Here is a 57,671-nt window from a genome sequence, read left to right on the forward strand (position 1 = left end):
AATGGGTACCGACCGTTGGCTACATGAGCGCTTCGCTGGCACAGCAAGATATAGGACGCTTTTTGATGCAGCGCTATAACTGGCAAAGGCCACATCAATTCAACAGCGGGCTGGCGCCCGCTGTTGCTGAAGAAAAACTTAAAACCGTGTCCGGGATTAGTTGACCACTACACCAGGATCTTGCTCACGATCAAGGATGCTGACGTAAGCGTGCTGGGATCCCTGATTGATATCAGTGGTGTAAAGCTTCAAAAGCTCCCCTCGGCGCATGCCTGTTTCCAGTAGCAACTCAATCATCAGCCAGTTGCGCAACTGCAGGCGTTTAGGGAATGGATTGTCCGAGGAACCCGGCTGTATCAGCTCCCGGATAATTTGGAGCTGTGTATCCGTCAGACTGCGGTACCGAGCCTGGTTGGGACGAAGATCAACAGTATGGCTCTCGAAGCGCCGTTCGATGGCGTCGGCAACATCGACAAACACAGCGTTGATATCGACGAGTGCGCTGGCACTTTGGCGGATGCGCGGGATGTAGCGGGTGGCACACCAGGATAGGTAGTGCTTCAGCTTATGCAGGTACTGGTCACGTGTGCGTAAATCAATTTGGAGATGTGACGAGTCAATTGAGCCGATTCGACCTGCCAGATTGTCGGCTTGGCGGCTGCTCATGAGCCAAACGGAATAGCCGTCCAACAACGCCAGAATGGCTTCGAAGCGACAGGCCAATATTGCCTCATCAGCATCTAGGCCACGACTTTTGGCGTAGACGTAGAAAGTTTGGATCGCTCGTACATGGGCAGCCACAGTGTTGTAGGCACTGTACCTGTGCTTGAGCTGAACATAGAGGAATGGGACGAGCACAGGTAGTGGTGCGCCGGTCCCATCCAGCACAAGCAATGGCACTCGCTGCCCTGAAGAGAAACGACACTGGATTAGCTTCATAGGGAAGCGCCTACGCATGTCTACCATGAACATGCGAAAGCATAGCCCGTTTACAAGAAGGGAAGCTCGGTGGGTATCAATCGAATCAGAGTCTTACGAAGCTCATGAACATTTATGACATGGCATCTGGTTTAACATAATATACATTATGCGAACTATGTGCATTGTCCTTGCAAGAATTTCCCAATGGTCTTGGTAGCTCAAACCGTTAATCAGTACTAAAGTTTTTTAAAGGCTACAAACAGCACTTCATTAGCGGGAGAAAAGTATGTTCAAACCGCACAGTCATGCACTGGCACTTGAACCAAGGATTCTTTTTGATGGCGCAGCTGCGACAGCTGTTGATCACCAACAGGACTCGCAAGACGCGACGGACTCAAGCTCAGATACTACGCCTATGCCCACCACTCCTGTGGATACATGGCCAACAGCGAACCCGCAAGCTGCTTCACGACATTTGTTGGTAATCGACAGCCGCGTTGAGAATCGTGAGCAGTTAGTCAAACAGTTACCGAGCGACGTACATGCGCTAGTGGTCAATACCAATGAGAACGGCATTGACGCAATCGAAAAAGCTCTAGAAACCCTGGGCCAGGTCGACTCTATCCAGATTCTGTCGCACGGCAGTCCCGGCCAGTTCACCCTTGGTAACAAAACAATTTCAAGCGACAACATGAGTCAGCTCGGCGAGCAACTGGCCCAGTGGAAAGATAATCTCAGTGAAGACGCTGACATTCAGTTATATGGCTGCAAAGTGGGTGCAGGCAACGCTGGACAGACGCTTGTAGCCGAACTGGCACGCTGGACCGGCGCCGATGTAGCGGCTTCGTCAGATGATACCGGCAGCCTGGCTGCAGGTGGCGACTGGCAGCTGGAGGTTCAGGTTGGCGATATTGATCAGGCCATTGCCCTGAGCGATACAGCGCTGGCGGGCTTTAGCGGCTTGCTAGCCGATGCCGCCCCTACCCTGGCGATCGACGCACCGGGCAAAGATGTGCAACTGGGCACGGATTTCACCTTCAACCTGAGCTTTACCAATAATTCGACCCAAACCGGATATGCGCCGTTTATTGACCTGTTCATGCCCGTTACCGGCAGTGATGGTGATGACGGCGTGAGCTTTGTCTCAGCCAGCTATCTCGGCCAGAACCTGACCACCCATGTGCTGACCTTTGATGCCAATGGCCAGGCCGTGCACCCGTTGGCCGTTGGTCCCGATGGCCAACCACTGATAATCAATGCCGCAGACTATGGCATGGTTGCCGGTGACCAGATGGTGGTGATCGAGCTGCCATTTGCCAGCGTCAACCAGGGCCAGCCGCCAATCGACGTGCAGATTACCGCGCACCTGAGCGACCTGGCCGACACCGATTTCTCATTCTCCCAGGCCACCCCGAATTTGGTGATCAATGCCCGTGCCGGTTTCCAGTACGGCAACGATGCCCTGAACAACCCAACGACTGATCCCAGCTTGGTTGAATCGGGGGGTGTCGACTTTGTCGTGCATCCAACAGTCATCACCTTCGACCAGACCATCACCGCTCCCGAAGGTGAAACCGCCACCGGCCCCAATTATGGCCGGCAGTTGGATCTCACCGTCAGCCCGGCTACCGCCCAGCCGATAACCAACCTGGTGATCACTCAGCCGGTACCGGACAATGTCATTATCACCGCCATCGATCCGGGACCTGGCGGCACCATAACCACCGTCACCCTGTATGACGGCCGTACCAGCAGCGACCCGGCGGTGATCCAGGCGGCGCTGGCGCTGAATAATGATGCCGACCTGAGCAACGATCTGTATATCCAGTCGTTCACTGTCACCTATGCCAACCTCAACGCTCCGGTGACCACCACGGTGGACTTCTTCGTTCCCGATGCCGATGTTGATGGCAACCCGGTGCTTGACCCCATCACCGGGGACCCGGTCACCATTACCTTCGGCGCACCCAGCGCATCCGGCGAATGGGTGCCGCTAGACCCGCGCGACGTCGAAAACGTTGGCGACAGCATTGCCTTCTCCGGCGACGGCAATACGGTCAGTGTTGTGGCCAAGTCCATCACCCTGCTCAAACAGGTGAGTATTCAAACCGATGTAGGCACCAACGGCTTGAGCCCGGGTGACACGCTGGAGTACGACCTGCACATCGACCTCTCCGACTACTTTGCCTTCGGCGAGAATATCCTCGGCAATGGCAGTTTCATCATCGCCGACAGCCTTGGCGATGGGCAGACTCTGGTACCCGGAACACTGAGCCTGACCGTGACTTTTAACGGCACTACACAAATTATTCCGATCACTGTGACTTCGGTTGTCAATGCCGATGGCAGCACCTCGCTGGCGTTCGATGTTGGCGCGGCGATGAAAGATTTCTTCACCACCCGCGGCTGGCTCAATGGCGACCTGGCCTTCGATGACACGCTCGATGGTGCAACCACAGCGGTGCTCAGTTATCAGGCCACCATCAGCCAGAGCTACACCCCGCCAGCCGGTGATCCGCACAGTGAAATCAACGAGGGTGACTCGATAGGCAACAACGCCACGGTAACTGCCACCATCCTTGAGGACACCCTCAACCTGACTGGCAGCGACCAGGCAGATAACTCCAGCACTACCAGCACCATCCCCACCAGCAACGTCGATATCGAGCTGGCTAACCTCAATGGCGGTGGCGCCCCGGCCCCCGGAACCGAACTGCGACCTGGCGATGAAGTGACCTTCAGCGTCGGCTACGACCTGGTCACTGGCGACTACGAGAACTTCTCACTGACCGTTTACCTGCCACTGCCTCTGTTTGATCTGGGCCCCCTCAGCCAGGCTGAAATTGACTCTCTATGGAGCCTTGGTAGCGGCAATACCAACCCCAACAGCCCAGTTTCGGTCGTGGTCGGCCCCGGCAATTCGCTGGTGTTCACCTTCTCCGACTACGTCAATACAGGGGTGGAAGGCAGCCGCATCGAGATCGACTTCACCCTGACCGTCAGCGATCAGCCGTTTGCCGATAACCGCTCCTTCAACGTGCTGGCCGAGTCGAGCCAGACCACAACTCTGGATAAAAACGTCATCCTGTCTTCCGATGACGTAGCCCTGATTGCCTCGGTAGCCGAACCCTCTTTGAGCATCACTCACGGCGTGGTGTCATCCAGCAACGGGACTGTCAGCGGTGTCACTGGTGGCTGGAACCCTCCCGGCAGCGGCGGCGTGCCGTTTACCGGCGGTAGCTTGACCGAGATCGGTGATATCGACGGCTCAGTCAGCGATGTCGATGGCGGCGACCTGCTGCGCCTGGCCACCGCAATTGAAAACAGCGGCGGCGGTGGCGCCAATGACGTCAGCACCAGCATCACCCTGCCCGCCGGTCTGTCCTTTGTCGGCGGTAGCCTGTCCACGGCCAATCTGATGATCTACCGCGGCGACGGCACGCTAATGACCCTCGGCACCGATTACACGGTAGATAACGCAACCAAAACCATCACCTTTATCGATCTCCCTGGTGCTGGAGCCTTGCTTGCTGGCCGTCCCGGCACGGCTGCCGATCAGTCGGGCGAGAACCTGGTGCTGATTACGTATGACGTGGTGGTTGCCAGTAACATCGATGCCAGCGCCACCCTGCAAAGCAGCGGGGCGCTGCTCAGCTATGCCAGCGTCGAAGGTGGCGCCAACTTCCTCGCCAATGGCGTCGACAGCGATCTGGCCGACCAACAGGTCGCGGCTCCTGAGATCAGTAAAAACTTTGCTGGCGGTAGCCTCGACAACAGCGACTCAAGTGCCAGTCACACCACCGGCGCTGATCTGGTGGTCGGCGAGAGCATGCTTTACGACATCGTCGTGACCTTGCCTGAAGGCACTACCCAAACGCTGTCGATTGATGATCTTATCCCGCCAGGCATGCGCCTGGACACCAGTTTCAACGGTCTTGGTTATGAAATCATCACCACCGCTGGCGGTTCCCTCAGCGCCAACTTTGCCGGCACGGTCACCATCAGTGGGCTGAACGCACCATCTGGCACATTGGGCGATGATGGCGTCGATGCGCGCTTTACCTTTAGCGTCGCCAGCGCCAGTGCCGACAACGACACCGGTAATAACAGCTTCGTTATTCGAGTGCGCCTGGTGGCCAGCGACGTCATCAGTAACCAAGCCGGGACGGTACTGCAAAATAATGCCAGCCTCAGCTACAACGACACCGACGGCGATACTCCCAACGGCACCGCACCGACCGACAGTATCACTCGAGATGTCAGTCTCACGGGCGGCCAACCGGCAATCACCGTGCGCGAACCAACCCTGCAGATCAGCCAGCAACTTCAGGGCGATCCTGGCTTTGGCTACGATGAAGGCGATGCCGTCAACTTCACCATAACCGTGGCCAACGGCAATGCTGGCACCGACTTCGATGCTTTCGACATCAGTTTCAACAGCGCCCTGCCCAGCCAGCTCGATAACCTGCAACTGGTCAGTGTCATCTACACCGTGGGAGGCCAGGACTTCGATCTGACGAGCAGTTTCAGCCTTGACCCGACCGGACGAACACTGGTCAACACCGCCAATATTGATATCGCCAAAGGCGGCACTCTGGTAATCAGCGTTTCTGGCGTGGTCAACGCCAGCGGCGCCTCCGTGCCCGAATTCAATAGCCAGGCAGAAGTTCGCTGGAGCAGCCTCGATGGCAGCAATACTGACGGCAGCGCTGATCCCAGCGGCGAGCGCACCGGTGCCGATGGCCTGCTCAACAGCGGCGTAGTTGACGATTACCGCCTCGACAGCACATTGGTGATCCCAGTGGCGCAGGGAATCAGGATATCCCGGGTTGGCGGCCTGGATGACACCAGCGCCCCGGACCCAACCAATGCCACTGACGAGAATGTTGCCATTGGCGAGCTGATTCATTACCGTGCTACAGCCTTGCTCCCTCAGGGGGCTAATGATAACTACCAAATGATCATCACCTTGCCTCCAGGCCTGACGCTCGCCGACTTGAGTAGCATGCGCATTGGGTTTATCAGCAATGATGGCGGCTTGACCACTGACATGCTCAATTTGATCACCAGTGGACAACTGCAAATCAGCGGAAACGAGAACTCGCCAGAGGCAGGCCCCCTTAGCTCAGACCTGTCCGAGCCAGGCCCGACAGGTGTGCTTAACTCATCAAATAATCAAGTGGTGAGCGTTACTGTTGATGCCCAAGGCAATCAGGTGATAACCCTGAATTTGGGCAATATTACTAACAACGACCTTGATGACGATCTGGAAGGGATTGTCATCGAATTCAACGTCCGTGTGATGAACGCTCTCACCAACCAAGACGGTGCACGTCTCGGTGTGTTCGTCCAAGACAGTGTCAATGGTCAAGACCGAGCGACCAGCAACACCCTATACGAAAACATCGTTGAACCTAGCTTCACGCTAGACAAGCAAGTAGTCGACTTCGACCCTAATCCGGGTGGTACCACTGGCACGGCCACGGTCTCGACCACATTTACCGCTACGGGTGATGTACCGGCCTACAACGTCGTCTACACTGCCGGCTTCCAAGACGCAACCAGCATCACCTTGGTGTCAGTCACCATTAATGGCGTGGTCTATGACCAGAATAACCCGACACTCCCTCCAGGCGTGACTGCCAGCGGGGATAGCCTGCTGTTTGAGCAGATCGATCCGGGCACAACCGTCATCGCCATTTACGACGTGGTGGTGCCTAATGATGTAGCGCTTCAAGGGAGCGACGACAGCCTTACCTGGAGCAGTCTGCCCGATGACTTTACTAGTTGGGGAGAAAGTTCGGTCGGCAATGAAGGAGATGCGGACGGCGAGCGGACCGGTGACGACGGTGCTGGTCCGGATGCAACTGTTCTCAACAACTATCAACTGCTCGAAGGCGCGGGCCTGGGTATTATCACCGGCACCCTGTGGAACGATACGGAGACGGCAGATACCGACACCACGCCAGATGGCCCGGGCCTTGCCAATCAGCAGGTGGATCTGATCTGGGCCGGGCTCGACGGCATTTTTGATACGGGTGACGAAAAGACCTTCAGCACAACCACTGACCTCAATGGCCAGTTCATATTCGGTGTGCTGCCTGCCGGCCTGTACCGAATTGACTCGCCAGAAGACATCAACTCACCTGCCGCCTTCGGCGACTTGCACATTCGCATCGATACCGATGGCACCGACCTGGGCCAGATCAATATCACCCTTGGCGAGGCGGACAGTCAGCAAGCCAACTCAGGTTATGTCGAACTCAACGACGCACCCACCATTGCGGCACCAGACTCACAAACCGTCAACGAGGACCAGGCTGCGCTGATCACCGGCATCACCGTCGCCGATGTCGATGCCGAGCGTGATCCTGACACCGACAGCCGCGACATTCAGGTCACCCTGACTGTTAAGCATGGCACCCTGTTCTTGAGCGGTACGACTACCGGCGTGGTCGTCACTGGCGCCAATAGCAATACCTTGGTGCTGCAAGGGCGCATTGACGCGATCAATGCTGCCCTGACCAGCCTCAACTACCTGTCCGACCTTAACTACAACACGGCCGACCCGGCTTTGGATGGCGAGTTCCTAACCATCGACGTTAATGATCTGGGTAACTACGGCGACTTCAACGACAACGGCATACCCGGCGAGACCGACGATGAGCGGACAGCGACCGACCGCATTGACATAATCGTCAACGCGGTCAATGACGCCCCTACCGCCGTTGTTGACGAGGCCATAGCCGTGGAAGCAGGTGGAACCGACAACCGTTTGCCAGGCGTCAACCCCACGGGCAACCTCACCGATAACGACCTTGATCCGGACCTGATTACCAACCCCGACATTGAAGACCTGGATCTGGTCTCGGTGGCGTTTGACGGTGTCACCACAAACGTCCCCGCCAATGGCAATACCGTCGAGATTAAAGGCAAGTATGGCAGCCTGTTTGTCGACATCAGCGGTGCCTACCAGTACGTGGTGGACAACGACAATTTAGAAGTTCAGGCACTACGCATCAGTGGCCAGACGCTGACTGAGGTGTTCGACTACACCATTAGCGACCAGGGCAACCCGACCGCCACGGCCAACTCATCAAGCACTCTCACCGTCACCATCGAGGGCGCCAACGACACCCCGGTTGGCGTTGATGACACCTTTGAAGCGACCGAGCAAGGCGGCGTAAACAACAGCGACACTGGCAACCCCAATGACACTATCACCCCCGCCCCCGGGGAGAATGCTACCGGCAACGTACTGGCTAACGATACCGACGTAGACTCGGTTGCCAATGATGAAACCAAGCGAGTCAGCGGCATCCGCGCAACCCCGGAGGCCAGCCCTGACGCGTTGACTCTGGTGCCTGATGGCGGCTCCGTGGATATTGACGGTCTCTATGGCACCCTGACCATCTTCTCGGATGGCAGCTTCACCTATGTCATCGACAACAGCAATCCTGATGTGCAGCGACTCGACCCCAGCCAGACCCTGACAGATGTCTTCAGCTATCAGGTAACCGATGCCGGTGGGCTCAACGACCTAGCCCAGCTCAACATCACGGTTAAAGGCAACTATGACAATCCGGTGGCTAGCGATGATCTGGCCACTGCTCAGGCGGGTGAATCTGACGATGACGGCAATGAGAGTAACCCTTCTGGCAACGTCATTCTCAACCCAAGTCGTCCCGGTGATCCCACAGACAACGGCATTGATCAGGATGTAGATGGCATCGACAGGCCGAACACCCTCTTGACGGTCAACGGTATCCGCAATGGTCCTGAAGCTGCTGGCGGTACTTTCACTGCAGTCACCGCGACGACAGTCCTGGACACCTTATATGCCGAAGACATCAACGGCGTGCCTTTGGCTAACAGCACGGGCGCGGCCTATGGCCAATTGACCATCAACCCGGACGGTACAGCTTCCTTCGACGTCAACAGCGATCACCCAGATATTGTTGCTTTGCCGCTGGGTACGACCCTCAACGTGATTGTCACCTATCAAATCACCGACTCCGAAGGCCTGACCGATACCGCGCAAATCGTCATCACCGTGCGTGGAGCCAACAACGTGCCCATCGCTCAGGATGAGGTTGCGTTTGCCACCGAGGCAGGTGGCGTACTTAATGCCACACCGGGAGTGAACCCGACAGGCACACTCGACACTGCAGACCCGGATGGCGATCCGATTACTGTAACCGCTGTACGCACCGGTCCCGAAGGTGGTGCTGGCACCGCCGGTACCATCGGCACTGCGTTACGCGGCACTTATGGGTCGCTGACACTCAATGCGGACGGCACTTATTCATATGTAGTCGACAACGACATGGCCGAGGTTCAGGCTCTGCGCCTGGTAAGCGACATACTGATCGAGCGCTTTACCTATACCATTGAAGATCTGGGCGGCTTATCTGATAGCGCCGAAATTGTTGTGGTGATTCGTGGCCAAAATGACAATCCAGTGGCCACAGATGACGGCAACACTGCGACTGAAGCCGGTGGCGTCAACAATGGCGCTGGGGGGGTTAATCCAACCGGCAATGTGCTGAGTAACGACACCGACGTCGACGGCGGCGAAATAGCCGCCGACCCGATTGGCTATGGTGAAAGTAAAGCCGTCAACAGCGTGCGTACTGGTGCAACAGAAGGTGCTGGCACCACTGGAACACTGGGCAGTGAACTGCGCGGTAACTATGGCTGGCTGACCCTGGGCGCAAACGGCCAATACACTTATCGGCTGGACAACAGCATGGCCGAGGTTCAGGCCCTGCGCGCTGGCAACCAACTGACTGACAGCTTCAACTACAGCGTCATCGATGCATCAGGAGCAACCGACATCGCGGTGTTGAACATCACCATTCAGGGCGCCAATGACGCCCCGGTTGCCAGCAATGATACGGCCTTCGCAGTCGAGGCTGGCGGTCTCAACAACACCACGCCGGGCACCAATCCAAGCGGAAACGTGCTGGCCAACGACAACGATGTCGACCTGAACGGCGAACAGCTCAGTGTGTCCGGAGTGCGGAATGCTGCCGGAACAGGCACTGTAGGCAGCCAGTTAGCGGGTACTTATGGCAGCCTGCTGCTGAACAGTGATGGCAGCTACACCTATACCGTAGACAACAACAATGCGCTGGTTCAAGCATTGCGAACATCAATCAATACCCTGAGCGAAAACTTCACCTACACCATCCGGGATCTGGCTGGAGCCACCAGTACGGCGACCTTGACGGTGCTCATTCGTGGTCAGAACGATAACCCTGTGGCGGTTAATGACAGCGCCACGGCAGTAGAAGCCGGCGGTACCAATAACGGCACGCCCGGCATCAATCCTAGTAGCCCTCCGCTGACTAATAACCTATTGACCAACGATACCGACGTTGACAGCGGCGACAGCAAAACCATCGACGGTATCCGTACCGGCACTGAAGCGGCTGGTGGCGCTTTCACCCTGGTTAACGGCAGCCAGTCGATTGTCGGCACCTACGGCATACTGACAGTGCAGCCCAACGGTGCATATAGCTACGTGGTCGACAACGACAAGGTAGAGTCACTTAAGCCCGGTGACAGTGTGCAGGAGGTATTCACCTACAGCATGCATGACACTGCCGGCGCTCAGGACACTGCCCAATTCGTTATCACCATCCAGGGCGCGTGGGATGCTCCGGTTGCAGATAACGACTCTGGAATTGCCGTGGCTGATAATGGCGATGGCCGATTCATCGACCCAATCGGCAATGTGCTGGACAATGACACCGACGTCGATCAAGGCGACAGCCTCACCGTGACAGCGATCCGCACTGGTGAAGAAACCGCCAGTGGCACGGCTGGAACCGTGGGCACCGCGCTGGTTGGCCAATATGGCACATTGACGATCAATGCTGATGGCACCTATCAGTACATTCTCGACTCGTCCAACCCAGCTGTTCAGGCACTCAATCTGCTCGAAAGATTGAATGACTACTTCACCTACACCACCACCGATCAGGGCGGCCTCAATGATCAGGCACAATTGACAATCCTGATCATTGGCCGCAACGACCCACCCGTGGCAAATGATGATGCGGCTACGGCAGTCGAGGCCGGCGGTTTGAACAATGCCACGCCCGGCGTAAACCCCAGCGGCAACGTGCTGGGCAACGATACCGACCTGGAAAGCGGCACGCTCACGGTCACGGCGGTGCGCACCGGCAGCGAGTCTGGCAGCGGTACCAGCGGGGCTGTTGGCACCAGCTTGCGCGGCCAGTATGGTGACCTGGTGCTCAATGCCGACGGCAGCTGGAACTATGTGCTCGACAACAGCCTGGCGGCGGTACAAGCCCTGCGGACCAGCGGCCAGACCCTGACCGACACCTTTACTTATACCATTCAGGACCCATTCCTGGCCGACGATCAGGCGCAACTGGTCATCACCATTGAAGGCCGTAACGACACGCCGATTGCCTTCGATGACAATGCCACTGCGGTAGAGGCTGGCGGTATTGCCAATGGCACTGCCGGGGTAGACCCGGTGGGTAACGTGCTGGACAACGACACCGACGTTGACAGCGTGGCTAACGGCGAAACCAAACAGGTACTCAGCTTCACCAGCGAACTCGGCCAGTCGGCCGCTGCAGGGCAAGTACTCAAGGGCCGCTACGGCAGCCTGACAATCAATGCCAATGGCAGTTACCAGTATGTGCTCGACAACGATAACCCAACGGTGCAAGCCATGCGCACGGCTGGCGAAACCCTGCGGGAAGTGTTTACCTACCGCATGCGTGACACTGCCGGAGCCGAATCCACGGCGCGTCTCAACCTGCTGATACAGGGCGCCAACGACAACCCAGTGGCGGTTAATGACAGCTCAGTCGCCAGCGACCAGTTCCTCGCACCGCAAACCAGTGGCAACGTACTGCTCAACGACAGCGATGTCGACGGCGGTGACAGCCTTCAGGTATCCGCCATTCGTACAGGAGCAGAAACCGCCAGCGGCACCAGCGGCAGCCTTGGGCAGCCCTTGAATGGTCGCTACGGCACGCTGGTGATCAACGCTGACGGCAGCTACACCTATAGCATCGACCTGACCAACAACGAAGTGCTCGCCGCTGCCGGCCTCGGCCAGGTTCTCCAGGACGTGTTCACCTACACCCTCGTGGACCTGGCCGGCGCCACCGACCTCGCCGAACTGGTGATCAACCTGGATATCTCGGCGCCTTTTATTCCGGCCCCGCAGGATGGTCCCTTCCACTACCAGCGCTACCCTGGCGACAATGACTTGAATTACACAGGGCTTAAGGATGTAGAACCGGCGGTATTTGTCGGTCCGGCGGTTAACATCAATAATTTCCTCAACACAATCAGCTCACGTATGACCGACGGAAGTCAGATTCGACTCGAGTCCCTGCCCGGCCTGCAAAACCAGATCGAACAAGAACGCCTTGAAGTCATTGGTCAGAGGGACGATCAGCAGGTACACCAGGCTGTACTCGACAGTCAATTCGACAGTGAGTTGGATCTAGCCTGGATACTGGGTCGTCAGGGACGTGTCGATTTGACTGCGGACGGATTGCTGAGCGATCCGTCGATTTTCGCCAGCTTGGCGGACGACCTATCTCACCATCATGCTTATCCAGAAAGCGCAGCTCAAACTGCACCTAGTTTCAAAAGCCAGCTTCAGGCAGCAAAACGCCATAACATGGTTTTGCCACTTGAGCAGCTCGGTGATGGCCAGAGTGAAAAGATACGCACGGAACTATCCAAGAGAGGTTAAACAACTACTACAAAATAGTAAAGTAAGCGTTTCCCTGCAAATTACAGAATCGATTTGGGTGGAGGCCAGGTATCTTCCTGTACGTTTTGACCTGGCCAAATCCCGCTCATAGGCATCTGACACTTGCAACGGGGAATTGTCTTTTTTCGCATGCGGCTGGGACTGTGAACGGATCAACATTGTCAGCGAATCAACAAAGCCTGAGCCTGCTCAGGTTAGAACATTGAACTCACTGACAATCCACCAGACTTCTGCTGCCAAGGCGATGATGACAAACGCCTGATGATAACGGTCATTGGCGACGCGGGTGCCGATAAGCGACATAGTAATCAAACACGCCTGACGTATTTGATACTCGATTCCCAACGCACGGAAATGCTCATCACCTTTGAGTGCACTGTCGATCATGTCGACTGCGAACAACGCTGCAAGCAGGCCATAAAACCAGGTTCGGCGTGAATGGAAATACGCTTTGAACCCGGAGTATTCATCGAGGTTGTCTGGAAACAGGATGGCGCAGATGAAGAAATACAGCGCTGCGTAACAGATGACAAAGAATTACAGCTCAAAGGTCCAGCGCGTTATTTTCACCAGCGCAAACTCGAACCACCAGAAATGCACGACAGCGAGCAGCAGAAAAAATGCCCAGCCCAAATGCACGCTATAGATGTATTCACGTTTAGGATGCTGCACAAAACGCGCAAGGCCATTGAGCAGCCTCGCCACACTGAGGCCTGTGACCATGCCGATGATCACTCGAACGTGGAAAAACGAGTCCGGGTTGAGTACCTCTGACTCCATACACGATCCTTAGAAGTGGAACCCATTGACCCATCTATGATGGCTACTTGCTGAGTAAATCATCTGTGAAACGCCACAAACGTTTGTGCACAGGCTTATGCGGTTGGACGTGCGCAAAGTTGTTTCGAGTGTAGAAGAAAACTGCGGTTTATCACTCCCCTGCCCTTGATCGCTTCGACTCCAGTGAACCCGACGCCGTTTACGCCGGGTTGTAGCAAATACAGCTAGTCGATAAAGAAATTTGCAGCCAGCGGTAGCAATACGGCAGTGAAAACGCCGAGCAAACTCATTGCAAGTGCTGCAAATGCGCCTGTTTCGCTGCTTTCTTCGAGGGCGCGGGCAGTGCCGATGGCGTGCGCATTCATGCCATAAGTCATGCCGCGTGCAGCTGGATGCACAACGCCAACTCGACGCAATAACATTGGCCCGAGCGCTGTGCCGATAACCCCGGTGAGCATGACGAACACTGCCGCCAACGATGCGATGCCGTGCAACTGATCCGTCACCAGCATGGCAATAGGCATGGTGACTGATTTAGATGAAAGTGTAATCAACACGGGCAGGCTGGCACCCAGCAAATAGGCAATCAGCACGGTGAGCACCACAATCAAAATTCCGCCGACCAATACAGTGATCAGAATTGGCCAGAGCAGCAGACGAATACGCTTCATATTGTTGTAAAGCGGTACGGCCAAGCCAACAGTTGCTGGCCCTAACAACATTGCAATCGGTTCTGCGCCTTGGCGATAGGTTGTGTAATCAAGGCCGGTAATCAGCAAGGTCGATACGATCAGAACCATTGCAACCATGACCGGCTGCAGCACCAACCAGCCACTGCGACGGTAAATCACGACTGCAATTTGAAACGCAACCAGCGTCACAACCAATGAGAATACCGGATTGAATATAAGGTTGTGCCAGGCGGCTGAAACATCACTCAGGCTCATTGGCGGCCTCGGCTTTGCGCTCAAGACGCACGGTGAGGTACTGCATCAGCAGGCCGCAAAGCGGTACGGTAATAATCACCGAAAGCACTAGTGCCGCTGCGATGGCCACTCCTTCGTCGAGTAAAGCGGTACCGGAAACCATGATTCCGGCAGCAGGCACGACCAGCAGCAAGGGTAGATAGCTCAATAGCCAGTTGGCCGCTTGTTGCAATGACTCATCAATCCCGCGTATGGCCAAAATAACCACCAGCAGCAACATTCCGATAATGGCGCCGGGCAGCATCGGTAGCCAGAGGGTACTGATCAGACTCCCCAGCAATTGCAGCGCTAACAGTAAGGTCAGTCCTTTGAGCATGATATATTCTCGACGGAAAAACCCTAACTATGCCTCGCTGTAGAGCGACTGCATAGCATCAGTCGAGAACACAAAAACCATATCAGTCACCTGAAAACCGCTGTATTCACTTATAAAAAGTTGTGTAGACCACATCAAAACCGAACTCACCGGCGTTAAGTCGCTCTAGCTGGGACAGTTCGGCGGTGAAAGTAATGTCGGTTCCGCCCGAAGGGATTTGCTTGGCCTGCTCGGTGCCGAAGGGAATGTAGGCGCCCGTCTCGGTGTTTTTCAGTTTGAGGATGACCCGTGTATTTTCATCCTGGATGCCAACGCCCCCACTCAGGGGCGCATAGCCAGGTGCAGAGAAGCTGGTTGTGGTGTTGGCGATGGAGCTGCAAGTCCATGAAAACTTGAAATCCTTGCTTGGCTTGGTATTTCCCAGCCGCGTAGGAATAGGTGGGAACACCACATTGGTTGGCGCACTCATTGTGCAGGTAGTCGCGGCAGCATCGATGGTGGCAACCGATGGCACCACGCGCAGGGTCTTGGTGTTCACTGCGGCGTTGGAATAGCGCGCCGTCATGAAATTCACGGTACGCGGAAAGTCCAGGGCAATGTGGGTTGAGTCGGTAATCTGGCCATCTTTGATTACATCGAAGACTTTGACGCTATTGCTGCCTTCGATACAGGTGTCAGCGTCGCCGCTAGCCGCTCTTATCGCGTCAATCTGTACCCGATTGTTGACCCCACCAACTGTGGTCAGGAAAGGATCGGAACCAATACTTACGCCCCCCGCGACCCGGTAGGTCAGGCCATCAACATTGGTCAGAAGATCGGCTCCGCTTCTTACATTGTTTTCGGTTGCCATTGCGAAGCGAATCGTGCGCTCGCCCGCGCTCATGGGTATGGAGCATGAGTACTGATAATTAACAGTCACATTGCCAATTACAGTACCTGCGACGATGTCGTTGTTTACCGCGGTTATGCCTGAATAGAGGGTGTTCAGTGCAGAGAAGCGACATTCCCAATTCTCGACGCCGGAACAGGCGGCAAGCGTCTCACCGCTAAATAACAATCCTGAGAGTGCCCCAAGGGTCGTGGGCATGATTAACGCTCGAACCTTTGCGGCTAACAATGAAGTCTTCATGAATATAAGATCCTTTTATCATCATGATCGGCAATTAACTGGCTTCAGAAATGCATTGCGCCTGTACCTGCACATAATTGCCATTTGGCGCGTCTTCGGGCTGCTCGTAAACCAGCGTACAAGACTCATCGACCCCTTGCCCCCAAACAACGCGCAGTTCCGGATATTCGCCACGAATAAAGATAAGCCCGCCCTGCCCCACAAGACTGACCTGCTCGCCTGCAGCATCAACAACCTGAGCGCCGAACGGAATCTTGGGTTCGCGCTTTACCCGCAATAGCAGCGGGCTGCCCGTAACAGTGGGGTACTCAAGCTTCACAATTGCACCGCGGCGCGGCACCGTTTCCTGGGAGGTCAGGGATAACTCAACATCCCGGGAAAGCCCTTTAGGATCGAGCGCCACGGTATTTTTCCGGTAAGGAGTCAAGTTAGTCACCGCCGCATAGCCGCCGGCGTTCACTTTAGTGCCTAAACCGCCTCGGATTGCTGCGCCCTCTGCGCTTTCGCCTCGACCAAAGCAATCGTATCCCCCTGCTCCGGTGACGCCACCAAACCACCACTGTGACCCAGCAAGGTTCCGGTGGCGGATACGGTGTATTGGCTGAAGTCCTGTCCAATACTGGTGCTCGCGCCTATCTGTGACAGGCTTGTACGGTACTGTAGGTCGCCACCGTAATTCTCGGTGCTTCCAGAACTGTCGATATCGGCAGCGCCGTACACGCCATAATTCAACTGATCATTGGCACCGCCCGAGCCATTTAAACTGGTTCGAAAGCCGTGTTTATCATCGCCGTCTGACGACACACTGGTATTCACATAAGCTCGGTTACTGCCCAGTTCAAAGGGCATGCTAAGGGTTAGCAGGAACGAGTCAGTGGACTCATCGCTGTCGTCTTCCAAGTCACGGCTGGCAGTGAAGTTTAAGCTCCCCCAGTTGAAGCTTTTGTTGAGTCCGATTTGAAACGTAGTGGTGTCTTGCTCGGAGTCCCAGTAATTCTGCACTACGCCGGAGACAAAAATACTGCCGTAGTCGCCAAACGGTTGATCAATGTTGAACTGGTAGCGGTTCTTCTCACGGTTGAATACATCAGACGGATTATCACGCACCTGCACGAAGTCGGAGAAATCCAAATATTCTTCATTGGAGAAACGTGAAGCCGTTATTGAAATATTGGTTTGGCTGTAATCAATCAACCGGTTGAAGTTCAGCCGGTAACTCTCACCTGAAAACTCATCTTGTGTTGGACGAGCTTCTACCGAGATATTACTGGCTTGGGTGTGGGTGACATCAAGCGAAATCGCGCCCACTGGCGTACCCACAGCAGCACCGGCGAGCACTGCATAATAATCCTCTGCGCCTGTTGCGCCGGTATACAGCGTTAAATCATTGGTGATACCGCGCCGGTATGTACCTTGAGCGAACTCTGGTTCATATGAAATGTTGTCGTCCCGGTAACGTCCCAGGGTCATGCTGAAACGTGAAGAGCCAGGACGAAGCATCTGGATTACCGCTGAAAACGGCACAGTGAAGCGTTTGACCCTGCCATCGGCCTCGGCTACTTCTACATCAAGATCACCCGAGTTGCTGTTGGGATAAAGGTCGCTGATTGCAAATGGACCGGGCGATACGGTGGACTCATAAATGACGTTATCACCCTGGGTAATCGTCACCTTCGCGTTAGTGTCTGCCGTGCCACGCACAATCGGAGCAAACCCTCGCTCAGTCTCGGGCAGCATCGACTCATCACTGGCGATCTGAATGCCAGTGAATGAGAGACTATCGAGGGTTTCGCCAGGCGTGAAGTACTCACCCACAGTAAACTGGGAACGAGCACCTGTTACGTCAGTCTGGACATAGGTTTTCTGAGCGTCATAGTTTGAGGGCTCATCATCCTTATTCTCATAACGTCCATCGTGGCGAAAACGCCAGCCCTCGAAATTGAGCCCGGTGCGCAGGTTGGCGCTGAATGATGAAGAATCATCCGCATCGCTTTGCTTGTTGAGGAAGGCGTTAGCTGAATAATTAACGAAACCTGCCGTGATACCAGCGTCCCAGTCTTTAGGGTCGATGTAATCCGGTCTGACCATGCCGATGTAGGCTTGTGGAATACTCAACTGGGCATTGAGTTTGGCCAGGTTCATGGAGAATGTGGCGTCAGGTATGAGCGTGGTTGCTTCGACACACGACTCCTGTAGTAACCGTTTGACCTTCTTTTGGTCTGGGAGGCTTGCAATATCAACACCCCATTGTGCGACGTCAGATGCCGTGAAACAGAAGCGCTTTTCTCCCTCCTCGGCCTCATCCTCGATTACGTTGACACTTTGGCGCAGGCTGGACCGGCCATTAATGATCACATCAATTCGATAAGTACCAGCATCGATTGCACCCGCTTTGGCGAAACGGGATAAATCAATGTTCTGCCCCATGCCTTTGAGCAGGCTGCTGTCAAACATCACATCATCGTCTACCGCGCCATCATCAACCTCTACTGTTGTTTCTACATCATCAGCAGGAGGCGCATCATGTTCTGCAGGGGCTAGATCTTCAGCGCACACAACATTTGGCAGTGCGGTAAACAAAAAGACAGCAAGAAGATTCGTTCTAATCAGAATGAATAACGTGCAATTTTTATTAGATTGCGAACACAAAATTACACCAATATCATGATGAGAAAGATAAAAATATCGATATGCTTATTGGAGTTTGCTGACTTGTGTTTGAGCGATACCAAAATCATTGAGCCAGCGGAATGTAACGGTGCCACTATTCAAAGGGCCAGGCGATTTTGAAAGCGCGTAATCCTTAGTTGCTAAAGGACTAATCATGCCGCCATCTTTATTGATGAATTCTTTTCCACTAGACTCTAACTTCAGCCCGCTGATACTTGTGTGATACTGACTCTTATTAGTCGCACGCAGTACATATTGATCAGCATCTTTCACAACAGCCCAAGTAATGGCTTTGGCTGCGTCATAGGTTGTGCCCTGCAAACCTTTTGGCCGATAGAATAATTTTATCCGCGACCGAAACGCCATGCGCATGACGTTTTTACCATCTGCATTTTTACTTCTTGCGGGTATTTCGAGCACATTCAACCAATAGACAGACTCACGATCTTTAGGTAATGGATCGCCCGTATAAGCGATACGGAGTGTCTGGCCTTGCTTAGGTTCAATGCGGGTCAAAGGAGGCGTAACAATAAACGGCAGCTCTTCAACGCCGGGAGTCACTGCTGGATCACCACTGTCAAGCCATGCTTGCATTAGCGCGGGAGACTCGTTTTGGTTCATCATGTCGACTGTAATTTCACGCGCATCTCCGGGATATACAGCTCGCGTGCCAGATAAAGTAACACTGGCGCTACAAGCTACAGAGACAAACATTAAAAACGCGATGAAACCAAATTGACGACCACGGGATTGCAATAACATACACTGTCCTTAGTGATGACCAGCAGTTGATTACTGCCTACTGCTTATTGGTATTCAAGCGTGTAAACAAGATTCGTATTTACAAGACCAGCGATTACTTGACCATTCGAGCTAACATACTGAGCCTTATAAGGCAGTGTTGCAGTGTCGTCCGCAATATCAATATATGGGTTATTGGTTTGCGTCGTGCTGGCCAGGTCGATTCGGGTGCCTTCACCGTCGGTGATTTGCACCTGAACATTAGTAGCGCCGCCTTCATTCGAGACGACTTCGTTTTCTAGGTTGCCTGTCGCTAAGTTTACGTTGTCATTTTCGAAGTAGGCGCGGACCTTGCCACCGGTGCTACAGCCAGTAAGGGCAAAAGAAAAATCCTTTGCGCCAGCTACGTCACCGGTTTCAGCCAGCTGAACCGAAGAAACGTCAGGCAGGGTCACGGTCGCATCACCAGTGCCACCATCGACTGATACGTCGCATGAGGTGGTGGTAACCAGGCCATTGATGGTGATGGTGCCGTCAGAAGCAACAGCCATACCAGACGAGAGGATACCCATGCCGATAACGGCGGTTGCGATAATCTTCTTCATAAATTCCTCGATGCAAATAGATTGGATTTCTTTGTTACTGACACGCAAGTTTTTGTGTGGAGCAACAATTTAATAATAACTAAAGCCCAAAAAGTAATATGTAGGAAAAATTTGACTTCAGTGCATCATCATAGGCTTTTTAGCGATTATGAAAGTTACTACAGCGCACAACAATCAGTATTTGTATACCGGAGTCGTGACAAAATGATGCGAAAAAAATAGCCATGAGCAAACTGCTAATGGCTATACAAGCTGAACCTTAGTAACCAATACCTAATACGGCACCAGGATCTTCAGGTTAGCGATAATCGATGGTGTAAACCGTAGCAGTGGATACTAACCCCGCAGTAACTTGCCCGTCATAGGCATAATACTGGGCGTTGTAAGTTACACTGGCTGAACCATTGACAATGGGCACGAACATGTTGGGCTCACCATTGACATTCAGGTCAATCGCATCACCCAACTCGTTAGTTATCTGCACTTGAACTTTGCCTGCCCCACCAAAATCAGTAGAGATTAAATTATTCAAATTTCCCTCGGTAGGATCGACATTATCGAGTTCAAAACGGGCGCGCACCCCTTCGAGTTGTGGGCAAGCAACCAATTCAAAAGTGAATGGGCGAGTTCCTGCTACGTCCCCCGTATTGATTAGCTTTGTTGAGCTTACTTCTTCAAGGGTGATATCGGCATTATTGCCCTGGCCGTCAACATTTACATTGCACGAGGCATTGTTTACGTTTCCATTGATGCTAATGGTTCCGTCGGAAGCGAGTACATACGCAGGCGAGATAGAACCCATGGCAATGAATGCAGATAAGATACTTTTATTCATATATTCCTCTAACGCTATCATTGAGACCGCAACAATTTGCGACTGTAACCGTGCTGGCACGATGCTACACAATACAGAAGTGGCATTTTGATGGCTGTAAGGAGTTTCTGATGCATCTAGAGATTATAATCTTGATGAAAGCACGTAGCATATGCTGAAGTGATAAGCTGTGTGTAACAACAGACAAGAATGACCAGGTCAAACAAACTAGTTGGCACTCAGCTTTGCTTCGGATGTTTTAATGCTGCCAAAATCATTAATCCACTGGTATGTGATCTTACCTGTTGTAACGGAACTGCTGAGCCCTTCGAGTTCATAATCAAAGGTGGATTTTGGTTTGATCATCCCACCGCTTCCATTTAGGTAAGTCTTACTGTTTGAACTCAGGCTGACATTCGGAATTGTAATATGAAACGGTGATTTATTAGTGCCGCGCAGTACATAGCCCTTATCTACCTGGACTACCGACCAGCTTATATTATCTCCCTCAGTTTTTGGATCGCCAGTTAAGCCTTCCGGACGAAAGAAGAATTTAAGTTGTGAGCGGTAGGCCAACTGAATGTAGTTTTGCCCTTTTGCGTCTTTGCCGGTGGGCGGCACCTCGAGCATGTTGAACCAGAAAACAGATTCAACATCATTCGGCAGTGGCTCGCCCGTATAGGCAATTCTGAGGGTTTGCCCCTGATTAGGCTCAATACGCGTAAGGGGCGGGGTCACAATGAAGGGTAATTTCTCTTCACCGGGTCCGATTTTAGTGTCACCGCTGCCTATCCAGGACTGTATTAATGCCGGTGTATCATTTCTATTCTTAAGATCTACGGTAACTTCGCGTTCCTGGCCAGGGTATATGATACGAGTACCGCTAATTGTTACACTTGCAATGCTGCTGCTAGACAACGCTAACAGCAGAATAAAGGTGAGTAATCTGTTGTGCTTAGTCATGATATCCGAATCATCCATTCAATATTCTTTGTTATCGGGTGAACTGACAACAACAAGGCTGTCCCTAGCTATGATTACTGATAAAGTATGTTGTAAACCAAAGCGCTAGTAACTTTACCTACGCTAACATTGCCCGCAGCTAAATAACTGGCTGCGTAGGTGAAGCCGACCTCACCCGCGTTGTCTATTTCTTGAAATGGATTGTCGGCGACAAGGTTGGTATTCAGATCTAACCGAGTGCCTTGATTATTAGTTATTGCAATATTCACATTTTGAGCGCCACCGTCAGACGGCAAGGTAGTGTTGCCCAAGGAGCCTGTAGGTGCATATACGTTGTTCGCTTCAAAGAATGGACGCACCATCAAGCCGGGCGTGCAGTCTTTCAACGCTATTGTGAATGGTGTGCTGCCTGCTTCAATTCCAGGTGTATTGAGCTCCGAGAGCAGTACACTTGGCAGGGTCACTGTTCCATCACCGCTGCTGCTCCCATTTACCGATAGATCGCAAGACTGGTCTTGTACCAAACCGGAAAAGTGAATCGTACCGTCTTCCGCGTTAGCCACCTGCGTTGAGAGCAGGCTCACCCCTAATGTAATCGCAGAGAGTGCGTATTTCATAGCCAGCAACATCCATGTTGAAGGTTCATCTTCCTATTGCGCTGCACAACTCATTGCTTCGCGTTGTGCAGTTTGCATTCAAAATGCACTTTCTAGGTTGTCACCACATTCATGATAACCATTTCGTTAGCGAAAATGATTACCGATGTGTAAAAGCACAATTTGTTTTACTGGTATTCTATACTGTAAACCAGTGAACTGGTGACCAGGCCAACAGTAGATCTTTCTACACCAGTGAGTGCAACATTGTAATTAAACACAGTTTCGCCATCTACTTCCAGCGGCTTGTAAGGGTTCTTACTATCAGGGTTATAACCTCCGGCATTCAGCGACACGCCATCTTCGTTGTAAAGTGCAATTTGAACGTGCTCTGCCCCGCCATTTTCAGGTGAGGTAGTGTTGATCAAGTACCCACCCTCGGCATTATCCGCTTCAAAACGCGGCCGTACAGTCATACTTGTATTGCAGTTTCGCAGTGCAATAGTGAATGCAGTCTGCTCAGCATTGTCAATATCCGTCAATTCACTCAGCTCAACAGGGGGTATAATTACTGTTCCCTCAGATGAGCCATTGCCATCTACTGACAAATCGCAAGATTCTTCTGTCAGCATGCCGTTGAATTGCACTATTCCATCTGCAGAATAAGCAACACTTGATCCAATGCAACCGAAACCCAACAGCGTATATGCTAAAAACTTTTTCATAGAAACCTCTGAATAATCAAATATAACCCAGCTAAATAACCACTTTCGTCAGTACGTGAACTCAGCGGTATTGCAGTGTGTAGGTCAATGCACTACTTACAGTGCCAGACGTTGGATTAACGCCTGCAGTATATTGGACGTTGTATTCCATAACTGCGTTGCCTGCGCTGGTTATATCCTGATAAGAGTTAGTGCTCTCAGGATTGGTTCTCAGGTCAATCGATTCATCATTAACGTTCAGAATTTCCAACTCAACATCACTTGAACCGCCGTTTGCGGTGGATACCGTGTTCAGCAGATAACCACTTGCGGGATTCACATTGGTCGACTCAAAAAATGGTCGGACCATCATTCCAGGGGTGCAATCAGACAGGAGAAATAAAAACGAGGTGCTGCCGGCTTTTGAGCCTTCATTTGGCAGCGCTGATATACCCAGTGTTGGCAACGTTACCAACGCGTTAGGGCCGACACCATTTTGGGCTTGGCCTTGTGAAATATCAATGTTGCAGCTTTGTCCAATCACGCTGCCTATAAAGTTCACGGTGCCATCCGAAGCCGTAGCAACTCCAGCGGTCATGACGCTTACGCTAAATAAAGCTGAACTCAAAATAGTTTTCATCGTTCCCTCGATGTTTGAATTTTCGATTACTTGTAGAAACCCTGACATTGCTTTCGCGTTTTGCGATGCAGCAAGCACTGTTGAGCAAATTCGATACTAGTTAATAATAGAGTGCTTACATGTAGGTATTTTCTGATTCATTGTATTGTAATTTAACCCCACACGGCCAACCTGAACAAGTCAGCGCTTGTATATAAACGCTCAGAATCATTGTGGCTTGACATTTACGCGCAAACCTAAAAACCAAAAACCTTCACGTGCCTCATCATTTTTCGCCTTGATTTAACCTACCCTAGATTGACAATCAATAAGTCGTATACTAGCGCAACTCGAACCATCAAAATATGCGAATTATAGTATTCAGATCTTCTTATTATACAATTAATACACCGCAACAAATCCAAGCTTAGCTAATCGACGACTAATCACTGATACTCTATACTGTATACCAATGAACTAGTTACCCTGCCGATTGTTGCAGAATTTGAATTACCTGTAACAGCAACTGCATACTTGAACATTACCTCTTCTGTTCCAGAAACAGGCTTGAATGGAACTAAACCATCCGAGTTAGCTCCCCCTATATCGAGAACCTCTCCGTCCTCGTTATATATAGCAAGGTTTATCAGTCTTGCACCACCGTCCTCTGATGAAGTTGTATTAGCCAGGTACCCATTGGGGCCTGCATTATTAGACTCGAAGTACGGTCGTATCTGATTATTCGTATTGCAGTTTCGCATTGCAATTGTGAACGAAGTCCGTTCAGCACCAGACGCATTGGTCAGGTCACTTAAGTTGACTGAGGGTATAACTACTGTACCACTAGAAGACCCATTACCATTGATAGATAGATCACATGACTCTTCTGTTGCGTGCCCTACAAATTGTACAATCCCATTAGAGGCAAAGCTGTAATTTGCAATCGCACAACTCACACTAAACAACGTACACGTCATAATATTTTTCATAACATCCTCTCGATAATTCGCACTACGTTATACCCAAGACCAAAATTCTGAATTGAAAATTCAACATCATTTATACTGTAAGGTATACGTCAGCGCGCTACTTATATCGCCAGACGTAGGATCAAGTCCGGCTGTATATTGGACGTTATAGTGCAGAATAATTATACCATTGCTCCCAACATTGACAAACTTGTTCGTTGCTTCTGGATTGCTACGCAAATCAATGTATTCGTTATCAATGTTCAATATTTCAAGATCAATTCCTGTCGCACCGCCATTTAGCTCTGAAACTGTATTAAGTAGGTAGCCTGTTGAGGTGCTAACATTATTCGATTCAAAATAAGGCCGCACTTCGATGTCTGGCGTGCAGTCAGTTAACGTAAAATTGAATGTAGTATTACCGGCTTTGGAACCTTCACTTGAAAAGGCAGACAACCCAATAGTTGGCAGAACTACTAATCCATTTGGGTTGCCGTTGTCAGTGACGAGACCTTGCGAGATATCTATATTACAGCTCTCACCATTTACGCTACCCTCAAAGTTAATGGTACCGTCTGATGCTAAAGCTGTTGCTGCTGTAAACATGCTCACACTGAACAGAGTTGAACTAACAATTGATTTCATCTTTCCCTCGTTTTTGCAATTGGTCGAGTGCTAGAACCTCCACTTCTATCAAATCAAGTGGCGCGCTAGGCTTTGCGGAGCAAATGAATACTAGCCAATGGCCAAAAGCAAATATGTAGGAGTTTTCTGATGAGCCGCAGTATAATTGAACTTTGAGTTTATGTACTTGAAGTAATAGCCACTTTCGCAATTTCCCTTCAGGACGCAGCAATATACTGCAGGTGCTTTCTGTTCAGCGCCTACTTACTATATATGTAACTCAACGTTTCATTTAAAACTGCGACGACAAATCTTGTCTATTTACTTCAGGTAAATTACAGCCAACTTATTGTTGGTTTTTTAATTAACAAATGATAAATATCACTTTTTTGAGTACCAGTACGCCCGACTTACCGCCCGAGTGATTGCGACATAGCCAAGGCGCTGCGCTTCATCCGCCATGGCCTGGTCGTAGCTGCTGCTAAAGAACCCGCAATATTGATACAGCGCGTTTCGCAACGGGTAGTGCATCGGCGTGGCGCCGTCGTCCAGGATAATCGCCACTTGCGCTTGCAGACCTTTGGCGCGGTGGATGGTCATGCACTTGACCGCCAACCTTTTATCCAGCTCGGCTTTTATGCGCTTTAGCGGTTCATTGCGCCGGCTGAGCAACAACACCGCTGTGGCCTCAGTGGAGTTACATTGCGCGGCATACTCGCACTGCTGGGTAATCTGCTTGATCAGTTGCGGCAGTTGCTGGCTAAGGTCGAAGCCGCGAATGTGCTTGAGTCCGTGATCGCCGGACTGGGCATTGCGCACGGCCGTTGCAGCCTTGTCTTGCTTGCAGGCCACTGCCTGCAGATAGTTCTGCGCATCCTCCACAATGGTGGCGATGGAACGGTAATTGGTTTCCAGCATCAGCACTTGGCTTTTGCGGGTTTTCGGTTTGCACGGGAAGTGCACGTCGAAGTTCATGAACAATTCTGGCGAGCTGCCGCGCCACGCGTAAATCGACTGCCAGTCATCACCAATAGCCATCAAGCTTACGGGCTGTTTATGAGTGCTTAAGTGCCGATGCAAGGCTTGGAGCCACTGAACGATTTGCGGCGAGATGTCCTGGAACTCATCGACCAACAAGTGGCTGTAAGCACTGGCAGCTGACTGCACAGTGCCCCCCTCCGGCGCCATAAGCATGGCACTGAGCTGAGCAAATGCGCAGTTGAAGGTCATGAGCCCCTGAGCCTGTAGAGTGGCCATGAAGTAGCCGTTGAACTGCTGCAAGGCTTTGATGAAGGTACGCTCGTGCTCAGCGCATTGCAGTTTTTGCGGCTGGATGTCGGCAATCGTGATGCCGATACTCTCAATAAACTGCGCCTGAGCATAAAAAGCCTCATGCAGCGGCACGGGCTTGAACTCGCCATTGAGCTTGAAGCCAGCCATGGGCGCTTTGCCTGGCGCGTCTGTTTGCTGGGGTGCTGGCAGTTGCAGCAGTGAATGAACCAACTCGCGGAATTCTGCAACCTCTGAATAGCACTGCTGATAGGCATCGTTGAGAAGATTTAACTGTGCTGATTGCAATCTTGCGCCCGTTAGCGGGTTATCCAGTTCACCAGCGCTGGCACCCCGCGCGCCCAACTGTTCAAACCATTGCGGATTACCCAGCGAGGCCTTGGCCATAACGCCCATGGCGGAATGGAAGGTACGTACGGTCGCGCGGGCTTGTGTTGCATCGAACGGGTATTGCCAGAACCGCAGTAGCTTAATCAGGCGCTCACGCAGCTCTGCGCACGAGGCGCTGGTAAATGAGATGACACAAAGCTTGTCGACCTCTATGCCCATATGACAAAGCATGAACACCACGCGCAAGACCAAGGTTGTCGACTTGCCTGAACCTGCGCCGGCAAAAATACGCGTGAGCGGGCTCTCACAGACAATCATCGCCCACTGCTCGTCTGAAGGTTGGCTGATCACGCCAGCTTGAACGGCGGCAGCTACCTTGTCGCGCATGGCTTGAACATGGGCCGGTGTAATGTCCATGGGCTTTGCGGAGTAAATGCCGGGTGTTGCGCGCTTTCGCCCGGCACTGGTTGGCTTAGTTTTATCCGTTACGGCTTTGCTTGCTGAAGTCTTGACAGATTTCTTGCCCGTGCGCGGTTTTGAAGTTGGCGCTAATGGACTGTGCAGGGAACCTTGCTCACGCAGGTATTCAGCCGTTCTTGGGAAGTAACGGGCTAATGCGCCGGATAAACGAAACCTGTAGCGCTTGACAGCAGAGAGCATTACCAACGTCCATCGGGTAGATGTATATCGTTGATATCATATGTTTTTTTAGGCTACTGCGGGAAATTTGCAGATACGCGAAAGTGTTTGTGGGGGCGCTGCGACTCAAAAACAAAAGCCCCTTATGCGTGGTAAGGGACTTTTGTACACGGGATAGGGATTACGCCCGCTCGATAGCCAGTGCTACGCCCTGCCCGCCGCCAATGCACAAGGTCGCAAGGCCTTTATGGGCGTCACGCTTGAGCATTTCATGGAGCAAAGTCACCAGCACCCGACAACCTGATGCGCCAATCGGATGGCCGATAGCAATAGCACCACCGTTGACGTTGACCTTCTCTGCGTCCCATTGCAGCTCTTTACCCACCGCCAGCGCTTGCGCGGCGAATGCTTCGTTCGCTTCGATCAAGTCGAGGTCAGCCAGGGACCAACCCGCTTTGGCCAGGCAACGCTGCGTGGCACTAACCGGGGCAATCCCCATGATTGCCGGGTCTACACCTGCGTTGGCATAGCTTGCGATGCGCGCGAGTACGGGCAAGCCCAATTTTTCGGCCTTTGCCGCGCTCATCAACATCACGGCAGCCGCGCCATCGTTGAGGCTGGAGGCATTACCGGCGGTTACGCTGCCGTCTTTCTTGAATGCAGGGCGTAATTTGCTCAGGCTTTCTGCGGTGGTTGCGCCTCGGGGTTGTTCGTCAGTCGCAAAAGCCACTGGCTCGCCTTTACGCTGCGGGATCATCACCGGGGTGATTTCTGCAGTGAAACGGCCCGCCTCGATCGCCGCGCTGGCTTTGGCCTGCGATTGAGCGGCAAATGCATCTTGCTCTTCACGGCTGATGGCGTACTTGTCGACCAGATTCTCGGCGGTGATGCCCATGTGGTAGTCATTGAATGCATCCCACAAGCCATCGACGATCATGCTGTCGAGCATTTGCGCGTGGCCCATACGCAAACCGGTGCGTGCGCCCGGCATTACATAGGGCGCCAGGCTCATGTTTTCCTGGCCGCCGGCAATAATCACCTCGGCATCGCCACAGCGGATGGCTTGCGCGCCCAGGTGCAGTGCTTTAAGGCCACTGCCGCAGACTTTATTGAGGGTTAGCGCCGGCACGGCGTTGGGCAGGCCCGCCTTGATTGCAGCCTGGCGCGCGGGATTTTGCCCTGCGCCTGCGGTCAACACCTGGCCCATGATGACTTCGTCTACTTCTGCGCCGTCGATACCGGTTTGTTCCAGCAGCGCGCGGATAACCACCGCGCCCAATTCAACCGCGGGTACTTGCGCCAACGCGCCCTGAAAACTGCCGACAGCTGTACGTGTGGCGGCGACGATGACGACATCCTGAATGGTTTGTTCGGTCACAAGTGTTTCTCCGTAGACTCAGGCGAACTGCATTTCTGGCACGTGATCCGGCACGATCAATTTGCCGGCTGTCTTTTCAATAATCTCCTCGACGCTCACGCCGGGTGCGCGTTCTTTGAGGATGAATGCGCCATCGCTGATTTCAAGGTAAGCCAGATCGGTGAGCACGCGTTTGATGCAGCCTGCGCCTGTGAGTGGCAAGGAGCAGCGCTCCAGCAGCTTGGATTCACCATTCTTTGAGGCGTGGGTCATGGTCACGATGATGTTCTCGGCCCCTGCGACCAGATCCATCGCGCCACCCATGCCTTTGACCAACTTGCCCGGCACCATCCAGGACGCGATATTGCCTGAGACGTCGACTTCGAATGCCCCGAGTACGGTGAGGTCAATGTGGCCGCCGCGAATCATCGCGAATGATTCTGCGGAGGAAAAAATTGAAGCACCGGTGCGCGCTGTAACCGTCTGCTTGCCGGCGTTGATCATGTCGGCATCGATTGTGTCTTCAGTCGGGAACGCGCCCATGCCAAGCAAGCCGTTCTCGGATTGCAGCATGACTTCCATGCCTTCCGGCACATAGTTGGCGACCAGCGTCGGGATGCCGATGCCAAGGTTGACGTAAAAACCATCTTGCAGCTCACGGGCAACGCGCTGCGCCATTTGTTCGCGGGAAAGGGCCATTACTTATCTCTCTCTTATCTGAAATATCGCGGTTTCGACGCGGGTGATTAGCAGCGCACGGTGCGTTGTTCGATGCGTTTCTCGAACTGGCCAAGTATCACTCGGTCGACATAAATGCCGGGGGTGTGAATCTGGGTAGGCTCCAGCTCTCCCGGTGCGACGATTTCTTCAACTTCAACCACGGTGATCTTGCCCGCAGCGGCCGCGAGCGGGTTGAAATTCTGTGCCGTGTGGCGGTAGATCACGTTGCCGTACCAGTCGGCCTTCCAGCCTTTGACGATGGCGAAGTCGCCAACGATAGAGGTTTCCATCAGGTAATCGCGGCCATTGAACTGACGGGTTTCTTTGCCCTCGGCTACCGGCGTACCGACACCCGTTGCGGTAAAGAACGCAGGAATGCCTGCGCCGCCGGCGCGCATTTTTTCAGCCAGGGTGCCTTGCGGCGTGAGTTCGACTTCTAGTTCGCCGCTGAGCAGTTGCTTTTCAAACAGCGCGTTTTCGCCGACGTATGAGGCAATCATCTTACGGATCTGGCGGTCTTCGAGCAGTACGCCGAGGCCAAAGCCATCGACGCCGCAGTTATTCGAAACAACTGTCAGGTCGCGTGCGCCCATGCGCTTGATTTCGGCGATGAGATTTTCAGGGATGCCGCACAGGCCAAAACCACCGGCGATGACGGTCATACCATCACTCAATCCAGCCATTGCCTCTGCGTAGGAGTTAACGCGCTTATCAAAACCTGCCATGTGCACTGTCCTCTTTATTATTGGGCCGCAAGCGGCTGTATGGTTTGAGTCTCGACGCAATAGCGTATTTTGTTAAGTTGATTTTTAAGCATGATTAATTAGAAAATCGAAACAATACACGCTCAGGAAAACTCAACAGATGACCATCAAACAGCTGCGGGCCTTTTTAGCAGTGGCGCAAAGCCTGAGTTTTGCTCAGGCCTGCGAACGGCTGCATCTGTCGCAGTCAGCACTGAGCCTGACGATCAAGGCGCTGGAAGACGGCCTCGGTGGGCGCCTGTTCAGCCGTACCACCCGCAACGTCAACCTGACGCCCGAGGGCGAAGCGCTGCTGCCAATGGCACGCCGGCTGCTGGCAGACTGGGAGAATGCCGAGGAACAACTTCGCCAGCGTTTCACCTTGCAACAAGGGCGCGTAACTCTTGCGGCCATGCCCTCCTTCGCCTGCAACCTGCTGCCCGATGTATTGATGAATTTCCGGGCGCGCTACCCCAACGTCAACGTGACCGTTAACGATGTCATCAACGAGCAGGTGATTGCGATGGTGCGCGACCGCGAAGTGGAGTTGGGCATTGCCTTCGAACCGGATGGCGATACATCGTTGCAGTTCACCGCGCTCTACCGTGACCGTTTTATCGCCGTGGTGGACGCAGATTCACCCTTGGCAGCGCAGCACACCGTCAGTTGGCCAACCCTTTTGCAACAGCCGTTTATTACATTGCAACGGCCCTCTGCCGTGCGGGTAATGCTTGAGCAGCATCTGGCGCGCCACGCAATGCAATTGCCGGTGGTGTTCGAGAGCCATCAGTTGGCGACAGTGGGCCGGATGGTTGCCAGCGGCCTTGGCGTGAGCGCGGTGCCGGCGTTGTGCAGGCAGCAGATGCGCGAGTTGGGCGCGCATTGCCTTGAGCTGGAAGCGCCGATTGTCGAGCGAAATATCGGCATTCTTACCAAGCCGGATAATCAGCTTTCGGTATCAGCGCAGGCCTTGTTCGACTCTTTACGGGCAATGCATGTGGCCTGAGTTGCATCACCAGACTGCAGCAAGACGGCTGGCGAGTTCACCTGCGCCAGCCGATTTAACGCGTATTTACCAGGTATAACCAGCGCCTATCAGGAAGGTGGTTTCGCCTTTGGTATCGATCAGCGGGCTGTCGGCAATATCGCTGTCGTAATGCTCGTAAGCCAACGAGGCGGTGCCGATCCAGTTCTTGCTGATGCGGTACATGGTAATCAGCGAGACCATCGGCGAAACCGTTGCGCCGGTTGAGTAGCTGGGGCGCTCGAAAGTGGCTTCATCGTCCGACACGCCACCAAAATAATAATTGGCCATTTTGCTCGAGCGCCAGACAACGCCCATTCCCGGCATCACCAGCCAGCGATCATGCAGCCAGGGGAAGTCAGCCCAGAGCAGCATTTCCTGACCGTTACTGGTACCAGTTATATCCGTCGATGCCCGGGCGGTAAGCAAGGCATACGGGGTAATAATGTTGGCACCTAAGCCTGCTTCAAGCTGCGAGTGGCGTTTATCCATGCCTTCAAACTCGTGTTCATCGTCCGGGTCTAGATTACCGAAGCGAACACGGCCATAGGCGAATGCGGCGAAGTTTTCATTTCGGTGAAAGTAATAGCGTCCCCGGTCGCCGACATACAGTAAATCGTCGCCGAAGTAGACAAAGCCCGGAATCACATAGCCCTGGCTGCCTGATGCTTCGTAGCGGGTACTTGTACCGAGTGCGACGCCGCCGACAGCAAAGCCACGCGGAATCGGCGATGTGTCGTTATCTTCGGATAACAATTGCAGCGAACCGAGCTCAACGTCGGCAAGTGCAGATTGTGTGGTCAATAGCGCGCCCATACTGGCAGCAAATGACCACATTGCGATTTTGCGAAATGCACTTACCATCAAGAATCCCCATGATGTATTCGAAGAGTCGAATCTTTTGTATTTGGCTACTGTCTTAAGGTTGGTTATAGCTGCTAGCCAAGTTATTGCTTCATTCCTTTCGCTGGCTCACAACGGGTAAGTCGATTTCCTCAACAAAAATAGCATTAATTAGCTGTTTGTATGGCTTAGGTGAACGCTATTTACCATTGCTGAAACGCTTATTGTTGGCAGTCGTTCGGTTCGCGTTGCAGCGACTATGTTTAAAAACTCACGGCCAGCCCCAGCGATAAGCCTGAGAGGTTATCGCCCAGTACGTGACGCACGACCAGGCGTGTGCGCGTAATAAACAGGTCATACGCACTTGAGTCGAATTCAAGGCCTACACCCGCTGTGGCCAGACGGTCAAAACCCAGCACTCCTCGTTGGTCGCCAAGGTATTCCGAGTAGGAAAACTCAAGCACATAGCGCAGCGGCCGGTGCATGACGTTGAACGGGGTTGGCGCGCGCCAGCGTGACCATAGATTGGCAGTTTCGGCGTTGGCGCTGCCCTGCACCACATCCGAGCCGCCGATGCTTTTGAGATGTATGTAGCTGTAGCGCAATTCGAGATCGACTTCATACTCAGGGCGCACGCGCTCCCAGTCGATCATCATTGAACCGCCCAAGCCGGCTGCACTCATGTGGCCGTCATCGAGAAAGTCGATTTCCTTGTCGAACTGACTGTTGACGAATATCCGCGCGGTGTTCAGGTCGCTGGTGACATAGCCGAGTGATACGTTGCCGATCGGCCGCAACACCACCTCATCAGACAACGGGAAGTCCCAGCCGATACCACCTGTGGCCGAAACCGAGGTCCACTTAGCGGGGACCCTGCGCGATTCGTTACCGGCAGAGGCGACGAATCTTGGGTCGTAACGGCTGTAAGCGGCTGCACCTTCGAGGTACAGCGGCAGTTCTTTGCTGATGGTGGCGCCGCCACCGAACTGGGTCATGTTGATCTCGGGATTGCCGGCGCTGTTGTCATCCACGCTGATTGAGCTGGAGGCCAGGTCGGGCACGACTGAGTAGGCCATGAGCGCCAGAATGCCGTTGGCGCGATCCTGAATATTGCCCTCTGGGAGTATAAAGCCTTCTGCAGCTGCATCTGCTGCCAAAAACATACCGATCAACGGAGCGGCATAGCGAGCATGTGGCATGAAACGACTTCCCTGTTAGAAATTAAGCATCATTCTAGACGCTGATCAGCCAAGGGTAGTGAATCTCATGTACTTTTGTTGCCCGCCTCTCATCGCGCGTGATGGCTCGCGAAAGTTCCGGCTGTAGCGAGCAGATTACCGGACTAGCGATAGCCCTCCTCGGTCAACGCGCCATCGGTAACCTTGATGGTCTGAATGTCTTCTTCAGTGATGCGGGTCTTTTTCCAACTGCCGCGGGCAAACCAGCACAGCGCAATTATCGCCACGAGAATGTTGGTGACCGGAAACGACCACCAGATGCCGGCCGAGCCAAGGGTGGTGTGCTTAGCCAGCACGTAGGCCAACGGGAACTGGATCATCCATTGCGAGACCATGGCAATAATCATCGCGCTGAGCATGTTGCCTGACGCCCGAAACGCCGACACCACGCACAGCTGAACGCCGATTCCTCCCCAAGCCAGACACATAATGCGAATGAACTGTGAGCCTTCACGAATCACCGCCTGGTCGGTAGGAGCAAATACCGCAACAATCAGCGGCGCCAGCCAGTATGCAATGCAGCCCACCAGCGTAAGGGCGGTAAAACCGTAGGCCGTGCCGAGCAGAGTGATGGTTGAAGCGCGCTGGATATTTCCGGCGCCGATGTTCTGCCCGACCAGTGTCGAGACGGCCATCGACAAGCCCATGGCCGGGATCATCACCACCTGCAGCACATTCGAGCCGATGCCGTAAGAGGCAATGGTTGTGGTGTTGAAACTGGCCACCAAGAACGACATCACGATCAGCCCGAGGCCGCGTGTCGACAGTTCAACTGAACCCGGAAAACCGAGAAAAAACGCTTTCTTGATGTAATTGAAGTCAGGCTTGAAACCGTTCCATTTGAGCTTGATGCCATGCCTGCCGCGCAGAAAAATAATCATGCCGATGCACGCGGCAATGCCCTGCGTCACCAGCGTTGCCATTGCCGCGCCCATCACGCCGTGCCCTTCGAACGGGCCGTAGCCAAAGATGAACAGCGGATCGAGGCCAAAATTGAGGATTACCGTGGCCAATACGATAAACAGCGGCACGCGGGTTTGGCCGACACCGCGCATCAATGACTGGAACATCACATAAATGAAGACGAATATCACCCCGATAAACGAGACGCGCATGTAACCGAGTGCGCCCTCCTGTACCTCGGGCGTTACGCCAAGCAGGCCGAGCAAATGCGGTGACAGGAAATAGCCGAGCGCCCCCAGCATAACCGAGGTGATGGTCACCATTAACATCGACTGCGCGGCCACATGGTTGACCATGTCTTGCTTGCCGGCGCCCATGTATTGCGCGGTGAGTGTGGCGCCGGCCATCGCTAGCCCCGAACCCATGGCTATCACCAGGAATGTAACGGGCGCGCTGACGGCCACAGCCGCGATGGCATCGGCGCCGACACGGCCGACCCAATACGCATCGGTGAGTTGGTAACCTGCTTGAAGAATGTTGGCGAGAATTATTGGAAATGCCAGCGTTAACAATGCACGCGGAATCGAGCCATTAATGAAAAGATCTTGGCGAGATTTAGCCACATGGACTCCTGTCAGCACCGAAGGGATTAAGCGGTTTGGGTCAAAGTGTAGATGCTGTTGGCAGCCGCCAAACTGGAAAAAAACCGCAGCACATCAGCAACACAACGACAGGGGCGCGTTGTGATGGGAGAACCACCGCGATTTATTACCCGCGAGATCGAGGCAGACAGATGTTGAGCTGCCTCGCTGCGTTGATCAGTCCTGCATCTCGCTCAATTGCTTGAGCATCGAGGTGTAGTTAGCAACGCCCTGCGCACCCGTGACCAGATGCCGGCGATTGAAGACAACCGCAGGCACGCCGGTGATTTGTTGCTGAACCCAGAACTGCTCGTTCTCGCGCACCTCATCGGCGTAGCGCTGATCCTGCAAAACGGCCAGTGCCTGCGCCCGGTCCAGGCCAATTTCAGCGGCGATATCGGCCAGCACGTTGATATCGGACAGATTACGGCGATCGGTAAAATGAGCCGTGAACAGCGCCATTTTCAGGTCATGTTTGCGCCCGCCCTGCTCGGCCCAACGCAACAACTGATGGGCGTTGAAGGTGTTGTGCATGCGCATGTCTTCGCTGAAACGAAAATCGATTCCCAGCTCATTACCGATTTCGGTCATGCGGGCACGGTTTTCTGCCGACTCGGCGTCGGTGCTGCCGTACTTCTCTTTGATGTGCTCGCGCAGATTTTGTCCCTCGGCGGGCATTTGCGGATTCAACTCAAACGGCTGCCAGTTAATTTCATAGGCCGTACCGGTCGCGTGCAGCGCCTGAGCGAGTTGCTTGTAGCCGATCACACACCAGGGGCACATCACGTCAGAGACAATGTCGATCTGCAATACAGGGGTTGAGCTGCTCATAGTGGCTCCAAAGCTTTTATTCAAACACTTGCGTCATAGACTGCCACAGGCCGGTTTAATTCACCGGCGTAGTGGCGAGGTGCTGATTGCGAGAATAGCGCGTCATGCCATCAAAAACGTTTTGCAAGGCACGTACAGCTGAGTCAACGCGTGCCGACGCCAAGCAATTGTCAGCTAAGCAGCACTCATGCTGCGACTGAAACGATCAGGTCAAACCGGCCATGCGCCTTAACCGCTCGATGCTGGCAGGTTCTTCATCCCGTTGTTCTGCAGCAGCCAGCCGCATGATTACCTGCTTGCGGCGGATTTGGGTTTTGGGCAGCGCGTAGACCGCGCCAATCAATTCACGCAGCGGCATTGGCAACTGCCAGTTAACCTTGAGGCTATTGGCAAAATTCTCGCTGAACAGATTGATTGCTTGCAGCAATTCATCTTCATCCAGGCTCGAGCCACTGTTGACCCAGACCTGCGCATGATAAAGCACGCAGAGTTCGCCCATGCGGTGCAGCAACGCGGCGGTATGCAGCAGAGCCGGTTCTTTATTGCACTTTACGGCCAAGGCGACCGCCTTTTCAGCGAGCTGATCTGTGGCGAGAAGCTGGCGTTCAATAATCTCTTTAACCGGCCCCTCTGCCTGTTGTGTAAATTGGCGCAGCGCCATACCGAGGGCGATGTTCAGGCTCGTTTGCACGCCAAGTTTGCGCAACGCTTCAAGGTGGCTGAGGCACGCACGCCCATCGGTGTTATAGGCCGTGCTGTTGGCTACCGCGACCAGCTTCGCGCACAGCGCAGGATCATGCTTCATCGACTCGGCTAATTTGCGCAGATCGAATGACTGACCATCCAGATAGCTGAGTAATTGCGTACGCACTGCGGCAATCACAGGAAGGTCCAGCGCTTGCGCCGGTAATGTAGCCAGATGCTCCTTGAAGCTTGTGCTGTGCGCGGGCGAATTATCTGTGGCGGTATCGGCAGGCAGCAGTTTGCTCAGGCAGTCGAGCACATGACGCACCTGAAACGGTTTGGTGATGAAGGCGCTGATACCCAACGGCCGGACTGCCATGATGCTAGACCGATCCGCCTGCCCGGTAATGATCACCAGCGGTGTAGTACTGTCGGTTCGCCGGATCTGTTTGAGCAAGTCGCTGCCTGGCGCATCGGGCAGGCTCAGTTCACTCATCACCAGTTGATAGTCGCCTTCGCGGTGCGCAGCAATCGCTTGGTGCACGCGGCTGAAAATATCGACTTTCAGATTGGGGCTGATGCTCAGGATGATCTTCTCTAGAACCTCCGCGTTCCATGGGTCGTTATCCAGAATCATCACGCGCATAACATTTCCTTATCAGCCTTAACTCGCACCTTACACCTGCAATAACTCAACACACTGCCCTCTGCGCTGCAGTTAGCTCAGGCGGGTTCAGATCGCAATAATGCCAATCGGTGGCACGGGTTGAGCAGGCAAGTCTTATTACACATTATAAAGGTAAGGTTAATTGGCGGATATTGTGATCGCACTGGGCGGCGCCTTTCAATACTGCCTGAGGATGAGTCACTTAGAAATGCCCATGCCAGAGCCATGGAGAGGTAATAAGACTTCTCAATTCGACTCGTAGTTGTTATGTTATTACGTATTACATTAATGCAGCCTGCATCCCATCCAGTCTCCCTTCTCTGTGCGAATTTACATGATCTCTGCAAAGGCAACGCTTGCTTACCCCGTGAAGTCATCACGATTGTCCTCGATTGATGCGCTTCGCGGACTGGTGATTCTGTTTATGCTTCTCGACCATGTGCGCGAGACGTTTTTCCTGCATCGTCAGGTGCTCGACCCGATGGATATCGACACCACGCAACCTTCGCTGTTTTTCAGCAGAACGTTGGCGCACTTGTGCGCGCCGGTTTTTGTGTTACTGACCGGACTGTCTGCGTACCTGTATGGCCAGAAAAATCAGGGCACATCTGATGTCTCACTTTTTCTGTTCAAGCGCGGCCTGTTTCTGGTGGTGCTCGAATTCACGCTCGTCAACTTCGCCTGGACATTCCAGTTCCCGCCAAGCGTGATTTACCTGCAGGTGATCTGGGCAATCGGCGTCAGCATGATTGCCCTTTCAGCACTGGTTTGGCTGCCGCGCAGTCTTCTGTGCGCGCTTGGATTGATGATCGTCACCGGACATAATCTGCTCGATGCAACGCACTTCCCTGTCGGCTCAGCAATGCATGTGCCGTGGGCGATTCTGCATGATCGTGGCTGGATAGAGTTCTCAGATAACCTGCGCCTGCGCACTTCATATCCGCTGCTGCCGTGGATAGGCGTAATCGCTCTGGGCTACTGCATGGGACCGTGGTTCACCAACGTCACTGACACCGTGAAACGTCAGCGCTATCTGCTGGTCGCCGGATTAGCCTCATTGTCAACTTTTGTGGTTCTGCGGCTGATCAACGCCTACGGCGACTCGCCCTGGGTAATCGCTGAAACCAGCACGCAAACACTGATGAGCTTTTTCAATATCACCAAGTACCCGCCTTCCCTGTTGTTTCTGGCCTTAACCCTTGGCGTTGGCCTTCTGTTACTGCGCAGTTTCGAACAGCCGAAATTGCACAAAGTAGTGCAAACACTTGCCGTGTATGGCGCAGCGCCGATGTTCTTTTATCTGTTGCATCTATACGTCTTGAAAGTGCTCTACGTATTGGCAGTAGCCTTGTTCGGTCTTAATCACGGCGACTATTTCGGCGTTGATGGCATAAGTGCCGTATGGATTATTGCCGTGCTGCTGGCCTGCGCGTTGTACATCCCGGTGCGTTGGTTTGCGCGGCTGAAGGCGCGTCGCCGTGACATCAAGTGGCTCAAGTACCTGTAAGCCATTCACCTTAGAGGCTGCCGAGTCCTCGGCAAGCAAACGTGAAAACCAAAAGATGAGTACAGTTCGTATCCCCTCTGCCTTGCTGCTGGCTTTGAGCAGCCCTTGGGCGGTTGCTGAGTCCGCGCAATCACAATCAAACGGTTTTATCGACGACGCAACATGGAGCCTGTTGAACCGCAGCGTTTTTGATCACCGTGAATATCGCAACGGCGCCAGCAACAACGCCGCGCGCAACGCCTATAAGCCACGCTCGGAACGCAACGGTTATGCCGAGGAATGGGCGTACGGCCTGATGGGCACCGTTCAATCCGGCTTTACCCGTGGCGCCGTCGGATTTGGTCTTGATGCTCACGCCTACCAAGCTTTGCAACTCGACAGCGGTGGCGGCCGCGCGGGTAAAGCGCGCCTGCTCGGGCTGGATAATTCCGGACATCCAAAGCGTGAGTTCAGTCGTGGCGGCGCAGCATTGAAAATGCGGGTGGCAGATACGGTTGTTGCCTATGGCGAACAACGGGTCAAAACACCGGTTTCCAGTTCATCCGACAGCCGACTCTTGCCAGAAACAGCGACGGGACTGTTCCTGACCAGCAATCAGTTTGAGAACGTAAAGCTCGTTGCTGGGCATTTCACCGAGAGCACAGACCGCAACGCCAGCAGTCACGATCAAGGTTTTGTCGTGAACTACTCAAATGGACAGCAAGGTAATTCGTTCGACTTGGCTGGCGTTACAGTCAGCCCAAACCGTCAGCTAAGCACCAGTCTTTTCAGCTCACGCTATGCAGACAGCTGGAATCAACAGTATCTCGGTGCAACCCTGACTCAGCCGCTTGCACAGGGCCAGGCGCTGTCGACGACCTTCAACTTGTATCGAACCACTGATACCGGCAAAGCCTTTTCAGGGCAGATCGACAACACCACATGGAGTTTATTGACCACCTACATCAAGGGCCCGCACAGTTTTAGCCTTGGCTTTCAACAGGTAGATGGCAACAGCCCTTTTGATTACGTCACCCGTGGCGCCATCTTCATCACCAATGCCGTGCAGTTGTCAGACTTCAACGCCCCCAACGAACAGTCTTGGCAAGCACGCTACAGCTTGGATACAGCGCGCTGGGGCATACCCGGCCTGCAACTCAGCGCCGGTTATGTGCGCGGTAGCAAGATCGATGGCAGCCACGTCGACACGGCGGGCGGATACGCCTATTTGGGCTACGGCAAGGGCGGCAAACATTGGGAGCGCGACTTGGAGGCGCGTTATGTCGTGCAGAGCGGTGCCGGTAAAGGGACTGCATTTTCACTGCGCCATAACGTGCACCGCGGCAACAAGGCGCAGGCCGAATTGGACACAGACCAGATACGCCTCGCCGTGGAATACCCGCTCACAGGTAGATTCTGATTCTGCTTGAATAGCCCGCAAGCCAGATACGAAAAAGCCCCGCCTGAATGAACAGCGCGAGGCTTTTTGATGTGAGCGAACTGGTGCATGACAGCAGCACTCTCAAATCCCACATTGGCCAACACGGAAACCTATCAGGTGAGCGCAAAGGCGAGAAATCCACACCAACAAAATAACAATTGCGGACCACGCTCAGAATTGCGGACCAAAAACAACAAAGGCCTACCCCGTGTAATCGGCGGTAAGCTTTTGTTTTGAATATGGTGCCCGAAGCCGGAATCGAACCGGCACGGGGTTACCCCCGAGGGATTTTAAGTCCCTTGCGTCTACCGATTTCGCCATTCGGGCGGCAGAAGCAGTGCGTTTAATCGCTCGGCATTTAACCTTAAATTCAAAGAGTTATCAATCACTTGGGCCGATAAAAATGTCGGCTGAAAGCAATTCCAGGAAAAATGATTGATATCCTTAATAGCTAATGCCCTGCGGTGCGTACGACTAAGGCCTTTCTAAATTTGATTGCGCTCTACAACTGCACTCCAGATATCGTCATCAATTATTGTGCTGTGTACTCGAATGCTCCGGCACACATTGGCTATTGGCTATCGCTTATGAAACTTGGCGTACTATCGACTGAAAGGCTCGAACTGCTCCGACCACTTCAACTTTACGACTTACCAGTAACAGGTCTGCCTGAGGCTGCGCATCCGCCAAAGACTTATAGGTCACGCCAGGTATGCAGATGCCAAGCAGTGATTCAGGCACTAGTGCGACGCCCAGACCAGAGGGACCATAGCTAATTTTAGGATTAATCGTTCGTATCCATTTATTTGATTTTTTAACCGCGCGAGAAGATGCTCGAAGGCCCAAGCAATTTAAGGAGCGCGCTGTGCAAACTTATATTGAAGACCGGCTGCAAATCACTGACCTCATGAATGGCTGGATTCACCGCGATCTTGAGCAATGGCAGCAATTGGCTGACACGTTTCATCCCGATGGAATTATCGAGATCACGTGGTTTGAAGGTCCGTTCACAGAATTCATCGCCGGGTCTAAACGGATGGGTGGCTCCGACCTGCGCACAAAGCACCTGATCGGCGCTCCAGTCGTTACGTTCAATGGTGCCAAAGCAATTGTCGAAACCAATGCGGTGATCATTGCAGAGAATGCTCAGCTTAACCTGGGCTGCGCCGTGCATAACCGCTTCTATGATCGCGTAGAAAAGCGCGAGGGCCTTTGGAAAATAGTCAAACGCCAGAGCATTTACGACATGGGGGCCTTCACATTCCCCTCAGGACCGGTAGAAGTTGATCGCGCAGTAGTAGAGAAATACCCGCGTGAATATGCCGCCCTTGCCTATCTGCTGGAAAAAAGCGGCTTCCCGCTCAGTCGCGTATTTGCCACCCGCGGCAGCGAACTGGAAAGCAAGATAAAGGAAGAAGGTAACGCCTGGCTGAACACTGACTAAGGCGCGTTAAGCACCGATGCAGATAACCCAAGCGTCCCAAGATTGCCCCAGGTAGCTTGGATTAAAATTCTGCAGACAGAAAAAAGCCCCGTAGACGATTGATCTACAGGGCTTTCTAATTGGAGGCTGAGGTCGGAATCGAACCGGCGTTCACGGATTTGCAATCCGGTGCATAACCACTCTGCTACTCAGCCTTGAAACTAAACAGGCCGTCATTAACGGCCCGTTGAAACTGGAGCGGGAAACGAGACTCGAACTCGCGACCCCGACCTTGGCAAGGTCGTGCTCTACCAACTGAGCTATTCCCGCTTGTCTTGGTGACGGGCGCCATTCTATATGACCAGCGCCCGGCGTCAACCCCTTGATTCAAAAAAGTTTTATTTCTTTTCAGCGGTCGGGCTCAGATGCGGCCAGGCAGCCATCAAATAATGCACCATCGACCACAATGTCAGCACTGCAGCCACGATCAACAGCAGATACCCGCCCAGCACCCAAAGCGTGAAATGTGGCGGATTGCCAAGCAGAATAACCAGTGCAGCCATTTGCGCCGCGGTTTTCCACTTGCCGAGATTGGAGACTGCCACGTGCGCCCTTGCGCCGATTTCAGCCATCCATTCACGTAAAGCGGACACCACGATTTCGCGGCCGATGATAATCGTCGCCGGCAGCGTCAGCCAGAGGTTGCCGTGCTCGGCGGCAAGCAGCACCAACGCCACAGCAACCAGGAGCTTGTCCGCTACCGGATCGAGGAAAGCGCCAAAGGGTGTGCTCTGCTCCCAGCGCCGCGCCAGATAACCATCCAGCCAATCGGTTACTGCAGCCACACTGAATACCGCACTGGCAGCCCAATAGCTCCAGGAAAACGGCAGATAAAACATCAGCACGAAAATCGGTATGAGGATGACGCGCAGCACAGTTAACAGATTAGGTATGTTCATCGGGACATCGGGGCCTTGATGTGAGCCGGCATTCTACTCGCTGTGCAATGAGGCATAAATCAACTCTGCAAGCTTTTTACTGATGCCGGGTGCTTTGGCGATTTCTTCGCTGCTGGCTCGGGTGAGTTCTTGCAGGCCGCCGAAATGATTGAGTAGCTCGCGGCGACGCTTCGGGCCAACACCCGCTACACCTTCGAGGGTCGAGGTGCGACGAGTTTTGCCACGCCGCGCGCGGTGGCCGGTAATGGCGAAACGGTGCGACTCATCGCGAATCTGTTGGATCAAATGCAGTGCAGGGGAATGGCCAGGCAAGGTAAATTCGTGCGCAGCATCATTCAAATAAAGCGTTTCCAGCCCCGGCTTACGCGTGGTGCCTTTAGCCACGCCGAGCAGGATCAGATCCGGCACAGCCAGCTCTTCAAGCACTTCGCGGGCCATGGCCAGCTGACCTTTGCCGCCGTCCACCAGCAAGATATCCGGCAGCTTGCCCTCGCCGTCCTTGATCTTGCTGAAGCGTCGCGTAAGCGCCTGATGCATGGCCGCGTAGTCATCGCCAGCAGTAACGCCTTCGATGTTATAGCGCCGGTAATCCGACTTGAGCGGACCTTCCGGGCCGAATACCACGCAAGAGGCAACAGTCGCCTCGCCGCTGGAATGGCTGATATCGAAGCACTCAAGGCGTTGCGGCAGCTCGTCCATCTCCAGCGCCTGAGCCAACGCTTCAAAACGCGCTGCCACATGCTGACGATCAGCCAGCCTTGCGCTCAGTGCCTGCTCAGCATTGGTCACAGCTAATTGCTGCCAACGCGCTCGGGTGCCACGCACCCGGTAACTAATGCTGAGTTGCCGGTCGCGCGACTCACTAACGGCATCAATCAGGGTGGCGAAGTCTTCATGCTGTGCGTTGACGATCAATTCATCCGGCAAGTCGCGCTCGACACTGCCCAGATAATATTGAGCGAGAAACGCCAGCAGCACATCGGCGCCCTCTTCCTCGATGGCTACTTGCGGAAAGAAATTCTTGCTGCCCAGTACCCGTCCGCCACGCACAGAGATCAGGTGAACGCAGGCGCCGCCCGGGTTAACCATGGCGGCAACCACATCAACGTCGCCGTTGCCGCCTTCCATGCTTTGCTGATCCTGAACACGACGCAGCAGTGCGATCTGATCGCGCAACTCGGCCGCACGCTCAAACTCAAGCTTCATCGAGGCGGCCTGCATGGCGCTGCCGAGTTCATCCGTCAGGGCATTGCTTCTACCCTCCAGAAACATGGTCGAGTGACGCACATCGGTGGCGTACTCTTCCGGCTCGACCAGCCCTACGCACGGGCCTTTACAGCGCTTGATCTGATATTGCAGGCACGGGCGCGTGCGGTTCTTGTAAAAGCTGTCTTCGCACTGGCGCACCAGAAAGGTCTTTTGTAACAGGCTCAGGCTTTCACGAATGGCGCCGGCACTGGGATAAGGCCCGAAATAGCGACCTTTGAGCTTTTTCGCACCGCGATGAATGCTCAGACGCGGAAACTGTCCATCCGATAGGAACACATACGGATAGGACTTATCATCGCGCAACAGAATGTTGTACGGCGGGCGCCATTGCTTGATCAGCGTCTGCTCAAGCAGCAGCGCTTCGGTCTCGTTGGCGGTGATGGTGGTTTCGACCTGCGCAATCTTCGCCACCAGCGCTGCGGTTTTTGGCGCAAGCCCAGTGGTGCGAAAATAGCTCGCCAGACGTTTCTTGAGGTTTTTCGCTTTACCGACATACAGCAGCTTGGCGTCGACGTCGAACATCCGGTAAACACCGGGCCGACCGCTGCAAGTTGCTAGAAACGCGCTGGCATCGAACACATTAGCCATCAGTTGGAGGCGTCGACCATGCCGTGACGAACGGCGAGCAAGGCCAGCTCGACATCACTGTTAATGGCCAGCTTTTCGAAGATCCGATAGCGATAGGTGTTGATTGTTTTGGGTGACAAACACAGCTTGTCAGAAATGCTCTGAACCTTCTGACAGCCGGCAATCATCATCGCGATTTGAATTTCGCGATCAGACAACAGATCGAACGGCGATGCATTTTCAGTGGGCTGGAATGACTTCAGCGCCAACTGCTGGGCAATTTGCGGGCTGATGAAGCGCTGGCCCATAAAGACTTGGCGAATGGCCTGAACCATCTCCTCAAGTGCTGCGCCCTTGGTCATGTATCCCGCCGCACCCGCTTGCAGCAAGCGCGTTGGAAACGGGTCTTCCTCACAGGCCGTCACTGCCACGACCTTGAGGTCTGGGTAACTGCGAATCAGTTTGCGCGTGGCTTCCAGGCCGCCGATGCCAGGCATCTTGACGTCCATGAGCACGACATCGGGCCTCAACTCGCGCACAAGGCGCAAAGCTTCTTCGCCTGAGTCAGCCTGACCGATCACTTCAAGGCCATCGATATCGGCCAGCATGCGCGTAATGCCCATGCGAACCAGATCGTGATCATCGACCACTAGCACCTTAATCAATCGACACCTCTCTGTACGTGAGCCGCATCTGTAAAACGGATAGCTTGTGCAAGGGTAAATAAGCACACACTAGGCAGATTGCCGTATCCACGAAAAATCACAAGCCCACTGCGTTAAACCACCGCAGCAAACTGCACGACGAGTGCGCAGTTGCGTATAAAAAAAGCCGCACAAGACGCCATAGACGCGAATTATTCCGAGCGCTTTTGCCTTGCCTCGGCTGCCGTCTGGCTCATGCATTGACGCCAAGAAAAAAGCAGCCTGGCCCAGCAAATTGGGCGATTCATTCTACACCAATTGCCCAAGAAACAAGCGCTTATCGCCAAATGACGACCGAGTCATAATCTGCAGGCATAAAAAAACCTCCCCGAAGGGAGGTTTTTTTTGAGGTGTGAATCGTACAAACAATCCACAACTGAAATATGGCGGAAGCGTAGAGATTCGAACTCTAGGACCTGTTACAGTCGACGGTTTTCAAGACCGTTGCCTTAAACCACTCGGCCACGCTTCCAATTGCATCACAGTGACAACCCAAAGGCGCTTCAGCACCTGTGTAACTGCCTGCGGGGCGGCATATTACCCGAATGAAATACGCTGTCAAATACTCTGCACTCATTTTTTTACATCCGGTGTTATGCTCAAGGTCGAATTGCTTATTGAGCGCCATGCAAACAGGAGTCTGCTATGCACCCACAAGATTACGCCCAGAACCACACGCAGGTAGAGCAGCTAGAAGTTAGCCGTGTCCTGCGCAACACATACGGCTTGCTGGCTATTACGCTGGCCTTCAGCGGTTTGGTTGCGTTTCTTGCACAACGCGCCAACGTTGCTTATCCGAACATCCTTGTTGTGCTGGTCGGTTTCTACGGTTTGTTCTTCCTCACCGCCAAGCTACGCAACTCGCCTTGGGGCATCGTTTCGACCCTCGCCCTCACAGGTTTCATGGGTTACACGCTTGGGCCAATCCTTAACCGCTACCTGGGCATGAGCAACGGCGCTGAAGTTGTCAGCTCAGCATTCGCCATGACCGCTCTGGTGTTTTTCGGCCTGTCGGCTTACGTGCTGACCACGCGCAAAGATATGAGCTTCCTCAGCGGCTTCATTACCGCCGGTTTCTTCGTGCTGCTGGGCGCAATGGTTGCGGGCTTCTTCTTCCAGATCAGCGGCCTGCAACTGGCGATCAGCGCCGGCTTCGTGCTGTTCTCCTCAGTCTGCATTCTGTTCCAGACCAGCGCGATCATTCATGGTGGTGAGCGCAACTACATCATGGCGACCATCAGCCTGTATGTTTCGATTTACAACCTGTTCATCAGCTTGCTGCAGATCTTCGGCATCATGGGTCGCGATTAATCGCCCCGCTCAACAAAAAGCCCGCTTCGGCGGGCTTTTTCGTTTCTGTTGCGAGCATCTTGCGGCGTCAGGCTTTATCATTCGCATGGATTGTTTGACTGGCCAGACCATGAAATTTGCCATTGCCCTGTTCTCCCCGCCCTACTCACCGTCTTCCCGGCGCGCGTTACGCTTTGCCCAGACGGCGCTGAGTAGCGGCCATGAAATTGTCCGACTGTTCTTCTATCAGGATGGCGTGCACAGCGCCTCAAGCAGCGTTGTCAGCAACCAGGATGAACTGGATGTCGCCGCGCAATGGCGCGAGCTGCTAACAGCGCATCAGCTTGATGGCGTTGTTTGTATCGCCGCAGCCCTGCGCCGCGGCGTGCTCAATGCGGAAGAAGCCGAGCGTTATGCCCGCAACGCCGCCAGCCTTGAAGCGCCGTGGGAGCTTTCTGGCTTGGGGCAATTGCACGAAGCCAGCCAAATGGCTGACCGACTCGTCTGCTTCGGGGGCAACTGATATGGCCAAGTCTCTACTTATTATCAGCCGCCATGCCCCTTGGGCTGGACCAGGCGCGCGCGAAGCGCTGGATATCGCACTGGCTGGCGGAGCGTTTGATTTGCCCATCGGCATGCTGTTTCTTGATGACGGCGTGTTTCAACTTGCGCCCGGCCAGCAACCGCAGAGCCTTGAGCAAAAGGACCTGAGTGCAAACCTGCAAGCCTTGCCGATGTTTGGTGTAGAGGAGCTGTTTGCCTCGCAGCACTGCCTCGATCAGCGCGGCATCCGCCAGCTCACGCTGCCAGCTGTGTGTGTTGGCGACGCCGAGATCAGCGCATTGATAGACCGCTATGAACAGGTGATTACCCTCTGATGGCCACCTTACATGTGTTATCCCACTCGCCATTTACCGACAGCCGCCTGAGCAGCTGTCTGCGTATTATTGGCCCTGATGATGGCGTATTGCTTTGCGGTGACGCCGTCTATGCCTTGCAGCAAGACAGCGCCCTGCAGCAGACGCTGGAGCGGATGCCCGACTCGATCGGTCTGTACGCCCTGCAGGAAGACTTGCAGGCCCGCAACATCGATGCAGGCAAGCGAGCCAACGCCATCGATTATCCAGAGTTTGTCGAACTCAGTTGCCGCTTTGCCAAGGTTAATAGTTGGTTATGAGTGAACTGCAGATCGACCAGCAGCGTATCGCTCTGGACAAAGACGGTTACCTGATCAACCTGGCAGACTGGTCGCAGGCCGTGGCCGAGGCGCTGGCCGAACGCGAGCAATTGACTCTGAGCCCCGAGCACTGGGAAATCCTGCATTTGCTGCGCGATTTCTATGCCGAGTTCCAGCTGTCTCCGGCTAATCGCCCGCTTATCAAATACACCGCACTGAAGCTCGGCCCGGAAAAAGGCAACAGCCTGCACCTCAACCGACTGTTCAATGGCACACCTGCCAAACTCGCTGCCAAGTTGGCGGGCCTACCCAAACCGACGAATTGCCTATGATCCTGCAAACTCCAGCTGAACACCCCTTCGCTCAATTCGTGCGGATTCTTGGCAAGGGCAAGCGCGGCGCACGCAACCTGACGCGCAGCGAGGCGCGTGAAGCGATGGGCATGCTGCTCGACGACAAAGTCGAAGACACCCAACTGGGTGCGTTCCTAATGCTGTTGCGGCACAAGGAAGAAAGCAGCGAGGAGATGGCAGGCTTCGCCGAAGCCGTGCGCGAGCGACTGCAAACACCTGCGATCGCGGTCGACATTGACTGGCCGACCTACGCCGGTAAAAAGCGCCACATGCCGTGGTATTTACTGGCCGCTAAAGCCTTGGCCAACAGTGGCGTGCGCATTTTGCTGCACGGCGGCGGCGCGCACACCGCCGGGCGCATGTATGCAGAGCAATTGCTTGGCAATCTGGAAATCCCCCTGTGCCGCGACTGGGTTCACGTCGAGGCCGCGCTGGATGAACAGCACCTAGCGTTTATCCCGCTTGGCGACTGGATGCCGGCGCTGCAGAAGATGATCGACCTGCGCAATACGTTGGGCTTGCGCTCGCCGATCCACTCATTAACCCGCATTCTCAATCCGCTGTCGGCGCGCTGCGGCCTGCAAAGCATTTTTCACCCTGGCTATCAGGCCGTGCATCGCGAAGCCAGCCAATTGCTGGGTGATCATGCCATCGTGATCAAGGGCGAAGGCGGTGAAATCGAGATCAATCCAGACGCCAGCAGCCATTTGTATGGCACCACCAATGGCGAGAACTGGGACGAAGAATGGCCGGCATTATCTGCGCAGCGCCATGTAAAGCCCGAGTCCCTGCAGGTTGAGCATATGCTCAGCGTCTGGTCTGGCGAGGTCACAGACAGCTACGCGAATCTGGCCATTGTCAGCACCATGGCGCTGGCATTGCGTGGCCTTGGCATGAGCCGCAGCGATGCCTTTAGCGAGGCGCAGAAACGCTGGGATGCGCGCGTCATATCTAAGTAGGCGATATTTAAAGGCAGATATTTGCAACCATCCATCGATGAACTTTGGTTAAGCTGACTGTAAATCAAGTCACAACGCAGAGGCTCGCTGATGGGATTGCTGATTGAAGGCCAATGGCACGACAAATGGTACGACACTAAAGGTGACGGCCGCTTCCAGCGTGAAAGCGCCAAACGTCGCAACTGGATTACCGCCAACGGTGAAGCAGGCCCCAGCGGCGAAGGTGGTTTCGCCGCTGAAGCCGGTCGCTACCATTTGTACGTGTGCCTCGCCTGCCCCTGGGCGCATCGCACCTTGATCATGCGCCAACTCAAAGGCCTTGAATCACTGATCGACGTTTCGACCGTGAGCTGGCTGATGCGTGAGAATGGCTGGACTTTTGATCGCGCAACCGGCTCAAGTGGTGACGCACTGGACGACCTGAGTTTTCTGCATCAGCGTTACACCGCAGACGACCCCAACTACAGCGGTCGCGTGACCGTGCCGTTGCTGTGGGACAAGCAGCAACAGCGCATCGTCAGCAATGAGTCTGCTGAAATCATCCGCATGTTCAACAGCGCCTTCAATGGACTGACGGGCAACACGCTGGACTTCTACCCATCGGCCTTGCAGGACGAGATCGACGCACTCAACGAGCGCATCTATCCGGCTATCAACAACGGTGTTTACCGCGCAGGCTTTGCTACCACGCAAGACGCTTACGAAGAAGCCTTCGATGAGCTATTTGCCGAACTTGATGCGGTAGAAACGCTGCTCGAAACGCGGCGCTATCTCACCGGCGAATACCTGACCGAAGCGGATATCCGCCTGTTCACGACCATTGTGCGCTTTGATGCGGTCTATTACGGCCACTTCAAATGCAACCTGCGCCGGATTGAGGATTATCCGAATCTGTCGAACTGGCTGCGGGAATTGTATCAATGGCCCGGTATTGCCCAGACCGTGAACCTTGAGCACATCAAGAATCACTACTACGCCAGCCACGCGACCATCGACCCGACGGGCATTGTTCCCAAAGGGCCCGCGCTGAATTTACAGCGCGAGCACAATCGCGGTCGGCTTAACGGCAAAGGCATTGCCGACGCAGGCTAAAGCACGGAACTGAAGGCGCTCAGACCTCGGCTTGCGCGCCTTCAAACCATGCCAATTTTTCGCGCAACTGCACCACTTCACCGATGATGACCAAGGTTGGCGCATGCACTTCGTGCTCAGCCACTAATGCCGGCAAATCAGCGAGCGTGCCGGTGAATACGCGCTGGGTCTGGGTGGTGCCTTGCTGGATCAACGCTGCCGGCGTCGAAGCCGCACGACCATGGGCAATCAGCTCCTGGCAAATAACCGGCAAGCCCACCAGCCCCATGTAGAACACCAGCGTCTGGCTGGGCGCACTGAGTTCGCGCCACGGCAAATCACAACTGCCATTTTTCAGGTGCCCGGTGACGAACCGCACAGACTGCGCGTAATCGCGATGAGTCAGTGGAATGCCCGCATACGCGGCGCAACCGCTGGCCGCCGTTATGCCCGGGACGACCTGAAAGGGAATACCGTGCGCGGCCAGCTCTTCAATTTCTTCGCCGCCACGGCCGAAAATAAACGGATCGCCGCCCTTGAGGCGCAGCACCCTTTTACCTTCCTTGGCCAACGCGACCAGACGCTGATTGATTTGATCCTGCGGCAAGGCATGGTCTGCGCGCTGCTTGCCGACATAAATGCGCTCGGCGTCGCGGCGGCACAACTCGATAATGGCCGGTGCGACCAAACGGTCGTACAGCACCACATCAGCCTGCTGCATCAGGCGTAAGGCGCGGAATGTCAGTAAGTCCGGATCACCCGGCCCTGCCCCAACCAGATACACCTCACCGAGCATACGCGGCGCGGCGCCGGCGATTTTCTCAGCTAGCAGGCGCTTGCCCTCGTCCAGCTTGCCAGCAAAAACACTCTCGGCAACCTGACCCTGAAAAACATCTTCCCAAAACACCCGGCGCTGCTGAACGTTAGGGAAAAGGCTTTTGACTTGCGCACGAAACTGCTTGGCCAGCCCGGCTAAATGGCCGTAGGTTGCAGGAATCCAGGTCTCGATCTTGGCACGCATCAGCCGCGCCAGAACCGGCGCGTCGCCGCCGCTGGACACCGCCACAATCAACGGTGAGCGATCGACAATCGCCGGAAAGATAACGCTGCAAAGCTTGGGCGCGTCGACCACATTAACCGGGACGCCGCGTGCCTGAGCTTGCTCTGAGATTTGCTGATTCAGCGGCTCGTCATCCGTTGCCGCGATGACCAGCACCACGCCTTCAAGATCGTCTGCCTGATAGCCGCGCAAACGCAGCTCACCGTGTACAGACTCAAGCATCTGGCGCATGTCGTCACGAATGGCCAGGGTGACCACGCGCAGCGTTGCACCGGCATCCGCCAGCAGGCGCGCCTTGCGCAGGGCAACTTCACCCCCGCCAACCACCAGAACCGTGCGGCCCTGTAACTTGTGAAACAGCGGGAGATATTCCATTACAGCCTCGGCGCAATACAGATAAACAGCGGCAAAACTGAAACGCTTCGCCGCTGCAAACGATCAGATGGGCAATTAACCGATTACTTCGATACCGCCCATGTAAGGCTTGAGCACTTCCGGTACCCGGATCGAACCATCGGCCTGCTGATAGTTTTCCAGTACCGCAACCAGCGTACGGCCTACTGCCAGACCGGAGCCGTTGAGGGTATGCACCAGTTCCGGCTTGCCCGTTTCCGGATTACGGAAACGCGCTTGCATACGGCGCGCCTGGAAGTCGCCACAGTTGGAGCACGAAGAGATTTCGCGGTACTTGTCCTGGCTGGGCACCCAAACTTCGATGTCGAAGGTCTTAGTGGCGCTAAAGCCCATGTCCCCTGTGCACAGCGACAGCAGGCGATACGGTAGCTCGAGCAATTGCAGAACCTTCTCGGCATGGCCGGTCAGCTCTTCAAGCGCCTGATACGAGGTTGCCGGATCGACGATCTGAACCATTTCGACTTTGTCGAACTGATGCTGGCGAATCATGCCGCGGGTATCGCGACCCGAAGCACCGGCTTCACTGCGAAAACAGGGCGTGTGCGCCACGAACTTGATCGGCAGTTGCTTGGCATCGAGAATCTCGCCGGCGACGATGTTGGTCAGCGACACTTCGGCCGTCGGAATCAGGTAGAAGTCAGCTTCGCCTTCGCGGCTGATCTTGAACAGGTCTTCTTCAAACTTCGGCAGCTGGCCGGTGCCTTGAAGAGCAGGCGCTTGCACCAGATAAGGCGTGTAGGCTTCTTCATAGCCGTGCTCGCCAGTGTGCAGGTTGACCATGAACTGTGCGAGTGCGCGATGCAGGCGCGCAATCGGGCCGCGCAACAGAGCAAAACGTGCGCCAGAGAGTTTGGCTGCGGTTTCAAAGTCGAGCCAGCCGTGCTGTTCGCCCAGCGCTACGTGATCCTGAATCGGGAAATCGAAAGTCTTGGGCGTACCCCAGCGACGCACCTCAACGTTGTCGTCTTCGTCGGCGCCAACCGGCACGGATTCGTGCGGCACGTTTGGCAGGTTTAGCATCAGCGCATCGAGCTCGGCCTGAATCGCGTCAAGCTCACGCTTGCCCGCTTCAAGTTCGCTGCCCATGCGGTCCACGTCTGCCAACAAGGGTGCAATGTCTTCGCCGCGCTGCTTGGCCTGACCAATCGACTTGGAGCGGCTGTTGCGCTCGGCCTGCAGTTGTTCAGTGCGGGTTTGCACATCTTTACGCTGTGATTCAAGGGCTTCGAAACGCGCTACATCGAGGGTGAAGCCACGTGTGGCGAGGCGTTGAGCGATTTCCTGAATTTCGGTGCGCACCAGTTTGGCGTCGAGCATGGTGATTTCTCAATACAAAGGTGTGAATTGCATGGCAAAGCCATGGTACAGAATGCGGACAAGTTTAAGGGTTCGCGGCGCTCAGCGCTAAGCATGTGCCGAAAAAAATGCCTGAATGAGCAAAAATACCCAGCAAATTGCAGCTAATCCGCGTTACAGCGCGCTTTCGCAGCGTTACGCCAGCGCCTGAGCGCAAAACACAGCAAGCCGAGCATCCGCGATGACATCCGTGATGACATCCGTTATTACATTCGCGCCAGGCCAAGGCCGGCCCATGCGGCGAACAAACCACCTGCCAGGCTGGCGATAAAATAGCCCATTGCCATCGCGGTTTGGCCGCCCTCGATCAAGCGCAGGGTTTCCAGGCTGAACGAGGAGAACGTGGTCAGGCCGCCGAGTAAGCCAACAGTAATACCCGTGCGCAGCTCAAGCGGAATATCGGTTCGCGTAAGAAACAAGCCGCTGAACAGTCCGATCAGAAAACAACCGATCAGATTGACGCTCAAGGTGGCCATGAAGAAGTGCCGGGGCCAGTTTGCCGCGACAAAATAGCTGGCGAGAAAGCGCAAGACACTGCCCACTGCCCCGCCAAAAGCGACCGCCGCCATGATCTTGATCATTCGCCTCTCCGTTTGCGTGGGCTGGCCGCATCCTGCGCCGCCAAGTGCGCGAGTTTGTCGCGTATTTTAAGCTCCAGGCCGCGTGGCACTGGTTGGTAATACTGGCGGGGTTCGAGGGCCTCGGGGAAATAGTCTTCACCCGCCGCATAGGCGTCTGGCTCATCATGGGCATAGCGGTACTCATCGCCATAACCCAGCTGCTTCATCAGTTTGGTTGGTGCGTTGCGCAGGTGCAGCGGGACTTCCAGCGAGCCGCTTTCGGCCACATCGCGCATGGCACTCTTGAAGCCCATGTACACCGCATTGCTCTTGGGCGCGCAGGCAAGGTAGGTGATGGCTTGCGCCACGGCCAACTCACCTTCCGGGCTGCCGAGACGCTCCTGAACATCCCATGCCGCTAAGCACAGACTCAACGCACGGGGATCGGCATTACCGATATCTTCACTGGCCATACGCACCACTCGGCGGGCGATGTACAGCGGATCACAGCCGCCGTCGAGCATGCGCGCAAACCAGTACAGCGCGCCGTCGGGATTAGAGCCGCGTACAGACTTATGCAGCGCAGATATCTGGTCATAAAAGGCTTCGCCGCCTTTGTCGAACCGACGCTGGGTGTCACCGAGCAAATTTTGCAGCAGTTCGACTGAAATGGCCGAGTCGTCTTCAGCAAGATCGGCGGCGTTTTCCAGAAAATTAAGCATGCGCCGGCCATCGCCATCAGCGGCAGCCATCAGCACTTTAAAGCTGTCATCCGGCACCATCAGCTTACGCTCGGCAAGACCACGCGGATCCTTCAGGGCGCGGTCAACCAGCTTGCGCAGGGCGGTTTCATCGAGGCTTTTGAGCACGTAAACCCGCGCCCGCGAAAGCAGTGCGTTGTTCAATTCGAACGAGGGGTTTTCGGTTGTGGCACCAATGAATATAAGCGTGCCGTCTTCAACATAGGGCAAGAAAGCATCTTGCTGGGACTTGTTGAAGCGATGCACTTCATCGACAAAGAGGATGGTCTGGCGGCCATATTGCGCGGCGTGCTGCTGCGCCACCTCAACCGCCTGACGGATTTCCTTAACCCCGGAGAGTACCGCCGAGATGGTTTCGAAGTGCGCGTCGGAGACTTTCGCCAGCAGCCGCGCCAGTGTGGTTTTACCCACGCCAGGCGGCCCCCAGAATATCATCGAGTGCAGAGCGCCCTGCTCCAGCGCTTCACGCAGCGGTTTGCCGCGTGCCAGCAAATGTTCCTGACCGACATACTCATCCAGGCTTGCTGCCCGCAAACGAGCGGCAAGCGGTTGAGCAACTGTGGTCTTGCGAAACAAATCCATGGATCTGGGCTACAACCTCTTACTCTTGGATGACGTCCGCGCCAGGCGGAATCTCGAAGTTGAACTCACTGTCATTGATCGGCGGATTCATCTTCACGCCCAGAAACAGAATATTGGTGCGCTGACCAATGCTGTCGACCAGTTGCATATCGTTAAGCACTTTGTCGCGGAATGACAAGCGGAGGTTATCGAACAGGCTGTCCTTGGCTTTTGGCTTCAGGGTGAAATCGACAACGTTACCCGCCTCTTTCGAAGTGATATCGAAGTTCTCGCTGATCTTCGACACATCACCCGACAACAGCAATGCAGGCGTGTGCGTCAGGCGCTGATCGAGCGTCTGAATAGTCACCTGTTCAAGATCCGGGTCGTATAGCCAGACCTTGGTGCCGTTAGATACCAGCAACTGCTCTTGCGGCGCATCGGTGTGCCAGCGGAACAGCCCCGGGCGTTTAAGTGACAACTCGCCTGCGGTTTCCTGCAACTGAGTGCCGCCACCGTCGAGGGTTAGCTGGGAAAAACGCGCGGAAATGGTTTGAGCCTGATTGAGCAACTGGGTCAGGCGCTGCACCGAGGCGTCGTCGGCCATGGCCGAAAAACTGCAAAGGCTTACTGCAGAAAGCAACAGCGTGCGAATCAAGCGCATGGAACTCCTCATTCTTGAGTCCGGTAAAGGGTTAGTCACGGACCGGCGACGGTGCGATAACTTCACGTGAGCCATTGGTGCTCATTGAGGTTACGACACCGGCCATCTCCATTGATTCGATCATCCGCGCAGCGCGGTTGTAACCAATCTTGAGCTTGCGTTGTACGGCCGAGATTGAGGCGCGGCGGCTTTCAGTGACAAAGCGCACGGCTTCGTCATATAGCGGGTCATCTTCACTGTTGTCGCCATCTTCACCGCTGCCGCCTTCGCCGCTCGGGCCACCTTCTTCAACACCGGCGAGAATCTCTTCGATGTAATCCGGCGCACCGCGCAATTTCCACGCCTCGACCACGCGGTGAACCTCGTCGTCGGAGACGAAAGCGCCGTGTACGCGAATCGGCAAACCCGTGCCGGGCGGCAGATACAGCATGTCACCGTGGCCAAGCAATTGCTCGGCGCCGCCCTGGTCGAGAATGGTCCGCGAGTCGATCTTGCTCGACACCTGGAACGCCATACGCGTCGGGATGTTGGCCTTGATCAGACCGGTAATAACGTCAACCGAAGGACGCTGAGTTGCCAGAATCAAGTGAATACCGGCAGCACGCGCCTTCTGGGCGATACGCGCGATCAGTTCTTCCACCTTCTTGCCGACGATCATCATCATGTCGGCAAATTCGTCGACCACCACCACGATGGTTGGCAGGGTTTTCAGCAGCGGCGCTTCGTCATCCATGCTCTGGCGACGATACAGCGGGTCGGTCAGTGGCGTACCAGCTTCGATGCCGTCCTTGACCTTGCGGTTGAAACCGGCAAGGTTACGCACGCCCATGGCTGCCATCAGTTTGTAGCGACGCTCCATTTCGGCAACGCTCCAACGCAGGGCGTTGGCCGCTTCCTTCATGTCGGTTACAACCGGGCACAGCAGGTGTGGAATGCCTTCGTAGATCGACAATTCAAGCATTTTCGGGTCGATCATGATCAGTCGCGCATCTTCAGGCTGCGACTTGAACAAGATCGACAGGATCATAGCGTTAACGCCCACCGACTTACCGGAACCGGTTGTACCGGCCACTAGCAAGTGCGGCATTTTCGCCAGATCGGTAATAACCGGACGGCCGCCAATGTCGTGACCCAGCGCCAGGGTTACGGGCGATTTGAAATCGTCGTACTCAGGTGACGACAGCACTTCGGAGAACCGCACAATCTGCCGGTCTTCGTTAGGAATCTCGATGCCGACTGTGGTTTTGCCCGGAATGACTTCAACCACCCGCACGCTGATCACGGCGATGGAACGCGCAAGGTCTTTGGCCAGATTGGAAATACGGCTGACCTTGACCCCGGCAGCAGGCTGGATCTCGAAACGGGTAATAACCGGGCCCGGGTGCACCGACTCAACAATGACCTCGACGCCGAACTCCTTGAGCTTGACCTCAAGCAGGCGCGACATTGCCTCCAGCGACTCCGGCGAGAATTGCTTCTGCTTCTTCTCGGCGACATCAAGAATGGAGATGGGCGGCAACGTCCCTTCAATAGCCGAATCAACGAACAGCGGCGCCTGCTTCTCTTTCTGCACGCGTTGGCTGGGTTCGGTCGGCTTGGGCATGGTGTCCAGCGGCGTAATGATCGGCGCTTTACGCGCATCGCCACTGGCAGCCGGCTTGTTCACTGGCTGAGTTGCGGGCTCCGGCAGGCGGATCTCAGGGCTGCGAGCCGCAGGCGCCGGCTCTTTGGCCATGGTTGGCTCGCGGCGCTCCTGGGCGATAGCCGCTTTGGGCTTGGCGGGCGCAACAGGCTCGTCTACCTCACGCAGCTGGGCGATCATCTGCTTGCGCTCGCTGCGCGCATCCCACCAGCGGGTCACGGCGTTCTGCAGCAATTCGATCAAATCGAGGGTGATCTTGCCGGTAATGTCCATGACCTTGAACCAGGACAAATCGGTGAACACCGTCAGGCCAAACAGAAACAGCGAAATCAGCAAGAGCGTGCTGCCCTGCACGTTCAGGCCATCGACGGCCATCACGCCGAGTGTTTCACCCAGCGCGCCGCCAGCTGAAGCAGGCATGCTTTGCGACGCAGGAAAATGGATGTAGGCCAGTGCAGAACCGGCGAACACCAGGAAAATCAGGCCAATCAAACGCCACGAAAACAACCAGCCGCTCCATTGCCATGGCTGGTGACGGGCACGGAAAACCTGCCACGCTTTGACGCCGAGCAATAACGGGAACAGATACGCGAAGTAACCTATTGCCATAAACAGAATATCGGCAAACCAGGCCCCCGCACGGCCGGCAGCATTGTGCACCTGTTGCACGTTGCTGGTATGCGTCCAGCCCGGATCGGCCGAATCATAGGTGAGCAGCGCCATCCACATGTAGAGGCAGAGTGCACCGAGCGCAATCAATGCCCCTTCCTTGAGGCGGGAAGGCAGCTGTTGACGCCAGAGAGGGGCTTGGACTGTAGGGCTAGATTTCTTCAAA

Annotated in this window: 47 protein-coding genes, 4 tRNA genes and 1 pseudogene; 13 read left to right on the forward strand and 39 right to left on the reverse strand. The window is 54.5% G+C overall.

The window, feature by feature from the left end; genetic code table 11:
- Positions 1 to 164: pseudogene (locus tag FEZ62_RS20780) on the forward strand (IS3 family transposase); the annotation flags it as partial.
- On the opposite strand, the gene FEZ62_RS18480 reads toward FEZ62_RS20780, so the two are convergent.
- A complete protein-coding gene (locus tag FEZ62_RS18480) occupies positions 157 to 939 on the reverse strand; it encodes a hypothetical protein (RefSeq protein ID WP_242454992.1) in 783 nt (260 codons plus the stop codon). The pseudogene FEZ62_RS20780 and the gene FEZ62_RS18480 sit on opposite strands and share 8 nt — an antisense overlap.
- 268 nt (positions 940 to 1,207) lie before the next feature.
- Here FEZ62_RS18480 and FEZ62_RS18485 point away from each other — a divergent pair, with 268 nt between their 5' ends.
- On the forward strand, positions 1,208 to 12,673 hold the full coding sequence (locus FEZ62_RS18485; RefSeq protein WP_172929367.1) for a VCBS domain-containing protein: 11,466 nt from the start codon (positions 1,208 to 1,210) through the stop codon (positions 12,671 to 12,673).
- 210 nt (positions 12,674 to 12,883) lie between these two features.
- On the opposite strand, the gene FEZ62_RS20650 is transcribed toward FEZ62_RS18485, so the two are convergent.
- The 20 genes from FEZ62_RS20650 to FEZ62_RS18580 all read right to left on the reverse strand — a co-directional run bounded on the left by FEZ62_RS20650 (position 12,884) and on the right by FEZ62_RS18580 (position 30,270).
- Positions 12,884 to 13,081: a hypothetical protein gene (locus FEZ62_RS20650; protein WP_201970350.1), complete on the reverse strand. Its 198-nt coding sequence runs from the start codon at positions 13,079 to 13,081 to the stop codon at positions 12,884 to 12,886.
- 150 nt (positions 13,082 to 13,231) lie between these two features.
- Positions 13,232 to 13,474: a hypothetical protein gene (locus tag FEZ62_RS20655; RefSeq protein WP_201970351.1), complete on the reverse strand. Its 243-nt coding sequence runs from the start codon at positions 13,472 to 13,474 to the stop codon at positions 13,232 to 13,234.
- Positions 13,475 to 13,698: 224 nt separating this feature from the next.
- A complete protein-coding gene (locus FEZ62_RS18495; RefSeq protein ID WP_172929368.1) occupies positions 13,699 to 14,421 on the reverse strand; it encodes an LrgB family protein in 723 nt (240 codons plus the stop codon).
- Complete coding sequence (locus FEZ62_RS18500; protein ID WP_172929476.1) at positions 14,408 to 14,779, reverse strand: CidA/LrgA family protein; 372 nt, start codon at positions 14,777 to 14,779, stop codon at positions 14,408 to 14,410. Before FEZ62_RS18500 ends, FEZ62_RS18495 begins: the two co-directional genes overlap by 14 nt.
- A 103-nt stretch (positions 14,780 to 14,882) precedes the next feature.
- The gene (locus tag FEZ62_RS18505; protein ID WP_172929369.1) at positions 14,883 to 15,905 is read right to left on the reverse strand and encodes a hypothetical protein; all 1,023 of its coding nucleotides are present in this window, start codon (positions 15,903 to 15,905) and stop codon (positions 14,883 to 14,885) included.
- A 34-nt stretch (positions 15,906 to 15,939) separates the two neighbouring features.
- Positions 15,940 to 16,365, reverse strand: a complete 426-nt coding sequence (locus FEZ62_RS20950; RefSeq protein ID WP_172929370.1) for a FimD/PapC C-terminal domain-containing protein — start codon at positions 16,363 to 16,365, stop codon at positions 15,940 to 15,942.
- A gap of 8 nt (positions 16,366 to 16,373) precedes the next feature.
- Positions 16,374 to 18,554 (reverse strand): fimbria/pilus outer membrane usher protein, encoded by a 2,181-nt coding sequence (locus FEZ62_RS18515; protein ID WP_172929371.1) that lies wholly within the window; start codon positions 18,552 to 18,554, stop codon positions 16,374 to 16,376.
- 45 nt (positions 18,555 to 18,599) lie between these two features.
- Positions 18,600 to 19,337, reverse strand: coding sequence for a fimbria/pilus periplasmic chaperone (locus FEZ62_RS18520; protein WP_172929372.1), 738 nt, complete (start codon positions 19,335 to 19,337; stop codon positions 18,600 to 18,602).
- 44 nt (positions 19,338 to 19,381) lie between these two features.
- Positions 19,382 to 19,921: a fimbrial protein gene (locus FEZ62_RS18525; protein WP_172929373.1), complete on the reverse strand. Its 540-nt coding sequence runs from the start codon at positions 19,919 to 19,921 to the stop codon at positions 19,382 to 19,384.
- 298 nt (positions 19,922 to 20,219) lie between these two features.
- Entirely contained in the window at positions 20,220 to 20,756 is a 537-nt protein-coding gene (locus FEZ62_RS18530; RefSeq protein ID WP_172929374.1) for a fimbrial protein, read from the reverse strand.
- Between the two features lie 207 nt (positions 20,757 to 20,963).
- Complete coding sequence (locus FEZ62_RS18535) at positions 20,964 to 21,716, reverse strand: fimbria/pilus periplasmic chaperone (protein WP_172929375.1); 753 nt, start codon at positions 21,714 to 21,716, stop codon at positions 20,964 to 20,966.
- 56 nt (positions 21,717 to 21,772) lie between these two features.
- A complete protein-coding gene (locus tag FEZ62_RS18540) occupies positions 21,773 to 22,315 on the reverse strand; it encodes a fimbrial protein (protein WP_172929376.1) in 543 nt (180 codons plus the stop codon).
- Positions 22,316 to 22,482: 167 nt separating this feature from the next.
- Positions 22,483 to 23,019 carry a fimbrial protein gene (locus tag FEZ62_RS18545; protein ID WP_172929377.1) on the reverse strand — a complete coding sequence of 179 codons (537 nt, stop codon included), beginning with the start codon at positions 23,017 to 23,019 and terminating at the stop codon, positions 22,483 to 22,485.
- 61 nt (positions 23,020 to 23,080) lie between these two features.
- Positions 23,081 to 23,638 carry a fimbrial protein gene (locus FEZ62_RS18550; protein WP_172929378.1) on the reverse strand — a complete coding sequence of 186 codons (558 nt, stop codon included), beginning with the start codon at positions 23,636 to 23,638 and terminating at the stop codon, positions 23,081 to 23,083.
- 425 nt (positions 23,639 to 24,063) lie between these two features.
- Positions 24,064 to 24,606 (reverse strand): fimbrial protein, encoded by a 543-nt coding sequence (locus FEZ62_RS18555; RefSeq protein WP_172929379.1) that lies wholly within the window; start codon positions 24,604 to 24,606, stop codon positions 24,064 to 24,066.
- Between the two features lie 66 nt (positions 24,607 to 24,672).
- The gene (locus FEZ62_RS18560) at positions 24,673 to 25,230 is read right to left on the reverse strand and encodes a fimbrial protein (RefSeq protein WP_172929380.1); all 558 of its coding nucleotides are present in this window, start codon (positions 25,228 to 25,230) and stop codon (positions 24,673 to 24,675) included.
- A gap of 360 nt (positions 25,231 to 25,590) precedes the next feature.
- Positions 25,591 to 27,246, reverse strand: coding sequence for a DEAD/DEAH box helicase (locus tag FEZ62_RS18565; protein WP_345940456.1), 1,656 nt, complete (start codon positions 27,244 to 27,246; stop codon positions 25,591 to 25,593).
- A gap of 403 nt (positions 27,247 to 27,649) precedes the next feature.
- The gene (locus tag FEZ62_RS18570; RefSeq protein ID WP_172929477.1) at positions 27,650 to 28,831 is read right to left on the reverse strand and encodes an acetyl-CoA C-acetyltransferase; all 1,182 of its coding nucleotides are present in this window, start codon (positions 28,829 to 28,831) and stop codon (positions 27,650 to 27,652) included.
- Positions 28,832 to 28,864: 33 nt separating this feature from the next.
- Positions 28,865 to 29,524: a CoA transferase subunit B gene (locus FEZ62_RS18575; RefSeq protein ID WP_172929382.1), complete on the reverse strand. Its 660-nt coding sequence runs from the start codon at positions 29,522 to 29,524 to the stop codon at positions 28,865 to 28,867.
- 47 nt (positions 29,525 to 29,571) lie between these two features.
- Complete coding sequence (locus FEZ62_RS18580; RefSeq protein WP_172929383.1) at positions 29,572 to 30,270, reverse strand: CoA transferase subunit A; 699 nt, start codon at positions 30,268 to 30,270, stop codon at positions 29,572 to 29,574.
- Between the two features lie 139 nt (positions 30,271 to 30,409).
- On the opposite strand from FEZ62_RS18580, the gene FEZ62_RS18585 reads away from it, so the two are divergent.
- Positions 30,410 to 31,294, forward strand: coding sequence for a LysR family transcriptional regulator (locus FEZ62_RS18585; RefSeq protein WP_172929384.1), 885 nt, complete (start codon positions 30,410 to 30,412; stop codon positions 31,292 to 31,294).
- 66 nt (positions 31,295 to 31,360) lie between these two features.
- On the opposite strand, the gene FEZ62_RS18590 is transcribed toward FEZ62_RS18585, so the two are convergent.
- The 5 genes from FEZ62_RS18590 to FEZ62_RS18610 form a co-directional block, all read right to left on the reverse strand.
- Positions 31,361 to 32,116: a MipA/OmpV family protein gene (locus FEZ62_RS18590; RefSeq protein WP_201970352.1), complete on the reverse strand. Its 756-nt coding sequence runs from the start codon at positions 32,114 to 32,116 to the stop codon at positions 31,361 to 31,363.
- 302 nt (positions 32,117 to 32,418) lie between these two features.
- A complete protein-coding gene (locus FEZ62_RS18595; protein WP_172929385.1) occupies positions 32,419 to 33,354 on the reverse strand; it encodes an autotransporter outer membrane beta-barrel domain-containing protein in 936 nt (311 codons plus the stop codon).
- Positions 33,355 to 33,497: 143 nt separating this feature from the next.
- A complete protein-coding gene (locus tag FEZ62_RS18600) occupies positions 33,498 to 34,919 on the reverse strand; it encodes an MATE family efflux transporter (protein WP_172929386.1) in 1,422 nt (473 codons plus the stop codon).
- A 195-nt stretch (positions 34,920 to 35,114) separates the two neighbouring features.
- Entirely contained in the window at positions 35,115 to 35,768 is a 654-nt protein-coding gene (locus tag FEZ62_RS18605; RefSeq protein WP_172929387.1) for a DsbA family oxidoreductase, read from the reverse strand.
- Positions 35,769 to 35,973: 205 nt separating this feature from the next.
- Entirely contained in the window at positions 35,974 to 37,098 is a 1,125-nt protein-coding gene (locus FEZ62_RS18610) for an HDOD domain-containing protein (protein WP_172929388.1), read from the reverse strand.
- 355 nt (positions 37,099 to 37,453) lie between these two features.
- Between FEZ62_RS18610 and FEZ62_RS18615 the strand changes: the two genes are divergently transcribed.
- Positions 37,454 to 38,626: a DUF1624 domain-containing protein gene (locus FEZ62_RS18615; RefSeq protein WP_172929389.1), complete on the forward strand. Its 1,173-nt coding sequence runs from the start codon at positions 37,454 to 37,456 to the stop codon at positions 38,624 to 38,626.
- Positions 38,627 to 38,681: 55 nt separating this feature from the next.
- Positions 38,682 to 40,025 (forward strand): OprD family porin, encoded by a 1,344-nt coding sequence (locus tag FEZ62_RS18620; RefSeq protein WP_172929390.1) that lies wholly within the window; start codon positions 38,682 to 38,684, stop codon positions 40,023 to 40,025.
- A gap of 261 nt (positions 40,026 to 40,286) precedes the next feature.
- Here FEZ62_RS18620 and FEZ62_RS18625 read toward each other — a convergent pair.
- A tRNA-Leu gene (locus FEZ62_RS18625) sits at positions 40,287 to 40,373 on the reverse strand.
- 538 nt (positions 40,374 to 40,911) lie between these two features.
- Between FEZ62_RS18625 and FEZ62_RS18630 the strand changes: the two genes are divergently transcribed.
- Entirely contained in the window at positions 40,912 to 41,490 is a 579-nt protein-coding gene (locus FEZ62_RS18630; protein WP_172929391.1) for a nuclear transport factor 2 family protein, read from the forward strand.
- 120 nt (positions 41,491 to 41,610) lie between these two features.
- On the opposite strand, the gene FEZ62_RS18635 is transcribed toward FEZ62_RS18630, so the two are convergent.
- The 6 genes from FEZ62_RS18635 to FEZ62_RS18660 form a co-directional block, all read right to left on the reverse strand.
- Positions 41,611 to 41,684, reverse strand: a tRNA-Cys gene (locus tag FEZ62_RS18635).
- Between the two features lie 39 nt (positions 41,685 to 41,723).
- Positions 41,724 to 41,799, reverse strand: a tRNA-Gly gene (locus tag FEZ62_RS18640).
- Between the two features lie 68 nt (positions 41,800 to 41,867).
- Positions 41,868 to 42,428, reverse strand: coding sequence for a CDP-diacylglycerol--glycerol-3-phosphate 3-phosphatidyltransferase (gene pgsA / locus FEZ62_RS18645; RefSeq protein ID WP_069900292.1), 561 nt, complete (start codon positions 42,426 to 42,428; stop codon positions 41,868 to 41,870).
- Between the two features lie 33 nt (positions 42,429 to 42,461).
- Positions 42,462 to 44,285, reverse strand: coding sequence for an excinuclease ABC subunit UvrC (uvrC, locus tag FEZ62_RS18650; RefSeq protein WP_172929392.1), 1,824 nt, complete (start codon positions 44,283 to 44,285; stop codon positions 42,462 to 42,464).
- On the reverse strand, positions 44,285 to 44,929 hold the full coding sequence (uvrY, locus tag FEZ62_RS18655) for a UvrY/SirA/GacA family response regulator transcription factor (protein ID WP_069900290.1): 645 nt from the start codon (positions 44,927 to 44,929) through the stop codon (positions 44,285 to 44,287). Before uvrY ends, uvrC begins: the two co-directional genes overlap by 1 nt.
- A gap of 423 nt (positions 44,930 to 45,352) precedes the next feature.
- A tRNA-Ser gene (locus tag FEZ62_RS18660) sits at positions 45,353 to 45,440 on the reverse strand.
- A gap of 173 nt (positions 45,441 to 45,613) precedes the next feature.
- Here FEZ62_RS18660 and FEZ62_RS18665 point away from each other — a divergent pair.
- The 7 genes from FEZ62_RS18665 to FEZ62_RS18695 all read left to right on the forward strand — a co-directional run bounded on the left by FEZ62_RS18665 (position 45,614) and on the right by FEZ62_RS18695 (position 49,839).
- Positions 45,614 to 46,279: a Bax inhibitor-1/YccA family protein gene (locus tag FEZ62_RS18665; protein WP_172929393.1), complete on the forward strand. Its 666-nt coding sequence runs from the start codon at positions 45,614 to 45,616 to the stop codon at positions 46,277 to 46,279.
- 109 nt (positions 46,280 to 46,388) lie between these two features.
- Positions 46,389 to 46,781: a sulfurtransferase complex subunit TusD gene (gene tusD / locus FEZ62_RS18670; RefSeq protein WP_172929481.1), complete on the forward strand. Its 393-nt coding sequence runs from the start codon at positions 46,389 to 46,391 to the stop codon at positions 46,779 to 46,781.
- 1 nt (position 46,782) lies between these two features.
- Complete coding sequence (gene tusC / locus FEZ62_RS18675; RefSeq protein WP_172929394.1) at positions 46,783 to 47,136, forward strand: sulfurtransferase complex subunit TusC; 354 nt, start codon at positions 46,783 to 46,785, stop codon at positions 47,134 to 47,136.
- Positions 47,136 to 47,435, forward strand: a complete 300-nt coding sequence (gene tusB, locus FEZ62_RS18680) for a sulfurtransferase complex subunit TusB (RefSeq protein WP_069900286.1) — start codon at positions 47,136 to 47,138, stop codon at positions 47,433 to 47,435. The genes tusC and tusB overlap by 1 nt, the downstream gene beginning before the upstream one ends.
- Positions 47,432 to 47,767 carry a TusE/DsrC/DsvC family sulfur relay protein gene (locus FEZ62_RS18685; protein ID WP_069900285.1) on the forward strand — a complete coding sequence of 112 codons (336 nt, stop codon included), beginning with the start codon at positions 47,432 to 47,434 and terminating at the stop codon, positions 47,765 to 47,767. Before tusB ends, FEZ62_RS18685 begins: the two co-directional genes overlap by 4 nt.
- The gene (locus FEZ62_RS18690; protein ID WP_172929395.1) at positions 47,764 to 48,747 is read left to right on the forward strand and encodes a glycosyl transferase family protein; all 984 of its coding nucleotides are present in this window, start codon (positions 47,764 to 47,766) and stop codon (positions 48,745 to 48,747) included. The genes FEZ62_RS18685 and FEZ62_RS18690 overlap by 4 nt, the downstream gene beginning before the upstream one ends.
- A 90-nt stretch (positions 48,748 to 48,837) precedes the next feature.
- A complete protein-coding gene (locus FEZ62_RS18695) occupies positions 48,838 to 49,839 on the forward strand; it encodes a glutathione S-transferase family protein (protein WP_172929396.1) in 1,002 nt (333 codons plus the stop codon).
- A gap of 19 nt (positions 49,840 to 49,858) precedes the next feature.
- On the opposite strand, the gene cysG is transcribed toward FEZ62_RS18695, so the two are convergent.
- From cysG to ftsK, 6 genes are all read right to left on the reverse strand, one after another.
- Positions 49,859 to 51,253: a siroheme synthase CysG gene (gene cysG, locus FEZ62_RS18700; protein WP_172929397.1), complete on the reverse strand. Its 1,395-nt coding sequence runs from the start codon at positions 51,251 to 51,253 to the stop codon at positions 49,859 to 49,861.
- A 75-nt stretch (positions 51,254 to 51,328) separates the two neighbouring features.
- Positions 51,329 to 52,609, reverse strand: a complete 1,281-nt coding sequence (gene serS / locus FEZ62_RS18705; protein ID WP_069900281.1) for a serine--tRNA ligase — start codon at positions 52,607 to 52,609, stop codon at positions 51,329 to 51,331.
- A gap of 245 nt (positions 52,610 to 52,854) precedes the next feature.
- Positions 52,855 to 53,229 carry a fluoride efflux transporter CrcB gene (gene crcB / locus FEZ62_RS18710; protein ID WP_069900280.1) on the reverse strand — a complete coding sequence of 125 codons (375 nt, stop codon included), beginning with the start codon at positions 53,227 to 53,229 and terminating at the stop codon, positions 52,855 to 52,857.
- Entirely contained in the window at positions 53,226 to 54,551 is a 1,326-nt protein-coding gene (locus tag FEZ62_RS18715; RefSeq protein WP_172929398.1) for a replication-associated recombination protein A, read from the reverse strand. The genes crcB and FEZ62_RS18715 overlap by 4 nt, the downstream gene beginning before the upstream one ends.
- A gap of 19 nt (positions 54,552 to 54,570) precedes the next feature.
- On the reverse strand, positions 54,571 to 55,194 hold the full coding sequence (lolA, locus tag FEZ62_RS18720) for an outer membrane lipoprotein chaperone LolA (protein ID WP_172929399.1): 624 nt from the start codon (positions 55,192 to 55,194) through the stop codon (positions 54,571 to 54,573).
- Positions 55,195 to 55,225: 31 nt separating this feature from the next.
- Positions 55,226 to 57,670: a DNA translocase FtsK gene (ftsK, locus tag FEZ62_RS18725; RefSeq protein WP_075723438.1), complete on the reverse strand. Its 2,445-nt coding sequence runs from the start codon at positions 57,668 to 57,670 to the stop codon at positions 55,226 to 55,228.
- Between the last annotated feature and the right edge of the window lies 1 nt (position 57,671).

The organism is Pseudomonas sp. MS19 (assembly GCF_013277615.1).
Taxonomy (GTDB): domain Bacteria; phylum Pseudomonadota; class Gammaproteobacteria; order Pseudomonadales; family Pseudomonadaceae; genus Aquipseudomonas; species Aquipseudomonas marincola.

What these genes read in the sequence shown, in the direction of transcription:
- FEZ62_RS18685 (WP_069900285.1), top strand. Translation starts at nt 47,432, where the DNA reads ATGAGTGAACTGCAGATCGACCAGCAGCGTATCGCTCTGGACAAAGAC.
- pgsA (WP_069900292.1), bottom strand. Translation starts at nt 42,428, where the DNA reads ATGAACATACCTAATCTGTTAACTGTGCTGCGCGTCATCCTCATACCG.
- tusB (WP_069900286.1), top strand. Translation starts at nt 47,136, where the DNA reads ATGGCCACCTTACATGTGTTATCCCACTCGCCATTTACCGACAGCCGC.
- FEZ62_RS18615 (WP_172929389.1), top strand. Translation starts at nt 37,454, where the DNA reads ATGATCTCTGCAAAGGCAACGCTTGCTTACCCCGTGAAGTCATCACGA.
- FEZ62_RS18485 (WP_172929367.1), top strand. Translation starts at nt 1,208, where the DNA reads ATGTTCAAACCGCACAGTCATGCACTGGCACTTGAACCAAGGATTCTT.
- FEZ62_RS18530 (WP_172929374.1), bottom strand. Translation starts at nt 20,756, where the DNA reads ATGAATAAAAGTATCTTATCTGCATTCATTGCCATGGGTTCTATCTCG.
- tusD (WP_172929481.1), top strand. Translation starts at nt 46,389, where the DNA reads ATGAAATTTGCCATTGCCCTGTTCTCCCCGCCCTACTCACCGTCTTCC.
- FEZ62_RS18565 (WP_345940456.1), bottom strand. Translation starts at nt 27,246, where the DNA reads ATGGACATTACACCGGCCCATGTTCAAGCCATGCGCGACAAGGTAGCT.
- FEZ62_RS18480 (WP_242454992.1), bottom strand. Translation starts at nt 939, where the DNA reads ATGAAGCTAATCCAGTGTCGTTTCTCTTCAGGGCAGCGAGTGCCATTG.
- lolA (WP_172929399.1), bottom strand. Translation starts at nt 55,194, where the DNA reads ATGCGCTTGATTCGCACGCTGTTGCTTTCTGCAGTAAGCCTTTGCAGT.
- FEZ62_RS18715 (WP_172929398.1), bottom strand. Translation starts at nt 54,551, where the DNA reads ATGGATTTGTTTCGCAAGACCACAGTTGCTCAACCGCTTGCCGCTCGT.
- FEZ62_RS20650 (WP_201970350.1), bottom strand. Translation starts at nt 13,081, where the DNA reads ATGATCGACAGTGCACTCAAAGGTGATGAGCATTTCCGTGCGTTGGGA.
- FEZ62_RS18610 (WP_172929388.1), bottom strand. Translation starts at nt 37,098, where the DNA reads ATGCGCGTGATGATTCTGGATAACGACCCATGGAACGCGGAGGTTCTA.
- serS (WP_069900281.1), bottom strand. Translation starts at nt 52,609, where the DNA reads ATGCTCGACGCCAAACTGGTGCGCACCGAAATTCAGGAAATCGCTCAA.
- FEZ62_RS18535 (WP_172929375.1), bottom strand. Translation starts at nt 21,716, where the DNA reads ATGGATGATTCGGATATCATGACTAAGCACAACAGATTACTCACCTTT.
- FEZ62_RS18545 (WP_172929377.1), bottom strand. Translation starts at nt 23,019, where the DNA reads ATGAAAAAGTTTTTAGCATATACGCTGTTGGGTTTCGGTTGCATTGGA.
- FEZ62_RS18520 (WP_172929372.1), bottom strand. Translation starts at nt 19,337, where the DNA reads ATGTTATTGCAATCCCGTGGTCGTCAATTTGGTTTCATCGCGTTTTTA.
- FEZ62_RS18525 (WP_172929373.1), bottom strand. Translation starts at nt 19,921, where the DNA reads ATGAAGAAGATTATCGCAACCGCCGTTATCGGCATGGGTATCCTCTCG.
- FEZ62_RS18550 (WP_172929378.1), bottom strand. Translation starts at nt 23,638, where the DNA reads ATGAAAACTATTTTGAGTTCAGCTTTATTTAGCGTAAGCGTCATGACC.
- FEZ62_RS18585 (WP_172929384.1), top strand. Translation starts at nt 30,410, where the DNA reads ATGACCATCAAACAGCTGCGGGCCTTTTTAGCAGTGGCGCAAAGCCTG.
- crcB (WP_069900280.1), bottom strand. Translation starts at nt 53,229, where the DNA reads ATGATCAAGATCATGGCGGCGGTCGCTTTTGGCGGGGCAGTGGGCAGT.
- FEZ62_RS18595 (WP_172929385.1), bottom strand. Translation starts at nt 33,354, where the DNA reads ATGCCACATGCTCGCTATGCCGCTCCGTTGATCGGTATGTTTTTGGCA.
- cysG (WP_172929397.1), bottom strand. Translation starts at nt 51,253, where the DNA reads ATGGAATATCTCCCGCTGTTTCACAAGTTACAGGGCCGCACGGTTCTG.
- FEZ62_RS18495 (WP_172929368.1), bottom strand. Translation starts at nt 14,421, where the DNA reads ATGAGCCTGAGTGATGTTTCAGCCGCCTGGCACAACCTTATATTCAAT.
- FEZ62_RS18690 (WP_172929395.1), top strand. Translation starts at nt 47,764, where the DNA reads ATGATCCTGCAAACTCCAGCTGAACACCCCTTCGCTCAATTCGTGCGG.
- FEZ62_RS18665 (WP_172929393.1), top strand. Translation starts at nt 45,614, where the DNA reads ATGCACCCACAAGATTACGCCCAGAACCACACGCAGGTAGAGCAGCTA.
- FEZ62_RS18605 (WP_172929387.1), bottom strand. Translation starts at nt 35,768, where the DNA reads ATGAGCAGCTCAACCCCTGTATTGCAGATCGACATTGTCTCTGACGTG.
- FEZ62_RS18505 (WP_172929369.1), bottom strand. Translation starts at nt 15,905, where the DNA reads ATGAAGACTTCATTGTTAGCCGCAAAGGTTCGAGCGTTAATCATGCCC.
- FEZ62_RS18575 (WP_172929382.1), bottom strand. Translation starts at nt 29,524, where the DNA reads ATGGCCCTTTCCCGCGAACAAATGGCGCAGCGCGTTGCCCGTGAGCTG.
- uvrC (WP_172929392.1), bottom strand. Translation starts at nt 44,285, where the DNA reads ATGGCTAATGTGTTCGATGCCAGCGCGTTTCTAGCAACTTGCAGCGGT.
- FEZ62_RS20655 (WP_201970351.1), bottom strand. Translation starts at nt 13,474, where the DNA reads ATGGAGTCAGAGGTACTCAACCCGGACTCGTTTTTCCACGTTCGAGTG.
- FEZ62_RS18560 (WP_172929380.1), bottom strand. Translation starts at nt 25,230, where the DNA reads ATGAAATCAATTGTTAGTTCAACTCTGTTCAGTGTGAGCATGTTTACA.
- tusC (WP_172929394.1), top strand. Translation starts at nt 46,783, where the DNA reads ATGGCCAAGTCTCTACTTATTATCAGCCGCCATGCCCCTTGGGCTGGA.
- FEZ62_RS18620 (WP_172929390.1), top strand. Translation starts at nt 38,682, where the DNA reads ATGAGTACAGTTCGTATCCCCTCTGCCTTGCTGCTGGCTTTGAGCAGC.
- FEZ62_RS18555 (WP_172929379.1), bottom strand. Translation starts at nt 24,606, where the DNA reads ATGAAAAATATTATGACGTGTACGTTGTTTAGTGTGAGTTGTGCGATT.
- FEZ62_RS18580 (WP_172929383.1), bottom strand. Translation starts at nt 30,270, where the DNA reads ATGGCAGGTTTTGATAAGCGCGTTAACTCCTACGCAGAGGCAATGGCT.
- FEZ62_RS18540 (WP_172929376.1), bottom strand. Translation starts at nt 22,315, where the DNA reads ATGAAATACGCACTCTCTGCGATTACATTAGGGGTGAGCCTGCTCTCA.
- FEZ62_RS18695 (WP_172929396.1), top strand. Translation starts at nt 48,838, where the DNA reads ATGGGATTGCTGATTGAAGGCCAATGGCACGACAAATGGTACGACACT.